We start from the raw sequence: 55,229 nt of genomic DNA, 5'->3' as shown, positions 1-55,229 counted from the left end.
GCCGTCCGCAGCGGTGAGATCTCCGAGCAGCGCATCGACCAGAGCGTGCTGCGCATCCTCAAGATGAAGCTCCTGCGCGGCGTCATGCTCAACGCCGAGACCGACGTGAACAAGGTCGACCAGATCGTCGGCTCCAACACGCAGGCCGCCCAGCGCATCGCCGACCGCACGATCACGGCCGTCCGCAACGACGCGCAGGCGATCCCGCTGAACGCCACCGCTCCCCTGGTCGTCGGCACCAGCGACGCCCCGGTCACCGCCCTCGCGACCAGGCTCAAGGGCACGAAGGTCGTCACGGCGACGAGCCCCACTCCGCCACAGATCCAGCAGGCACTCGCCGCGGCGGCCAACGCGGACAAGATCGTCGTGCTGACCAACGGACTGAGCACCAAGCCCGCCCAGCTCGACCTGCTCAACCAGCTGGTCGCCACCGGCAAGCCGGTCATCGCCGCCGCCACGGGCAACCCGTACGACGTCGCGTACAGCAACGCCAAGACGTGGCTCGCCACCTACTCGACCACGACCGTCTCCATGGAGGCACTGGCCAAGATCCTGCTCGGCGAGACCAAGCCGCAGGGCAAGCTCCCCGTCGACGTGCCAGGCCCGACGCCCTACCCGTTCGGACACGGGGTGACCTGGTGAGGAGGCGGCAGTTCCTCACTGCAAGCGCGCTGTCAGTCCCGCTCGTCACCACCACCGGCACCGCCACCGCAGCCCCGAAGCTCACCACCGGAGCGGAGCAGCTGGCCCAGGACGGCTGGCGCAAGCTCAAGGGCCGCAAGGTCGGTGTGCTCACGAACCCGACCGGCGTGCTCAAGGACCAGACCCACGTCGTCGACTCGATGGTCGCCCACAACGCCAAGCCGACGGCGGTGTTCGGTCCAGAACACGGCTTCCGCGGCACGGCACAAGCCGGCGGTTCCGAGGGCGACTACGCAGACCCACGCACCGGTATCCCCGTGTACGACGCGTACGGCGCCAACGCCACAAAGCTCCAAGCGATGTTCACCAAGGCGGGCATCGACACTGTCGTCTTCGACATCGCGGACGTGGGCGCGCGCTTCTACACCTACATCTGGTCGATGTACACGGCGATGCAGGCCGCGCCGAACCTGGACTTCATCGTCCTCGACCGCCCGAACCCCATCGGTGGCACACCCAACGGCCCGCAACTGGATCCGGCGTACGCCACCGGCGTGGGCCTGAAGCCGATCGTCCAGCAACACGGCATGACCGTCGGCGAACTGGCCCGGTTCTTCAAAGGCGAGTTCGACCTGACCACGAAGCTCGAGGTGGTCAACGTCAGAGGCTGGCGCCGCAACCAGCTCGACACCGGTCTGCCATGGGTGCCACCGAGCCCGAACATGCCCACCCAGGACACCGCGCTGGTCTACCCCGGCACGTGCCTGTTCGAGGGCACGGTGCTGTCGGAGGGCCGCGGCACCACCCGTCCGTTCGAAACCGTCGGCGCACCCGGCATCGACTGGCGCTGGGCCGAATCCCTGAACGCGCTCAGCCTCGAGGGCGTGCGGTTTCGCGAGACCTACTTCGCGCCGACGTTCAACAAGTTCCAGGGCAAGACCTGCGGCGGTGTCACCCTGCACGTCACCGACCCGCACTCCTTCGACGCGATCAAGGCGGCAGTCGCCATGATCACCACCGCGAAGTCCTTGTACCCCGGCGTTTTCGCGTGGCGACCCGACAACTGGATCGACAAACTCAGCGGCTCCGACCGGCTCCGCAAGATGATCGACGCTCAGGCACCGCTCAACGAGATCGTCGGTGCGTGGCACCAGGAGCTGCAGCAGTTCCGCCGCACCCGCCTGCCCTACCTGCGCTACCGGTGAGGACGCCATGCTCATCCCTGCACTGGCCGTCGCACTCGTGACGGCTGCGATCCCCGGCCACTTCGACCAGCCCCAGGACGGGTTCGCGCACCCGCGAACGACGTTGCGCGAGTCCAACCCGTACTGGGCCAACCTGGATCCGGAACCGATCAACGCGGCACTGCGCCAGGTCCGCGACTTCACCAAACCCCAGGCCAACGGCAAACCGCTCTTCGCCGGCGCCGTCACGATGTACGTGCACGACGGCAAGATCGTCACGCACGACCGCACGGGCTACGCAGTTCTCTACAAGGATCAGCAAACCCAGCTGCCAGAAGAAGAACGCGTCCCCATGCGGAAGGACACGATCTTCGACTTCGCCTCGATCTCCAAGCTCTTCACGTCGATCGCGGTGATCCAGCAGGTCGAGCAGGGCCGGGTGAACATCGACGAGAAGGTCGCCCACTACCTGCCCGAGTTCGGCGTGAACGGCAAGGAGAACATCACCGTCAAGCAGCTCCTCACACACACGAGCGGCCTCGAACCGTTCATCGCGTTGTGGAAGCTGTACGCGGACGTCCCGTCACGCATCAAAGCCGTGATGGACGTGAAGCCGAAGTCCACGCCTGGCACCGCGTACGTCTACTCCGACCTGAACCTGATCACGCTCGGAGAGCTCGTTCACAAGGTCAGCGGCAAGAAGCTCGACCAAGCCGTACGAGATGGCATCACCAGGCCGCTCAACATGAAGGACACCGGCTACAACCCGAAGGCCAAGAACCGCACTGCCGCAACGGAGTTCCAGTCCGCACCACCACGCGGCATGGTCCGCGGTGAGGTGCACGACGAGAACGCGTGGTCCCTCGGAGGAGTCGCCGGCCACGCGGGTGTCTTCGGCACGGCCAAAGACTTGGCGATCCTCGGGCAGACGATCCTCAACGGCGGCACCTACCAGGGCCGCCGGATCCTGACCGAGCACTCCGTCGAGCTGATGCTCACGAACTTCAACCAGCAGTTCCCCGACAACGCCCACGGGCTCGGCTTCGAGCTCGACCAGCGGTGGTACATGGGCGGGCTGAGCGGGATGGGAACGGCGGGCCACACCGGCTACACCGGCACGTCGTTCGTGATCGACAAGGCCTCCCGGTCGATCGCGATCCTGCTCAGCAACCGCGTGCACCCGAGCCGCGACTGGGGCAGCGTGAACCCCGCCCGCCGGGTCGTCGCCGACGGCCTTGCCAACGCGCTCGCCGTCAAGTCGCACGGAAAGCAGTGGCGTGCAACGACTTCCGGCGGCACCCTCACCGCAGAACGCCCGGTCGAGGTCTTCGTCGACGTCGACAAGGGCGACAAGCTGACGATCCAGCACTGGAACGGCACCGGGTGGCAGGACGTCCGCACGATCACGACGACGAATCGCCGTTGGGTACCAACGGAAGCCGTCAAGACCAGGTTCGTCTACACGAAGGCGGGCCAGTACAACGGCCGTGGCGTCTACGTCCACGCCCGCGGCGATGTCGTGGCCGACGGCTGGTCAGCAGCACGCCGCTAGCACCTCGGTAAACGACGCGAGCGCCCGTGGAAACGCGGGCGCTCCGAAGCTCACCACGATTCCGGTGCGGTCGTCGTCGCTCAGCTCGTGGCGGAACGACGAGAGAGAACTGACCTCGATCCCACGTTCACGCGCGGTCTGAACGATCGCGGTTTCGTGTGGCGTATCAAGCACAGCATGCATCCCGGCGGCGATACCGGACACCGATGCGTACGGCGAAACCGCCTCCACGAGCCGATCACGACGCCGCTGGTACTTGAGCCGCATCCGCCGGACGTGGCTGTCGTACGCCCCAGACTCCAGGAAATCGGCCAACGTCAGCTGATCGAGCATGCTGATGTACTGCTCGCGATCGGTTTTCAGGGCCAGCACGGGATCGACGAACCGGTCCGGCAGCACCGTCCACGCGATCCGCAGCGCCGGCGACAACGCCTTGCTGGACGTGCCCAGGTAGACGACGTGTTCGGGATCAAGGCCCTGCACCGCACCGACAGGCTGCCGGTCGTAGCGGAACTCGCCGTCGTAGTCGTCCTCCAGCACAAGTCCGTCCACCCGCCGCGCCCACTCCACCGCCGACGCACGACGCCGTGGATGCAGAGGCCCGCCCAACGGGAACTGGTGCGCCGGTGTCATCACCACGGCCCGTCGGTCATCCGGCAACTGTTCGGTGTTCGCACCGTGGTCGTCCACCGGCAGTGGCACCGTCGAGGTCCACAACGAGCGATGAAACTCCAGGCCGTACTCCTCGACGACCACGGGCGGCTTCAGCAGCCGGTTGAACATGCGGACGGCGTCCGCGAACCCCGAGCACACCACGATCCGTTCGGGATCAGCCCGCACACCACGTGCCCGTGCCAGATACTCGGCCAGCGCCGTCCGCAGCTCGATCCGCCCCTGCGGATCACCCGGCCCGAACGCCTCCGACGGCGCCGCCATCAACGCCCGCCGCGTCGACCTGACCCACTCCGCGCGCGGGAACTCGGTGATGTCCGGTGTGCTGACAGTGAGGTCGAACCGCACGTCCGGAACCGCCCTGCGCTTGACCGGCGGAGGCGGCTCGACCCGTTGCGCGACAACGGTCCCGGAACCTTGACGCGCGGTCAGCCACCCCTCCGCCACGAGCTCCGCGTACGCCTCAGCGACGGTGTTCCTCGCGATCCCGAGATCGGCCGCGAGCGAGCGTGACGCAGGCAGCCGCGTCCCTGGCGGCAGCCGTGCCGAACGGACCGCTTCCCGCAGCGACGCCGTCAACCGGTGCCGCAGGCCACCCGGACCGGACAGGTCCAGGTGGAAGTCAAGATTGGCCCACGATTCCACGACCGAATTGCACCACGCCCAGAGCCAATCAGCGGCCTAACTTCATACACATGACGAACCGAATCGACCTCGCCAAGAAGGCTCCGAAGGTCTACCGCGCCATGATCGCCCTCGACGCCGCCTCCCGCGAAGGGCTCGACGAGCAGCTCGCCGAGCTCGTCCGCATCCGCGCCTCCCAGCTGAACCACTGCGCCTACTGCCTCAACATGCACACGGTCGACGCCCGAAAGGGTGGTGAGACCGAGGCTCGCATCTACCTGCTCAACGCGTGGGAGGAAGCAGGCGACGTCTACACCGAGAAGGAGCAGGCCGCGCTGCGCCTCACCGAGGCCATCACCGTCCTGAGCAGCCACGAGTACGTCAGCGACGAGGTCTACGAGCTGGCCGCGAAGCACTTCGACGAGGAAGAGCTCGCCCAGCTCATCGCGCTGATCTTCACCATCAACTCGTGGAACCGGATCGCCGTGTCCACCAGGAAGGTGCCCGACGTTCGGTGACATGCCGCCCGAGATTCGCCCCGACAGGGTGACTTTCGGACACAGTTGGGGTGAGTTGCACCCACACTCCGTTGACCCTCGGAGTTGCGGTTAGTAAGTTTCCCACGTGTCCACTGAAAGCAGTGCCGAGTCCAGCCCACTGGTGAAGATCCGGTCGTTGCTGCCGGGTCTCGCGCGCGCCGAGCAGCGCGTCGCGAAGGTGGTGCTGGAAAACCCGGGAACGGTCGCGCACCGCAGCATCACCGAGGTCGCCGAGCAGGCGGGCACGAGTGAGACGACGGTGACGCGGTTCTGCAAGGCCATCGGCGTCGGCGGGTACCCGGAGCTGCGCATCGCGCTCGCCGCCGACACCGCTCGCAGCCAGGCCAGGGCCAACCACGACATGGGTGGCGACATCGGCCCTGGAGACGACCTGAAGCAGGTCGTCGGCAAGGTCGCGTTCGCCGACGCCCGCGCCGTCGAGGAGACCGCCGAGCAGCTCGACATCGAGTCGCTCGACAAGGTGGTCCAGGCGGTCGCGGGCGCCCGCCGCGTCGACGTCTACGGCTTCGGTGCGAGCGCTTTCGTGGCGTTCGACCTGCAGCAGAAGCTGCACCGCATCGGCCTCACCTGTTTCGCGTGGAACGACACGCACATCGCGCTGACCTCGGCCGCCGTGCTGACCAGCGCGGACGTCGCCGTCGGCATCTCGCACACCGGCTCGACCGCGGAGACCGTCGAGGCCCTCCGCGTCGCCCGCGAGACCGGAGCCACCACCGTCGCGCTGACGAACTTCCCGCGCTCCCCGATCACCGAGGTCGCCGACCACGTGCTGACCACGGCCGCGCGCGAGACCACGTTCCGCTCCGGCGCCATGGCGAGCCGCATCGCGCAGCTCACGGTGATCGACTGCCTGTTCATCGGCGTCGCCCAGCACCACGTGGACACGGCGAAGACAGCGCTGGAGGCGACCTACGAAGCGGTGTCCGGCCACCGGCTGGGTGCGAGACCAGACGGCCGCCGGCGCCGCGGGAGACGACTAAATGATCTCCCCCCGGAACGGTGTGGTGGTGCGCGTGGAATCTCCGACCGAGCAACGGAACCCCCGCACGACGGACATCGACCGGGTACCCACGATCGACGTGCTGCGCATGATCAACGACGAGGACCGCACGGTCCCGTCGGCCGTCGCCGCGGCGCTGCCGGAGCTGGCCCTGGCGGTCGACCTCGGCGTCACCGCGATCATGTCCGGCGGCCGCGTCCACTACGTCGGAGCCGGCACGTCCGGCCGGCTCGCGACACTGGACGCCGCCGAGCTGGTGCCCACGTTCAACGCACCGGCCGACTGGTTCGTCGCCCACCACGCGGGCGGCTCCGAGGCCCTCGTCCGCGCGGTCGAGGAGGTCGAGGACCACTCCGGCGCGACTCAGATCCGCCGGCACGCCACCGCGAAAGACCTGGTGGTGGGCGTGACGGCGTCTGGGCGCACGCCGTTCGTGATCGGCGCGCTGGAAGAGGCGCAAGCGCTTGGCGCCCGCACGGTGCTGGTGTCGAACAACGAGTCGGTGCCGTTCTCGCCGGACGTCCTGGTCACGTTGAACACCGGCCCGGAGGCCATCGCCGGCTCCACGCGGATGAAGGCGGGGTCGGCCCAGAAGCTGGTGCTGACGTCGTTCTCGACCGCGGTCATGGTGAAGCTCGGCCGCACCTACTCGAACCTGATGGTCAGCATGCGGGCGACGAACGCGAAGCTGCGCGGGCGGATGATCCGGATCCTGCACGAGGCCACCGGCCTGCCGATCCACGACTGCGAGCGGGCGCTGGCCGAGTCGTCCGGCGACCTGAAGGTGGCGTTGGTGCACCTGTTGTCGGGCGAACCGACCGAACGTGCGGCCGCGGTTCTGCAGGACACGAAGGGCCACGTCCGCAACGCTCTGGGCCGGCTAGCCGGGTAGGACCGGACGCCACGGGATCGGCGTCGACAGCACCATCGCGCTCGACGTCTCCCCGTGCGCGGCCAGGCGGACCAACAGCCGTTCCAGCTCGACGATCGACGTCGTGACGACCTTCACCACCGAGCAGATGTCGCCGGTCAGCCGCACCACCTCCACCACCTCGGGGAGGTCGTCGAGCAGCTCGGGATGGACCGTGATGCACCGCGGGCCGTAGCACTTCATGCGCACCAACGCGACGACAGGACGCCCGACGACGGTCGGGTCGACCACGGCGCGATAGCCGGTGATCGCGCCCATGTTCTCCAGCCGTCGGACCCGTTGCGCGACCGTCGGCGGTGAGACGTGGACCCGGCGTGCGAGCTCGTTGTACGACAGGCGCGCATCCTCTTGGAGTGCCTCCAACAGGGCCTTGTCGACCTCGTCCAACATGAACACAAAGCTACTCGCCGATCGGTTTTGCGTTTGAAAGAAGTTCGGGGCGAACGCCTTTCGTCGTCCATTCAGGTGAAGCCCGCCAGGAAGGAGGATTGAGGGCATGAGCTGCCCCGTGTCCCCCAAGCTGGATTTCGGCGGCACCACGCCGTACGAGGACTACGTGCACGCGTCGGTGCTGCACACCCTTCAACAGCAGTGGTCCAAAGATCCGCGCGAGATGTCGTTCCTGGTCATCACGCAGGTGATGGAGCTGTACTTCGGCCTGCTCTGCTTCGAGTGGAGGCAGGCCCAGACCGAGCTCAGGCAGAACGACCTCCGCGGTGCCGTCCGCACGCTCCGCCGGTCCGACCTGCACCTGCAGGCGTTGTCCGCGGCCTGGCGGCCGATCGCGCGCATGACGCCGACCGAGTTCAACTCGTTCCGCGACGCGCTCGGCGAGGGCTCTGGCTTCCAGTCGGGCATGTACCGCGAGATGGAGTTCCTGCTCGGCGAGAAGTCCGCGTCGATGCTCGTGCCGCACCGGGCGGTGCCGGCGATGCACGCGCAGCTGGAGAAGTCGCTGGGCTTGCCGTCCCTGTACGACGACGTGCTGGCCGCGTTGAAGCGCCGCGGTTTCGACGTTCCGGACGCGGTGCTGGAGCGCGACCTGACGAAGGCGTACGAGGCGTCGCCCGAGGTCGAGCAGGTGTGGGCGGAGATCTACCGCGGCGACGACCGCGACCTGCTGGAACTCGGTGAGGCGCTGACGGACATCGCCGAGGAGTTCGCACGCTGGCGCTACGACCACCTGCTCGCGACCCGCCGCTCGATGGGCGCGAAGGTCGGCACCGGCGGCTCCGCTGGTGTTGCATGGCTGGAGAAGCGCACCCAACGATCGGTGTTCCCGGAGCTGTGGACCGCGAGGAGCTACGTGTGAAGCGGGAGCTGTTCGACATTCCAGAAGGTGTCATCTACCTGGACGGCAACTCCCTCGGCGCACCACCGAGGCACGTCGCCGAGCGGATGCAGGAAGTCGTGAAGCACCAGTGGGGTGAGCGGCTGATCAGGTCGTGGACCGAGGGCTGGTGGGAGGCGCCGCAACGGATCGGCGACCGGATCGGCCGGCTGATCGGGTCCGCACCCGGCCAGGTCGTGGTCGGTGACTCGACGTCGGTCAACGTCTTCAAGGCGTTGATGGGAGCGGTGAAGGGCACCAGCCGCACCGAGATCGTGTGCGACGAGTCGACGTTCCCGACCGACGGGTACATCGCGCAGTCCGTGGCCTCGCTGGCAGGGCTGAAGATCCGTGCAGCGCGCCCGTCCTCTTTGGACCTGACGGAAGACACCGCCGTGGTGCTGCTCAACCACGTCGACTACCGGACCGGCGAGCTGCACGACATGAAGGCGCTCACCGAGCAGGCGCACGGCGTTGGCGCGCAGGTGGTCTGGGACCTCTGCCACAGCGCGGGCGTGCTGCCCATCGAGCTGGACGCACTCGGCGTGGACTTCGCGATCGGCTGCACCTACAAGTTCCTCAACGGCGGACCGGGCTCACCCGCGTTCATCTACGTGCCGCAGCACAAGCAGGGCACCTTCGAGAACCCGTTGTCCGGCTGGAACGGCCACCGCGAGCCGTTCGCGATGGAGCCGGCCTACGAACCGGATCCCGGCATCGTCCGCGCGCGGGTGGGCACGCCGGACATCCTGTCGATGCTGGCGCTCGACGCGGCACTGGACGTGTGGGACGACGTGGACCTCGCCGAACTGAGGCAGCGCGGCCTGGCGCTGACCGCGTTGTTCCGCAAGCACGTCGAGAAGCTGACCGGCCTCGAGGTGATCACGCCCGAGGTCCGCGGCAACCAGATCTCGGTGCGCTGCCCGGACGCCGGAACGGTCATGCGGGAACTGATCGCGCGTGGCGTCATCGGCGACCACCGGCCGCCGGACGTCCTGCGGTTCGGGTTCGCCCCGCTCTACGTGACCGACGAGGACGCGATCAAGGCCGCGGAGATCCTCGCGGACGTCACCCGGTGAGTGCGGCGTCCGCGATGCTCTTCGCCTCGCGGGCGCCCGCCTCCAGGGCGGAGCACACGAACAGGATCCACTGAGTCAGGCCGTCAAGCGTTCCCGACGCGAACGCCACGGACGCAGCCTCGTACTCGGCGGATCGGCGCAGGCACGCCACCTCCGGCACGCCGAGGCCCTTGGGGTCGAGGCCGGTGGAGATCGAGGTCAGCCTGGCAGCGGCACGGGCCACCACGCCGTTGGCGACCTCGAACGGCGCGAGCCCGAGCAGCTCGCCGTGCACCACCGCGACCAGAACCGGCGCCGGCACGGACGTTCCACCGGTGACCAACGACCCGATCAGGTCGAGCCGTGACGACACGTCCTCGGACACGCGCGGCCTGCCGACCTCGGACGTCAGGTCCGCGGCGGCGAGAACGTGCAGCCTGGCCAGTGCCTGCAACGGCGCGCGTTGCCACGTGCCGACGAGTCCGCCCAGCGCCTCGGCGATCCGCAAAGACCCTGCCAGCACGGGGTCCGAGACCTCGCCGGACTCCGGAATCTCGGTCGACCCGCCCTCCAGCGCGGCCGACGCACGGGCCGCGCGGACCGACGCTTCCGCCGCGGTCGTGGCCCAACCACGCAGGTTCACCCGATGGCGGTGCACCTGGAAGACGGCGTCCTTGGCGGCGTTCGCGGCGTCTGCCACGCCGGGCAAGGAAAGCAGCGGAGCGAGGGGATCGGTCACGGTCGCGCAGAGTACCTGACCAGGTGAAACGCGTGATCCAGCTCACTGATCAGACCGTTGAGCGCGCAACTTCGTCCGTTCAACGCGTCACACGTGCTTCAACCAGACAAAACCGGTTACACAATGACAGCCGTGTTTCCATCCACCCCAGATTGGTCTGAACCTTTCGGGGGAAGAGCCTGTTGGAAGTGAACTGGCTCGCACTACGGTCAGTACCCGCACCCCAACCGGTCTGGATTTTCCAGGAGGTCTCGCACCATGACCCAGTCGCCAGGCCAGGGCCAAGCCCTGGACAACCTGCTCACGGAGAGCAGGACGTTCCCGCCTTCCGATGAGTTCGCGGCGCAGGCGAACGCGCAGCCCGCCCTCTACGAGGAGGCCAAGGCAGACCGCGAGGCGTTCTGGGCCAAGCAGGCGGAACGACTGCACTGGGACACCAAGTGGACGCAGGTGCTCGACTGGTCGGACGCGCCCTTTGCCAAGTGGTTCGTGGGCGGAAAGCTCAACGTCGCCTACAACTGCGTCGACCGCCACGTCGAGTCCGGCCACGGTGACCAGGTCGCCATCCACTGGGAGGGCGAGCCCGGCGACTCCCGAGCCATCACCTACGGCGAGCTGCAGCGCGAGGTCTCCAAGGCCGCGAACGCGTTGACCTCGCTCGGCATCGGCGCCGAGGACCGCGTCGCGATCTACATGCCGATGATCCCCGAGGCGATCTTCGCGATGCTCGCGTGCGCCCGCGTGGGCGCGATGCACAGCGTCGTGTTCGGCGGCTTCTCCGCCGAGGCGCTGCGCACCCGCATCGAGGACTCCGCCTGCCGTCTCGTGATCACCACCGACGGCCAGTACCGCCGTGGCACCCCGGCGCCGCTCAAGCCCGCCGTGGACGAGGCCGTCGCCGGCGCGCCGTCCGTGGAGAAGGTCATCGTCGTCAAGCGCACCGACACCGAGGTCGCGTGGATGGACAAGGACGTCTGGTGGCACGAGCTGGTGGACTCGCAGTCCGACCAGCACACCCCGGAGGCGTTCGACGCGGAGCACCCGCTCTTCATCCTCTACACCTCGGGCACCACGGGTAAGCCGAAGGGCATCCTGCACACGTCCGGCGGCTACCTCACGCAGGCGTCGTACACGCAGCACCACGTGTTCGACCTCAAGCCGGACACCGACGTCTACTGGTGCACCGCGGACATCGGCTGGGTCACCGGCCACAGCTACATCGTCTACGGCCCGCTGTCGAACCGCGTGACGCAGGTCGTCTACGAAGGCACGCCGAACACCCCGCACGAGGGCCGCCACTGGGAGATCGTGCAGAAGTACGGCGTCTCCATCTACTACACCGCGCCGACGCTGATCCGCACCTTCATGAAGTGGGGCGCGGAGATCCCGGCGAAGTTCGACCTGTCGTCGCTGCGCGTGCTGGGTTCGGTCGGCGAGCCGATCAACCCCGAGGCGTGGATCTGGTACCGCGAGAACGTGGGCGGCGGCAAGGCGCCCATCGTCGACACGTGGTGGCAGACCGAGACCGGCGCGATCATGATCTCGCCGCTGCCCGGTGTCGTCTCGACCAAGCCCGGTTCGGCTCAGCGCCCGCTGCCCGGCATCGGCGCGAAGGTCGTCAACGACGAGGGCGTCGAGGTTCCGCACGGTGGCGGTGGCTACCTCGTGCTGGACGAGCCGTGGCCGTCGATGCTGCGCGGCATCTGGGGCGACGAGGAGCGCTACCGCGAGACGTACTGGTCGCGGTTCGCCGAGCAGGGCTTCTACTTCGCCGGTGACGGCGCGAAGTACGACGACGACGGCGACATCTGGCTGCTCGGCCGCGTCGACGACGTGATGAACGTGTCCGGCCACCGCATCTCGACCACCGAGGTCGAGTCCGCGCTGGTCTCGCACCCGACCGTGGCCGAGGCGGCCGTCGTCGGCGCGTCCGACGCGACCACCGGCCAGGGCATCGTTGCGTTCGTGATCCTGCGCGGTGGCGCGGGCTCCGACGCCGGTGGCGCCGACGCGATCAAGCGGCTGCGCGACCACGTGGCCAAGGAGATCGGCCCGATCGCGAAGCCGCGCCAGATCATGGTCGTGCCGGAGCTGCCGAAGACGCGGTCCGGCAAGATCATGCGCCGCCTGCTGCGCGACGTCGCGGAGAACCGCGCCGTCGGTGACGTGACCACGCTGGCCGACTCGTCGGTGATGGACCTGATCTCGGCGGGCCTGCAGTCTGGCAAGTCCGAAGACTGATACTGATCTGCGCAAACGTGACGGGCGTCCTCCACGGAGGGCGCCCGTTGCCGTTAAGATCGCATCCAGGTGAGCCGGGAAGTCTGGTCGGCACGAGGATTTCGTGTACCTGTCGACCGCCCTGGGAGCCATGTGTCGCGCAAGAAGGCCGTAGTCGCCGAGTTCGCCCGCTACCTGCGCACGGAGACCGTGGGTGGCACCGTGCTGCTCGGAGCGACAGCCATAGCGCTGATCTGGGCCAATTCGCCGTTGTCCCCCTCCTACTTCACGCTGGGGAAACTGCACGTTGGACCGCTGTCCGTCAGTGAGTGGGCGACGGACGGACTGCTCGCCATCTTCTTCTTCGTCGCCGGGCTTGAGCTGAAGCGCGAGCTCGTCGTCGGGGAGCTGTCGGAGTTCAAGGCCGCGATCCTGCCGGTGGTCGCGGCGGTCGGCGGGATGATCGTGCCCGGGCTCATCGCGTTGTCGATCGGCTGGGGGCAGCCGGGGATCGAGAAGGCGTGGGCGATTCCGGTCGCGACGGACATCGCGTTCGCGTTGGGAGTGCTGGCGCTGACGGCCTCCGGGTTGCCGTCGAGTCTGCGGGTCTTCCTGCTGTCGCTGGCCGTCGTCGACGACCTGGGCGCGATCGTCGTGATCGCGATCCTGTTCACGGCGAAGTTCAACCTGCTCGCGGCCGGGGCCGTGGTGCTGCTGCTGGCGCTGTACTGGTTCCTGCAGCACAAGAGGATCACCACGCCGTTCCTCTACGTGCCGATCGCGCTCGCCACCTGGTGGTTCATGCACGAGTCGGGCATCCACGCCACGATCGCGGGCGTCGCGCTGGCGTTGCTCACGCGGGTGAAGCGCGATCCGTACGAGCAGGAGTCGCCGGCGGTCCGGCTCGAACACAGGCTGCAGCCGTTCTCCGCCGGTGTGGCGGTGCCGGTGTTCGCACTGTTCGCGGCGGGCGTGCCGGTGGGCGCCGAGGCGTTGGGGAAGCTCTTCTCGGACAAGATCGCCATCGGCGTGATCGTCGGGCTGGTCGTCGGCAAGGTCATCGGAATCGTCGGTGCGTCGGCGCTCGCGGTGTGGTTCAAGGCGGCGGTGTGGCCATCCGGTGCGGGGCCGCGGGACATCATCGCGGTGGCCGTGCTGGGCGGGGTCGGGTTCACGGTGAGCCTGCTGATCGCGGAGCTGTCGCTGGCCGAGCCGGAGACGGCGAAAGCCGCTGTGCTGATCGCCTCGATGATCTCGTCGCTGCTCGCCGCGGTGTTGCTCATTCGTCGCAGCCGAGCACATGGCACGATGTCCGGGTGACCACCAGGGAGCACATTGCGTCGATTCCGCTGACCGCTGACGACCCGACCGCCGAGGCCTCGATCGGTGGCCTCGTCCGCGACGCGACCGCGCACGTGTCGACCCTCGTCAGAGCAGAGGTCGAGCTCGCCAAGGGCGAGATCGCGGCGGAGATCAAGAAGGGCGTCAAGGGCAGCGTCTTCTTCATCGTCGCGCTGACGGTGCTGTGCTTCAGCCTGTTCTTCCTGTTCATGGCGCTCGGGTTCGGGTTCGCCGAGTGGTTCGGCTGGGGCTACTGGGCCGGTTTCTCGATCGTCTTCGGCGTGATGCTGCTGACCGCCGCTCTCTTCGCCTTCCTGGGCTACCGCAAGGTGCGCAAGATCAGGGCGCCGGAGAAGTCGATCGCGGCCGCGAAGGACACCGTCGCGGCCCTCACGCACCGTGAGTCCAAGAGCAGGGGCGACGACAACTGAGCCGCAAACCCGACCCGTCGGTGGTGCGGATCGCGGGTCCGTGGACGCACCGCGACGTTTCGGCCAACGGCATCCGCCTGCACGTCGCCGAACTCGGCGAGGGACCGCTCGTGCTGCTCCTGCACGGGTTCCCCGAGTTCTGGTGGTCGTGGCGGCACCAGCTGACCGCACTGGCGGAGGCCGGGTACCGCGCGGTGGCGGTCGACCTTCGCGGGTACGGCGACTCGGACAAACCACCGCGCGGCTACGACGGATTCACGCTCGCGGGTGACGTCGCGGGCCTGATCAAGGCGCTCGGCGCCCAACGCGCACACCTGGTGGGTCACGCGTGGGGCGGCGCCACGGCGTGGACCGTCGGCGCGATGCATCCGCGCGTGGTCTCGTCGATCTCGGTGCTGTCCGCACCGCACCCGCTGGTGACGCGCCGGGCGTTCCGCAGGCATCCTCGCGTGAACTCCCACGTGCTGCGCTTCCAGCTGCCGATCTACCCGGAACGCTGGCTGACCAGCGAGAACGCCCTGCAGGTCGCACGACTGCTGTCGGCCTGGTCCGGTCCGAAGTGGCGGTCGGCGCCCGAGTTCGACGAGGTCATCCGCCGCTGCCGGCAGGCGATGACGGTGCCGGGCGTCGCCCACAGCGCGATGGAGTACTACCGCTGGGCGGTGCGCTCACAGCTGCGCAGCGACGGACGGCGGTTCGCCGAGGCCGTCGACAGGCCGATGCAGGTGCCGGTGCTGCAGATCCATGGCGCGCTGGACCCGATCACGCTCGAGTCCTCCGCTCGGGACTCGCGGCCGTGGCTGGGCGCGGGATCGGAGTTCCGATGCCTGCCCGAGGTGGGGCACTTCCCGAACCAGGAGGCGTCCCACACCACGAGCAGGCTGATCACCGAGTTCCTGCAGAAGACTTCCTGAACGCGGCTTCGAGCGTTCCTGCCGGATCGTTCGGCAGGTCGATCGAGCGCCAGGCGATGTAGCCGTCCGGGCGGACGAGCGAAGCGCCCTTTTCGGACAGTCCGAACACGTCCAGCTGCTCGACGCGTTCGTACCAGATACCGGTTTCTCCCACGGCTTCCTCCCACTGCGGATGATCGGCGACGAGCACCCAGCCGCGTTGGAACAGGTCCAATGTGGACTTGCCGGGCTCGATCCACACGTGCGGGGCTCGCGTGCCGGGCTGGCCGTTCCACTGCTCGGGGAGTTGTGCGGGCGGCAGTTCCGAGCCCGCGCCGAGCACCGCGTCCGAGCGGTAGAGGACGCCGTAGTGCATCGCGTTGTTGTCGATCAGCGGTGCGTCTTCCGGCTCGCCGTCCCGGTTGTGGCCGTCGTTGCGCGCGAAGATCTGCTGGTGGCACAGCAACGCGACCGGACGCCGTTCCGCGTCGTAGGTGTCCAACAGGGACGGACGTGACTCGCCGTTCAGCACGGCAGCGAGCTTCCACGCGAGGTTGTGCGAGTCCTCGATGCCGACGTTCGCCCCGAACCCGCCTCGGCTCGGCGGCAACGTGTGCGCGGCGTCGCCGGCCAGGAAGATCCGCCCCGCCGAGAACTGATCCGCTACCGCCGCCGAGATCGTCCAGCGGCCGGTGGTGATGATCTCGACGTCGAGGTCGTCGCGGCCGATGGCCTGGACGATCTTCTGCCGCAGCTCGGGCTCGTCGTACTCGCGGTCTTCGAGCATCAGCACCCATCGGCCGTCGCCGTAGGTGGTCAGGAAGCCGACGCCGTCGACGATGAACTGGCCGATCCCGTTCTTCAGGTACTCCTCCAGTGGCGCGCGGAACAGCACGCTGCGGGAGGTGTGCATGTAGCCGCGTCCGCTGCGGGTGATGCCGAGCGCCTCCCGGACCGGACTGCGATGGCCGTCCGCCGCGATCAGGTAGTCGGCGCGGATCTCGTACGGCTCGCCGTCACCCTGCACGATCGCCGTGACGCCGTCGTCGTCCTGCGAGAACTCCAGCATCCGGGTGCTCATGCGGATGTCCGCGCCGAGCTCACGGGCCTTGTCCCGCAGGATCGGCTCCATCCTGTCCTGGGCCACCCCCACGCCCGTGGAGGGCGAGTACTCAATTTCGGACGGCTCGGCCGGCGGCGACCAGAAGGTCTCCTCGAACCACTCCCCGACCAGGCTCTCGACCCGGACCCGCCGGACGCCGAAGCCCTTCGCCATCCGGCTCGGCGGCAACCCCTCCTCCATCCCGACCGCGCGCAGCAACTCGCCGATGCGCGCCGTGAAGCCGACCGCCCGCGGGTGCGGTGAGCTGCCCGGATGCTTCTCCACCAACGTCACGGGCACCCCGCGCCACGCCAGGAACAGCGCGGCCGACGTCCCCGCCAGCCCTCCCCCGACCACCAACACCGAAGTCTTCATCGTTTCCCCTCAATACGCCGTATCGCTCAATACACTGTATCGGAACGAGACGGTGTATTGTCCAGCTCGATGTCGAACGAAGTCGTGTGGGACCGCCCAGAGCCGCCCATCAAGCCGTCGCCGACCCCGTTGAGCAGGGATCTGATCGTGAACGCCGCGATCAGGCTCGCCGATGAGGGCGGGCTCGACGAGGTGTCGCTGCGCAAGGTCGCGGCCGCGCTGAACGCCGGCCCGATGCGCCTGTACGGCTACATCGAGACCAAGGACGAGCTGCTCGACCTCATGGTCGACGAGGTCTACGGCGAGATCACGCCGCCGCCACCGTCAGCGGACTGGCGGGCAGGGCTCCAGCACGTCGCGCACGGCATCCGTGACGCGGCGAAGCGGCACGAGTGGTTCATCGACCTGCTCAGCCCCCGCCCGCACCAGGGCCCGAACTCGCTCGCACACATCGAGAGCACGCTCGCCACGGTCCGGTTCGAGGACATCGACCAGGTGCTCAGCGCGGTTGGCGCCGTGATGGCGTACGTCTACGGCGCCGTCCGCAGCGAGATCACCGAACTCCGCGCGGAACGGTCCACCGGCATGACCGAGGAGCAGTGGCAGCGCGCGTCCGGCCCGTACATGGAGCGGATGCTCGCCACTGGCAAGTTCCCGATGCTGGGCAGGGTCATGCACGAGTCGAGCGACCGCGATCCCGCGCAGGTGTTCGACGAGGGCCTCGACTACGTGCTGGACGGCATCGCCGCCCGCCACGGCATCTAGGAAGCGCAACCCTGGGTCGAAGCCCGGCGCGTCAGCGTCGGCGCCTTCTGCACCATCTGCTGCACCTGCTGGGCGGTGAGCACGAAGCCGGTCTCCGGGTCGTCGACGGCCGCACCGAACACCACGCCCATCACTCGGCCGTTCGGATCGACCAGCGGGCCACCGGAGTTGCCGGACCGGACCTCGGCGCGAACGGTGTAGACGTCACGCGTGACCGTCTGCGCGTCGTAGATGTCCGGGCCGCGCAGCAGCGGGATCCGCTCGCGCACGCGCGCCGGTGAAGCCTTGTACGGGCCGTCCAGCGGGTAGCCGAGCACGATGCCGTCCTCGCCGGGCTGGACCTCGTCCGAACGGAACTGCAGCGGCGTGGCCTCCAGGTCCGGCACCGCGAGCACGGCGATGTCCGTGCGCGGGTCGTAGGCCACGACGGTCGCGTCGAACTGGCCACGGCCGACCTCGACCGTCACCTCGTTGGTGCCGGCGACGACGTGCGCGTTGGTCATGACGCGTTCCGGCGCGATCACGAAGCCGGTGCCCTCCAGTGCGCGCGAGCACGACGGCGCGCGGCCCCGGACCTTGAGCACGGAGGACTTCAGCTTGTTGGCGATGGGCAAGTTCGCGAGCTGGCCGTCCGGCGGCTCGACGTCCTTGAGCGGCGTGCGGTTGAACGGGTCCATCGCCTGCGGGAAGCCCGAGACGTCGAAGAGCTTCTGCAGATCGCCGGACAGCACACGGGCGGCCTGCGGCATGGTCTTGTCGACCTTGCCGAGGATCACCGACTGCTTGAGCGACGAGGTCAGGTCCGGCAGACCGACGACCGAGGTCAGCGGGAGCGCGATCATCCACGCCACGATGAAGACGACCAGGCCCTGCACGATCGCACCCAGCGCGTTGTCCGCGCCGCGCAACGGTGACGCGTTGACCCGCGCCTTGATCGTCCTGCCGATGTAGACGCCGATCGTCTCGCCCAGCGCCACCAGCAGCACGACGACCCCGACGGCGAACACGACCTTGGTGACGACGTTCTCGAACTGGGACACCAGCAGCGGTGCGATCTGCGTGCCGAGGATCAGGCCGACGAGCACACCGACGAACGCGGGGAGCGCGACGACCATGCCCTGCCTGGCCCCTGACACCGCGGCTATCGCGGCAAGGCCAAGCACGAGCAGATCAACCCAGTTCAACCGAAAACCTCCGCCTCACTGTGTAGCGCGCAACGCTAGTTCAAGGTCACGCACATCGGTCGCATCCCACGGCTGTTCCCAGCCGCCGAGTGCGATCAGGCCGTTGATCAACCCCGCGGTGAAGCCCCACACCAACATGCCCGGCGCGGAAAAGGCCGCTCCGACGTAGCCCGCAGGGTGACGCACCCGGAACCTGTTCGCAGGATCGGCGAGGTGCGCGACGGGCACCCGTGCGACGGCGGCGGTCTCCGCCGGGTCGACCGGTGCAACGGGGCTCGGCTGTTCCCAGTAGGCGAGCACGGGCGTTACCACGAACCCGGACACCGGCACGTACAGCTCCGGCAACAGGGCGAGCGGTCTCACTCCTGACGCAAGTACACCGGTCTCCTCGTAAGCCTCGCGTAATGCGGTGGCGACGGGCCCGTCGTCGGTGTCGTCGGACGCCCCGCCGGGAAACGCGACCTGGCCCGGATGCGAGCCCAGTGTGTCCGCACGGCGCAGCAGCAACACGTCAGGGCCGTGGTTCCCGTCCTCGCCGAACAACATCAGCACGGCCGCCTTGCGCACACCCTCGGACGGCGCGCGCGGGACCCGCATGAACGCCCGTGCGTCGATCTGCTCGGTGGCCTTGGCCAGGCGCTGCATCCAGTCGGGTGGCTCTGTTGCCTCCGTCATCGAACCGCCTTCTCCACCTGCTCGGGCGCCGTGAAGTACGGCGGATCCGTGACCTGGCGGACCGAGCCGTCCGCACCGACGAAATACGTCGCCGGCAACGACATCGGCGCCTTGACGCGCTTGCGCAGCTCGTCAGGCCCGTCGTAGACCGAGGGCAGCCGCACGCCGAGCCGCGCGAGCAGCTCGAGACCGTCGGCTTCCCTGCTGTCCACAAGAACTGGGACGACCGGGACGGCACCTGGTTGCTTCGCGTAGGAATCGAGCACGGGCAGCTCCTGCTGACACGGCTGGCACCAGGTCGCCCAGAAGTTGATCAGGAGCGGTCCCTTCAGCGCGAGGGCCGTCCGGGTGCCGTCACCGAGACACGTCACGTCGACACCACCTTCGCCGCCGGGCACACACGGCCGTAGCTGGGCCTGCGCGCGCAACGCGGCCACGTCCTGCGACGGTCGGGTCGACGTGGGCGTCGGCTCCGGTGACTTGTCACGGGGCCACAACGCCACGACGCCCGCCACGCCGAGGACGAGCACGAGGACCAGCCAGCGGGTGCGGTTGTTCACCCGACCAGCTTCTCACCGGCCCGGACCCGGTCGGCGAGCTCGAGCAGGTGCGGCTTCTCGTCGCCCTTCACGAGCTTGGCCGCCTTGACCGGATCTTCGGGGCCGAGGCCGTACGACGGGCAGTCCTTCATCAGCAGGCATGCCCCGCAGGCAGGCGTTTTGGCGTGGCAGACGCGGCGGCCGTGGAAGATGATCCAGTGCGAGGCCATCGTCCAGTCGCGCTTCTCGATGATCGCGCCGATGGCGTGCTCGACCTTGACGGCGTCCTCTTCCGCGGTCCAGCCCCAGCGGCGCACGAGACGGCCGAAGTGGGTGTCGACTGTGATGCCGGGCACATCGAACGCGTTGCCGAGAACCACGTTGGCCGTCTTGCGTCCTACACCAGGGAGCTTGACCAGCTCCTCCAGCGTGCCTGGAACCTCACCGTCGTACTGCTCCACAAGAGCAGCACCGAGACCCATCAGAGACGTGGCCTTGTTCCGGTAGAAACCGGTCGGGCGGATCATCTCTTCGAGTTCGACCCGGTTGGCGCCGGCGTAGTCGGCGGCCGTCGGGTACTTCGCGAAGAGCGCGGGAGTGACCTCGTTGACCTTCTTGTCGGTGCACTGCGCGGACAGCACGACCGCCACGATCAGCTCGAGCGGCGTCGTGAAGTCCAGCTCGCAGTGCGCGTCGGGGTATCCCTCGGCAAGCACGCGCACCATCCGGCGGGCCCTGCGGGTCAGGCCGAGCTTGGTTTCCGGTTTCTTGGTTGCGGGCACAGATTCAGCGTAGTCAACACGCCGGACCCACCCCCTAGACGCGTACTCGAATCCCACATGCGCCACACTGCGGAGCATCATGACTGCCTGGCTTGTGATCGTCGTCCCGATCGTGATCATGTTCTTCGCGCTCTTCATGGAGCGCGTCGAAGCGAAGCTCCGGCACGTTGCCGTGCAGGAGAACGAGGTCGAGGAGTTCCTCGAGTCCGCCCGCCCCGATGAGGTGAAGGCGCTCTACGGACACGGCATCGGTCGCGCACTCGAGCTGTTCCGTCTGCGTCGTCGCGGCCGCGGTGGTGCGCGCAAGCGCGTCCGCTGAATGGCGTAGGCTGGCTCGTTGGGCTTCTGGATCGAGCCAGTCGGGTTGTTCCTACTAAGACGGCGAGCCGGGCGGCGATCCACAACACAGCCCTTAGACTGCAACGCAGTGATCGGCGGCACGGCGCTGACTCCACCAAAGATGGTGGTAGGCGTGCCGTCGCGTCGATTAGGAGGGATGAGGTGGACGAGACCCTGGCGCGAGCGGGCATCTTCCAAGGGGTTGACCCAGCTGCCGCGGAGGCACTGGCGCAGACCCTGGAGACGGTGGAGTTCCCGCGTGGCCACGTGATCTTCGCGGAGGGTGAGCCGGGCGATCGCCTGTACATCATCCAGTCCGGCAAGGTGAAGATCGGCCGCAAGTCGCCGGACGGCCGCGAGAACCTGTTGGGGATCTTCGGACCCTCCGACATGTTCGGCGAACTGTCCATTTTCGATCCCGGCCCCCGCACGTCGACTGCGACGACGGTGACCGAGGTGCGCGCGGTGTCCATGGACCGCCCCGCGCTCCGTCAGTGGATCACCAACCGGCCGGAGATCGCCGAGCAGCTGCTTCGGGCGCTTGCCCGCAGGCTGCGCCGGACGAACTCGATGCTGGCCGACCTGATCTTCACGGACGTGCCCGGCCGCGTCGCCAAGGCGTTGCTGCAGCTCGCACAGCGCTTCGGCTCGCAGGAGGCTGGCCTGCTCCGCGTCACGCACGACCTGACGCAGGAGGAGATCGCCCAGTTCGTCGGTGCGTCCCGCGAGACCGTGAACAAGGCGCTCGCCGACTTCGCGCACCGCGGCTGGCTGCGGCTCGAGGGCAAGAGCGTGCTGATCCTGGACCCCGAGCGGCTCGCTCGCCGGGCCCGCTGAGGCACTTCGAACACACGGGTTCGCGAAGCAGCGACCAAACACAAAGGACCGGGCGCCACCCCCGACGTGGCGCACCGGTCCTTTGCGTTGCACGGCCCATCCCCCGACGAACCGTGCCTTCCATCCCTCTGGCGCGCAGGCCCCGACCCTCAGGCCAGAGGTTGGTCTCGGTGGATGAGTCAACTTTCGCACGCATCCACCCCGACCGCTCAAGTCCTTTCACCCTCAAGGACCTCGTGAGTGCCCGTTTCGTTGCATGTTTCACCCGGTCATCCCATTCCCGTGACCCAATCGCAACCATCGTGACCCTGCGCACCCGATCTGGTACATCCGTACCAGGTTTGGCATACTGGTACACATGTCCCACTCTGCCCGTCTCTCCGACTACCGTGCTGCCCTGACCACCCCCGGCATGCGCGGCCCCGTGGTCGCGTCTCTGCTCGCCCGCCTGCCCATCGCGATGGTCGGGCTCTCGCTGCTGCTCTACGTCGAGCGCGCGACGGGTTCGTTCGCGGTCGCCGGCCTGGTGTCGGCGGCGGCGCTGGTGGGCGTGGCGATGGGCTCGGTCGTCCAGGGCAGGCTGATGGACGGCTTCGGCCCCACCCGGCCCGTTGATGGCCGTGACCGCGCTGTTCTCGCTCTTCGTCACCGCCTCTGTGATCGCCGTCGAGGCGGGTGCGCCGGTGTTCTCGCTGGTCGCCCTGGCTCTCGGCGTCGGCGCGACCGAGCCGATGGTGGGCTCGGCGTCGCGTGCGCTGTGGGAGCGGATGGTCCCGAGCGGCCCGACGCGGATGGCGGCCTACGCCTACGAGTCGATCAGCATGGAGGTCTTCTTCATCCTCGGACCGGGTCTCGCCGGTCTGCTGCTGGCGGCGCCGTGGGCGGGCACCGGTGTCCTGGTCGGGTCCGTGCTGATGGTCGTGGGTGCGCTGTGGTTCGCCTTCAACCCGGTCGTGCGCGCCTGGGGCCCGGTCGAGCAGGCTCCACGCCCGTTGCTCGGCGCGTTCGCCTACCCCGGCATGCGCACGGTGGCACTGGCCGCGCTGGGCTTCGGTGTGACGATCGGTTTCGTCGAGGTGGCAGTGCCCGCGTTCGCGAAGGCCGCGGGCCAGGCCTCGATGGGTGGCCTGATGCTCTCGTTGTGGTCGATCAGCTCTGTGGTCTTCGGCGTGCTCTACGGCATGCGCCCGTGGCCGCGCCCGATGCACCTGCGCCTGCCGGTGCTGCTGGGCGGCTTCGCCCTGCTCGCGCTGCTGCTGGCGATCCCGGCGTCGCTGATCGGTCTCGGCCTGGCGCTGTTCGTGGTCGGCACGCTGATCACGCCGCAGTCGACCGCGCACTCCGCGGCGATCGAGCACGTCACGCCGAACGGCATGGCCGCGGAGGCGTTCGGCTGGGTGATCACCTCGGTGACCGTCGGCCTCGCCATCGGCCAGGGCCTGTCCGGCCAGCTGATCGAGCACTTCGGCACGCGGCCCGCGTTCATCGCGTCGAGTGTGGCCGGTCTGCTGATCGCTCTGGCCGTGTGGCTGCTGCGCGACACCGTCCGCCGTGGCGTGCCGCGCGAGGTGCCGCTGCGTTCCGAGATGGAGCTGGCCGCCCGTTAGGCGACCGACCTCATCGGCACCACCAGGTAGGTCAGCTCGACGCCGTCTTCGCCCGGTGTCGAGGTGAGCACCGTCGACCGCAGGCCGTCCTGGATCCTCAACTCGATCCGGCGGCCTGCGAACGCCTTCAGCGCGTCGGCCAGGTAGCGCGCCTGGAACGTCTTGGTCACGCGGTCACCGTCCACTGTGGCCTTGACGAACTCCTCGGACTCGCCGTGCTGCGGGTCGTTGCCCTTGACCCGCAGCTCCGAGTCCTCCACCTGGATGGTCACGGCCTGGTGCGGGCCGCCGTAGGGCGTGGCTCTGCGGACGGCGCGGGCCAGCGCGTCCGCGTCCACGAGCACCGTGCTGTCGATGACTGCCTCCAGGAGTCGGCGCGCCCGGTCGTCCGGAAACGGAGCGGCCAGGAGTGCGGTGGAGATCGAGTTGTTGTTCCAGGCGAGGCCGATGCGGTCCTCGTTCGCGTGCAGGGCGACCTCGCCGTGGGCCTGCCTGGCCGCTTCCGCGATGGGCTTCGCCGGAACCAGCAGGTCGATCTGGCCCTGTGGCTCCCACGGCAGCGTCGCGTAGGCCATCCGGTAGCGGTCGGTCGCGATCACGTGCAGCTTCTGCTCGTCCGACTGGATCCGGATGCCGGTGAAGATCGGCAACGCGTCGTCCTTCGAGGCCGCGCCCGCCACCGCCGCGATCGTCCTGAGCTTGTCGGCGTCGACGTGGCCCTGCAGCCGCGGCAGCTCCGGGATGCCGGGGTGGTTGTTCAGATCCAGGAGCGGGATCGCGAACCGTGAGCTCGGTGTGCGGATGGCCAGCCGCTGGCCTTCGACCTTGAGCCTCACCTGCGGGTCGTCGAGGGCTTGGAGCGTCGCGGCCAGCGGTTTCGCGGGCACGAGCACCTCACCTTCGGTGTGGACGGTGGCGTGCACGGTCAGGCGCACGCCGTGTTCCTGGTCGCTGCCCGCGATCTCCACGTCCGTGCCGGCTTTCAGCCGAAGCCCGGCCAGGACCGGGTCGAGCACGCGGGTCGGCAGCAGCCGCGCCACCTCGGCGGCGGCACCGGCGAGCTCGGCTGTCGTGGCGGTGAGGTCCATGCTTCTGGACGTTAGCGACGACCCCTGACAATTTCGGATGGCGCAACGGAGCGCAAGCACGCCGTCTCAGTGGGTGACGGCGCACGTCCGGCGAACCTCAGGCCCCGGCCTTGCTCCGGGCCAGATCGATGATCCGCTGCAGGTGCAGCCCGCGCCGCACGTCGCACTCGTGGGTCGTGGTGCCGCTGTGCACCATGGCCACGAAGTCGTCGAGCAGGTTGGTGAAGCACTCGAGCGCGGGCGTGTCCCGGTTGCTCAGGGTGCGGTGGCCGTTCACCCCGAACACCGTGATGTCCGCGAACGGCGGCTGCATCGGCAACGACAGGCACAGCGAGACCGTGCTCGTGGCGCCGCCCGCGTGCTGGAGGATCAGCTGCCACAGCCCGGTCGAGGACACGTTCGCCGCGATCACGTCGGTGATCTCGCCCAGCGCCGCGTCCAGCAGATCGAACGCGTGCGGGCCGACGTCGTCGAGCGCGCCCTTCTCGTGCCGCCACGGGGAGTTCGAGAACGGGCCGTCGAGCAGCGCGCCGGCGATCCAGCGGCTGTCGGCTCCTGTCCAGCCGCCCGTGCGGTGCAGCTGGGCCAGCATCTCCTTGGTCTCCGGGGCGTACCGGCGAGTGAGCACCACCAGCGAGGCGACGCCGGCGTCCGAGACCGCCGCGACGAGGCGCTCCGCCACCTCGACGGTCTCCGCGATCGGCTTCTCCAGGACCAGGTGCTTGCCCGCGTTGGCCGCTTCGATCGCCATCGGGCCCTGCACGCCCGGCGGCACGCAGAACGCCACGGCGTCCACAGTGGACAGCATCTCGGCGTAGTCGGCGAACGGCTCCGCGCCGTGGGCGTGCGCCAGCTCGGTCGCGGCTTCCGGTCGTCGTGCCCACACACCGGTCAGCACGGTTCCGGGGTGGTTCGCGATGCCGGGGGCGTGGATCATGTTCGCCCACGGGCCAGCGCCGACAAGTCCTACGCGCAGCTGTTCGTCCACTCGCCCATCCTGCCTCAGGAGTAACTGGCCTTGGGTACGAAGATCTCGCCCCCGTTGTCGAACTTCAGGCGCATGCCGCCGTCACTCGTCTCCCGTTGCGGGTCGTGCTCCCACCCGGAGGGCACGGTGACCACGTGGCCGCGGTCCGGCGACGGCCCGAGCCAGATCTCGTAGTAGGTACCGCCGACGAGCCGTTCGACCTTCTTCACGTACACGCCAGGGGCGGTGGACGTCGGATCAACGCTGATCACGGTCGTGCGGTCGGGAATGAACAGCAGCACGCCCGCCACCGCGGTGAGGCCAGTGCCCATCACGACGCCGAGCAGGAACAGCAGCACCTTCACCAGGCAGCCGGAGACGTTCGTCGCCATCACACCATCCTCAGGTAAGCGCGGTCGTACGCTCGGAGAATGCCCGACGACATGACCTTGCCGGGAAACCTGGTACCCACCTCGCCGGCCGCTCAACCCGCGCAGGCCCGCGACGCCGTCACCGTGGTCCTGCTCAGGGACGGTTCCGACGGTCTGGAGGCCTTCCTGCTGCGCCGCGTGAAGGGCATGGCGTTCGCGGGCGGCATGACCGTCTTTCCCGGCGGTGGCGTCGACCAGCGCGACGCCGACACGTCCGTCGCCTGGGCAGGACCGTCGCCGGAGTGGTGGGGCTCGGTGTTCGGCGTTGATCCGGCGACCGCTCGTGCCTTCGTGTGCGCGGCCGTCCGCGAGACCTTCGAAGAGTCCGGCGTCCTGCTCGCGGGACCCGACGCCACCTCGGTCGTCGCCGACACCTCCGCTTTCTCGGCCGCTCGCCGGCAACTGGTCGACCGCGAGATCTCGCTGGCCCAGTTCCTCGCGGCCAACGACCTCGTTCTGCGAGCAGACCTCCTGAGGCCGTGGGCGAACTGGGTCACGCCGTACGAGGAACCCCGCCGCTACGACACCCGCTTCTTCGTCGCCGCCCTGCCCACCGGGCAACGCGCCGACGGTGAGACCACCGAGGCATCCGACGCGTCCTGGCAGACCCCTGGCGAGGCCATCCAGGACGCTCAGGAGGGCCGCCGCATGCTCATGCCACCCACCTGGCGCACTCTCGACGAGGTGGGCGCTCTCGGCAGCCTCGAAAAGGTGATGGCCGAGGAACGCAGCGTCGAGAAGATCATCCCCAAGCTCATCCGCGACGGCGACGTCATCCGGGTGGTGTTCCAGTGAGCGGTTCTCCACTGATCGGCGCCCGCGCCGCACACCCGCTGTACGGCGAACTCCGCCAGGTCACCCCGCACGCCGCCGTCCTGCTGGCCGACAATCCGTCCCCGATGACGCTCGACGGCACGAACACGTGGCTCCTCAAAGCCCCGGACGCCTCGTCGTACGTCGTCATCGACCCAGGCCCTCTCGACGAGGCCCACCTGAAGCGCATCGCGTCGTTCGGCCCGATCGCCGAGATCCTGCTGACCCACGGCCACCCCGACCACTCCGAGGGAGCACGCGAGTTCGCCGAGCTCGTCAACGCCCCGATGCGCGCGCTCGACCCGACGTTCACCTACGGCTCAGAAGGCCTCGTGGACGGCGACGTGATCACCAGCGCCGGTCTGGAGCTCCGCGTCCTGGGCACGCCCGGCCACACCAGCGACTCGCTGTGCTTCGTGATCGACGGCGAGGCCGTCCTGACCGGCGACACGGTTCTGGGCCGCGGCACGACGATCGTGGCTCATCCGGACGGCAAGCTCGGCGACTACTTCGAGTCGCTCAAGCTGCTGGCCGAACTGCCGGAGAACACCGCGGTGCTGCCCGGCCACGGCCCGGAACTGGCGGACGCGGGCGAGGCCGCGCGGATGTACCTCGCGCACCGGACCCAGCGCCTGGAGCAGGTCCGTCGCGCCGTGGAGTCGCTGGGCGGCTCGCCGACCCCGCGACAGGTCGTCGAGGTCGTCTACGCGGACGTGGACCGGGTGCTGTGGCCGGCGGCGGAATGGTCAGTGCGTGCTCAGCTGGAGTACCTGCGCACGGGTCACTGAGGCTGGTGGCCGTTGTTCGTGACCCCGTACGCCGACTGACGCGACGAGGACCTGTCGATCTGCCAGCGGCCGGTGTCGGTCGCCTTCGCACCGGTCTGCTCCCGCTGCGCCAGCTCCTCGTGCAGCTGCTGCAGCAGAGCACGCTCGCGCTCGCTGAGGTTCGCGTCCACCGAGGACGGCTCGGCGGGCGACTCGGCCAGCGCGGCCTGCAGTGCCTCCAGCTCGTCCGGCTTCAGCTCGGTGGTCACCTCGGCCCTGTTGATCGGCACGGGCTCGGGGAGCGCCTCGATCGCGGGCTCGGCGGGCACCATCGGGATGCGCTTCACGGGCTTGGGCGGGAAGGGCTGCGAACCCTCCAGCGTCGACGACGAGCGTGCGCGACGTGAGCCGGTCTCTTCCAGTGGCTCCGGCGCCGGTGTCGGCTCGGCCACCGGCGCCGGAGCGGGAAGTTCTTCAGACTGGTCGAACCAGGCGGCTGTCGGTTCGTGGGCCATGGCCGGTTGAGCCGACTGGGACGGCTGGACCGGCTGGACCGCCATCGGGGCGCCGGAGATCGGCACCGGGCTCGACGACGTCACGGCGGAGGCGTGGTAGTCGCTGAGCTGCGTGCCGGTGGTCAGCACCTCGACCGAGGCGCGGACGCCTGCCTTGCGCAGCACCGCGTCAACCCGGTAGGCGGTCGCGGGCGCGAAGCCCTGCGGGCCGATGTCGATCAAGACCACGCGTTGCGGCAGCGGGCCCGGTGTCGAGCCGGCGGGGGAGGAACGCCAGACGCAGCGCACCGAGCGCACGTCCGGGAGCACCGACACCGCACGGGTCAGCTGGCCCGCGACGTCCGAGACCGGGTCGGTCTCGGAGGTGAAGCGGTGGCGGATGAACGGCAGCATCTCGACGACCGGCACGCGGTCCATCAGGGAGGCGTCCGAGCGGACCTCGTGGAGGATCCACGTGATGGCCGCTCTCTCGTCCGGCAGCACCGGGATGCTGCCCGCGAGGAGCGCGCCGACGAGCATCTCGACCGAGCGGTCCAGTTCTCCGACCGCGAGGAACTCGCGGGCCTGCGACAGGGCGTCGTCGTCGACGCGCCCGGCCATCTGCAGCAGGAGATCGTGGAGACGGACCGGCAGGCCGACACCGTCGTTCGTCACGTCAACTCTCCTTAGCTGAGCACCAGGTGCTCCTCGGACTCGGCGCCGGCGCACACCAGCTCCGATGCCGCCAACGCCGCCCGGTGGTAGGGCGGAAGGTCCAGACCGGACGGCACGACCTCGACGCACGGGTCGTGTTCGCCCAACGCCCGCAGAACGCGCTGCAACTCGCCGGTCAGCCGCGCGTGGCCGGTGGTGGCCGCCACCAGCAGGACGCGATTGACCCCGGAGGGACCGATGCGCCAGCAGGAGCGAACCTCACCGACCCCGTGCCGGCCTCGCAGCGTGGCACCGAGCACGACGGTCGCGGAATCCCCCATCGGCACCCGATCGGGTGATTCCGGGGAAAAGGTGTAGTCGGTGGGTGGCAGTTCGTCCAGCCCTTTGACCGAACTGACAGCTCCGGGTTCGGCCCCATAGGGCACCAGTGCGCCCTGCAAAAGGCGCATCTCGTGATCGGTCAGAGGGATGCGTCCGTGCAGCAGGGTGCGCGGCAACGACCGCGCTAGCACCGCATACGCATCCGAGGCCGCCCAGTCCCGGTACCGCCACAGCAGCTCGTCCGGGAGGCGTCCGGCGAGCCGCAGCAGCAGTTCGTGGCACGTGTCCGACATGTCACACCCTTCCCCAGAACCGGAACTCAGACCTCGACGATCAGTTCGATCTCCACCGGAGCGCCGATCGGCAGCTCGGCCACCCCCACGGCGGACCTGGCGTGCTTGCCCGCGTCGCCGAAGATCTCACCGAGCAGCTCCGAGGCACCGTTCACGACACCCGGCTGCCCCGTGAACCCCTCGGCGGAGGCCACGAAACCGACAACCTTCACGACTCGCTTGATCGAGTCAATCCCCACGAGCGCGTGCACGGCGGCCAGCGCGTTGAGGATGCAGGTCGCGGCGTACTGCTTGGCCTCCTCGGGGGAGACCTCGGCGCCGACCTTGCCGGTGGCGGGCAGCTGGCCCTCGACGAACGGCAGCTGGCCGGACGTGTAGACGTGCGAGCCCGTCTGGATCGCGGGCACGTAGGCGGCGAGCGGGGCGGCGACGCCGGGCAGCTCGATGCCGAGCTCCTTCAGGCGAGTGCTCCAGGTGCTCACGCCTTCACCCGCTTCAAGTACGCGACGTGCTGCTCACCGGTCGGGTTCGTCAGCACGGTGACCAGCTCCCAGCCGTCCTCGCCCCACTGGTCGAGGATCTGCTTCGTGGCGTGGATCAACAACGGCACGGTCGCGTACTCCCACTTCGTCATGCGCCGAGCCTAACGCGCCACCCGATCGACGCCTGCGCGGTTCTCGCACTTCGAGCTACCTTGATCACATGGAGACCTGGCGGATCGTCGCCACCAGCCTGTTCGGGGTCGGCGGGCTGGTGATGGTGCTAGTCGCCATGGCGCAGGTGCGTGATCGCAAACACAGCCAGCGCGTAGAGGTCGTGCGCGCGGGGCTGATCGGACTCGTCATCGTTCTCGTCGTCACGGCCAGCATCGCGCTGTGGCTGCCTTCTGTCGTTGCCTGGGCGTTGGTCGCCGCAACCGCCATGGCCGTTCTCTTCCTCACCATGGCTGATTGACCGACAGGTCCACACCTGACCGAATTCACACATAGTCTGGACGAGTGACGTCGTGGACCGAGGAGCTGACCCGAGCCCGTCTGCACGTGGTCTCCGGCAAGGGCGGCACCGGCAAGACCACGATCGCGGCCGCGCTGGCGCTCGCGCTGGCCACCGGCGGCCGCCGGGTGCTGCTGATCGAGGTCGAGGGACGGCAGGGCATCGCCCAGCTCTTCGACCGCGCCCCGCTGCCCTACGCGGAGGAACGGATCGCGGCCGCGCCGGGCGGCGGTGAGGTGCACGCGCTCGCGATCGACGCGGAAGCCGCGCTCCTCGAGTACCTGGCGATGTTCTACAACCTCGGTTTCGCGGGCAGGACGCTGCGCAAGATGGGCGCCATCGAGTTCGCCACCACGCTCGCACCGGGACTGCGGGACGTGCTGCTGACCGGCAAGGTCAAGGAGTGCGTGAACCGCACCGGCTCCGACGGCCGCCACCTCTACGACGCGGTCGTGCTGGACGCGCCGCCGACCGGGCGTGTGGTCAAGTTCCTGGACGTCACCAAGGCCATGGCCGACCTCGCCAAGGTCGGGCCGATCAAGGGACAGAGCGACGGCGTGGTGCGGCTGCTGCACTCCGGCGACACCGCGGTGCACCTGGTGGCGTTGCTGGAGGAGATGCCGGTGCGCGAGACCCTGGACGCGGTCGCCGAGCTGGACGGCGCGGACCTGCGACCTGGCGCGGTGCTGGTCAACCGGGTGCATCCGGCACGGCTGCCCGCCCATTCGGTTCCAGTCGCCGCCGAAGGCCGGGTCGAAGAGTCACGCGTGCGCGCCGGGCTCACCGCGGCCGGGCTGGATCTCGACGAGTTCACGCTCGAAGGTTTGGTCGACGAGACGGTGGAGCACGCCATCCGGGTGCAGTCACAACAGGAAGCGATGGAGCTGCTCAGCCACTCGGACCTGCCGACGGTCGAGGTGCCTGAGCTGACGGACGGGGTGGACGTGGCCGCGCTGTACGAGCTGGCCGAGGTGCTGGTCGCGGCGGGTGTGCGGTGACCAAGCTCGATTTCGACCCCCTGCTGGACGACCTGGAGACGCGTGTTCTCGTCTGCTGCGGCTCCGGCGGCGTCGGCAAGACGACGACCGCCGCGGCGCTGGCGTTGCGGGCGGCGGAACGTGGCCGGCGCGTTGTCGTGCTGACGATCGACCCGGCACGAAGGCTGGCACAGTCGCTGGGCCTGCGGGAGCTGGACAACCACCCGCGCGAGGTCGTCGTCGAGGGCTTCGAGCCCAAGGGCGAGCTGTTCGCGATGATGCTCGACATGCGTCGCACGTTCGACGACATGGTGCTGACCCACGCGGGCCGCGACCGGGCGGACCAGATCCTGTCGAACCCCTTCTACCAGACCATTTCCTCGTCGTTCTCCGGCACGCAGGAGTACATGGCGATGGAGAAGCTGGGCCAGCTGGTGGCGCAGGACGAGTGGGACCTGATCATCGTCGACACCCCGCCGAGCCGGTCGGCGCTGGACTTCCTGGACGCGCCGCAACGGCTGTCGACCGTGCTCGACGGCAGGTTCATCCGGATGCTCTCGGCGCCGGCACGCGCGAGCGGCCGAGGTCTGCTCAAGATCGTCGGTACCGGTTTCAGCCTTTTCACACGTGCTGTGTCGACGATCGTCGGCGGCCAGCTGCTGCAGGACGCGTCGACGTTCGTGCAGGCGTTCGACAGCATGTTCGGCGGATTCCGCGAACGTGCCCAGCGTACGTACGAGCTGCTCCGCTCACCGGGCACCGGATTCGTCGTGGTGGCGGCGGCGGAACCGGACGCATTGCGCGAGGCCAGCTATTTCGTGGAACGGCTCAGCGACGAAGGCATGCCGTTGTGCGGGCTCGTCGCGAACAGGACTCACCCCGTACTTGCGGGGGACCTGCCCGCGGCGAAGGCGCTCGCCGCAGCGGACGATCTGGACCGCTCCGGTGAGGCGCCGCTCGCCGCGGCAGTGCTCCGGCTGCACGCGGACCGGGTAGCAGTCGCCGATCGTGAGAAGCGACTGCTGGCCCGGTTCACCCGTGCTCATCCCGGCGTTTCACTGGTCGGCGTGCCCGCGTTGCCCGCTGACGTGCACGACCTCGACGGCCTTCGGGAGATAGGTCGCCGGCTCGCCGGAGAATGAGCGCTAGCCGACCCTCGTGTCTTCGTGGTGCTCTTGACGTGCGTTGTCGAGCAGCTCGAACCACGACTCGACGTCCGGACGCCGGCGCAGCAGAGCGCGACGCTCGCGCTCGGTCATGCCTCCCCAGACCCCGAACTCGATCCTGTTGTCCAGCGCTTCGGCCAGGCATTCCATGCGCACTGGACATCCCAGGCACACGAGCTTCGCCTTGCGCTGCTCCGCACCTCGGACGAAGAGCTGATCTGGCTCCTCATCGCGGCACGAAGCGTTGATACGCCAATCCCCCTGGTTCATATCCCCCACTCCTCAGTGCTGTCCAAATGTGGAAATCCGCCACACCCCTGCCACGGATGCCGTAGCGTTCGAGCCACGGCTGCATTCCTTGGACGTTGACGGACTGTAGTGCCGTTCGGTTCCACGTCCAAGCCTGGGTCACCCGACTGTTACCTGTCTTGCGTATCTCTACTCATGCTGAGTAACGGCCCTTACTGATCACCTTCACCCGTTCGTGTACGGCGTACGCTGACCCGCGTGCGAGTCAGGAATGGCGTGCTCAAGATGCTCGGCCTGTGCCTGCTGGCTGGGGTTCTCCTCGCCGGCATGCTGTTCCCAGTCGTGGGCGCGACGGGCCTCGTGTCCAACCGCGCCAGCGACACCGTGGACAGCATCTCCGCCGACCTCGTGACCACAGATCCCCCGTTGATCACCACGGTCACCGACAAGGACGGGCTGCCGATCGCCTACCTGTTCGACCAGTACAGAGTCCTGACACCGCCCGAGAAGATCTCGCCGACCATGAAGGCGGCGCTGATCTCGGTCGAGGACCGCCGGTTCTACGAGCACCAGGGCGTGGACTGGAAGGGCACCATCCGCGCGGGTCTGACCAACCAGGTCAGCGGCTCCGTCTCGCAAGGTGCTTCCACACTGACCCAGCAGTACGTGAAGAACTATCTGGTCCACGTCGTGGCGCGGAACAACAAGCTGGAGCAGGCCAAGGCGCAGGAGCAGACCATCGCGCGCAAGATGCGCGAGGCCCGGATCTCCCTGCAGCTGGAGCGAAAGCTCGGCAAGGAAGAGATCCTCGCCAGGTACCTGAACGTCGTTCCTTTCGGTTCGACCATTTACGGCATCGCGGCGGCGGCGCAGGCTTACTTCAACACCACGCCGGACAAGTTGACGGTTCCTCAGGCCGCGATGCTCGCCGGAATGGTGAACAGTCCGTCAGCGCTCGACCCCGAAGCGTATCCGGACAAAGCGCTGGAGCGGCGCAACAAAGTGATCGACAGGATGGTCGAGAACGACAAGCTGTCGCTCGACGCGGGTGAAGCCGCGAAGAAGGAAGGACTCGGACTCGCGAACCCCGTTCGCACGCCACCGAACGGTTGTGTGGGTGCCGGTCCGGAAAACGGTTTCTTCTGCTCGTACGTGGTGAACTACTTGCAACGCGCGGGTTTCAGCGAAGAGCAGCTGCGCACCGGCGGCTACACCATTCAGACCACTTTGGACAGAGCGGCCACCTCGCAGGCGAAGGCGGCTGCGGAAGCGGGCGTTCCCAAGGGCACCGACGGCATCGCGAACACGATGGCCATCGTGAAGCCGGGCAAGGAACGCCACGACGTGCTCGCGTTGGTCGCGAACCGCGACTACGGCCTGAAGGCCGACCAGCGCCAGACGACGTACGACCTGCCGAGCGGCGTGGAGAACAAGTTCGGCGCGGGCTCCATCTACAAGGTCTTCACGGCCGCGGCGGCGCTGGAAAAGGGTCTCGGCATCGAGAACGTCATCCAGACGCCGACCTCGTACACCTCGCGCGTCTTCAAGGGTGGCGCCCAGCGCTGCCCGAGCACCGGCGAGCCCGGCACCCGCTGGTACTGCCTGAGCAACTTCGACGGCAGCTACCCGTCGTCGATGACGCTGCAGCAGGCACTGCAGACGTCGCCGAACACCGGCTTCGTGATCCTCGAAGAGCAGACGGGCATGGACGCCGTCGTCGACATGGCCTCACGCCTCGGCATGCGCGAGACGATGGCGACGAACCTCCAGGGCACCCGGCCCGACCCGAAGGCCAAGGACAAGCAGAACCGCATCTCGCAGACCGAGTTCTACAAGCAGGGCGGCGGCAACGCGTCGTTCACGCTGTCGCCGGCGCCGGTGTCCACTCTGGAGCTCGCGAACGTCGTCGCGACCATCGTGAGCGGTGGCAAGTGGTGCCCGCCGACCCCGATCGCGAAGGTGCTGGACCGCAACGGCAAGGCCGTCCCGCTCAACGAGGCGCCGTGCGAGCAGGTCGTGGCAGAAGGCCTCGCGAACGGTCTCGCCGCCGGCATGAGCAAGGACGACCAGGGCAACGGCACCGCCGCCACGGCCGCCCGCGCCGCCAAGTGGAACCGGCCGATGATCGGCAAGACGGGTACCACCGAGGAGTACAAGTCGGCCGCGTTCATCGGCGCGACCCCTGACTTCGCCGGCGCCGTGCAGACGTTCAACGACGGCACCTCGCCGCGCCCGATCTGCGTGGGAGGCGCGCCCCGGTTGTGCGGCAACGGCAACATCTTCGGCGGCACGATCCCCGCCAGGACGTGGTTCGACACGATGACGAAGATGCACGCGTCGTTGCCCGTGAAGCAGCTCGCACCGGTGGAGCCGCGATACCTCAAGGGCGGCAAGGAGATCCAGATTCCCGACGTCGTGGGCCGCCAGGTCAACGACGCCGTGCGGATCCTGGAGCAGGCCGGTTACAAGGTGAGCCAGCAGACGGTCAACTCCGACAAGCCGAAGGGGACGGTCGTGAGCCAGACGCCACGCGGCAACGCGTTGCGCGGCACGATCATCTCGCTCTCGGTGAGCTCGGGGTACGTGCCGCCGCCGGTGCCCACGGAGCCGTCGAACCAGCCGCCGGGCACGCCCGGCAACCCCGGCAACCCTGGCAACCCCGACCCCGGCAACCCGAACGAGCCACCGCCGATCACGCTGCCGACAGAACCAGGTGAGCCCAGATAGGCCTCACCGTTCGGCGAGCATCTCCTTGAGTCGCTGGACGCTCACGTCGACGTGGGCGCGGATCTCGGCGATCGCCTTGTCGCGGTCGCCGGCGCGGATGGCGCTGAGGATGGCCTCGTGGTCTGCCACGACCTGCTCCGGCGTCTCGGACTTCGAGAGCACCGTGAGGTAGAAGCGCAGCTCCTTGGTCATCGCGGCGTAGAACTCGTCGAGCCTGGAGCTGTCGAGCAGCGCGACGATCGTCTGGTGGAACGCGAGGTCGCGGTCGACGATCGCGCGGAGGTCCCCTGTCTGCGCGGCTTCGACGAGCTCGTCGACGCCGTGGTGATCGCTTCCAGCTGTCCCGGGCGCGGGGTTCGGGCGGCTGCGGCCGTTTCCAGGCGTTCGCGGGCGGTGTAGAGCGCCTCGACGTTCTCCGGGGTGGGCGCGATGACGACCGCGCCGCGGTTGACCTCGTAACGGACCAGGCCGGTCAGCTCCAAGATGCGCACGGCCTCGCGGATCGTGTTGCGCGCGACGCCCAGCTCGGCCGCGATCGCGCTCTCCCTCAGACGGTCACCAGGGCCGAAGGCGCCGGCCATGATCCGTTCGGACAGGCCGTCAGCGAGCTGCTGAGCCGTGGTGGTGCGGCGCACTTCGAGACCGTCGAGGGCGGACATGGGCCTCAGCTTAATCCGATTGCCCTGCAGTTGAACTGTACTACAGTTTGGCTCATGGACCTGACCAAGTTCCAGGCACTCAGCTTCGACTGCTACGGCACGCTCATCGACTGGGAGACCGGTATCGCCGCGGTGCTCTCACCGTGGGCGCGCGAACAGGGACTCGATCTCACCGACGAGGAGCTGCTGCTCGCCTACGCCGACCAGGAGGCGGCCGTTGAGGCATCAACGCCGTCTGCGCTGTATCCGGACGTGCTGGCCGCCGCGTTCCGCCGTACCGGCGCTGACCTGGGGCGCGAAGTGAGCGAGGAGTGGGCTCAGCGGCTGGGCTCATCGGTTCCGGACTGGCCCGCGTTCCCCGACTCCGCTGACGCGTTGGCACGTTTGGCCGCCCGCTATCAGCTGATCATTCTGTCCAATGTGCACCGCGCCGGATTCGCGGGCAGCAACAGGCAGTTGCGCGGGGACTTCGCGGCGATCATCACCGCCGAGGACGTCGGTGCGTACAAGCCGGCGGAGAACCACTTCCGGGCTCTGGACAAGAAGCTCGGAGAGCTGGGAGTGGAGCGTTCAGGGCTGCTGCACGTGGCGCAGAGCCTGTTCCACGACCACGTTCCGGCCAAGCGCGAGGGCCTGCCGTCGGTGTGGATCAACCGTCGGCGCGACAAGCCGGGCTGGGGCGCGACGCCCCGGCCGTCCGGTGAGTTCAGCTACGACCTGGAGTTCGGGTCGATGGGCGAGTTCGCGGACGCGGTCGACAAGGCGTTCTGATTTGTGGACCCGCGACCTCTTCTGCGAGGTCGCGGGCTTCTTGCGTCAGCTCGTGAGCTTGGACTTCACCGCGGCGGCCACCCGGCCACCCTCGGCGCGTCCGGCGACCTCGGCGTTGACGACCTTCATGACCTGGCCCATCTGCTTCGGCCCCGGCGCCTCACCGAGCTGCGCGGCAACGGCCTCCACAGCCTTGTCCACAATGGACGCGAGTTCCGCGTCGTCGAGCTGGGCGGGAAGGTAGGCCTCCAGCACGGCGAGCTCCTGACGCTCCAGCTCGGCCTTCTCGGCCCGGCCGGCACCGTCGAACGCCTCGGCGGCCTCCTTGCGCTTCTTCGCCTCACGCGCGAGGACCTTCACGACCTCGTCGTCGGAGAGCTCGCGAGCCTGCTTGCCGGAGACCTCCTCGTTCGTCACCGCAGTGAGCGCCATGCGCAACGCACCGGCCGTGACCGTCTCCCGGGCCTTCATCGCCACAGTCAGATCGTTCTGCAGCCGCGTCTTCAACTCCGCCATGGCGCAGAACGGTACCGCCCGCCGGATGCCGCGCCGATCGAGTTAACCGTCTTCCGTACCCTTGACACGTGAACAAGCTCGGCCGCGCACTCCTCGCCACGACCGCACTCGGCACCGCGACCATCGCGTACGCGGCCGGAATCGAGAGAAGGCACTGGACGCTGCGCACGGCCACAGTGCCGGTGCTGTCCCCCGGCGCCAAGCCGATCCGCGTGCTGCACATCTCGGACCTGCACATGACGCCGAACCAGGTGTCGAAGCAGCGCTGGGTCGCCGCGCTGGCCGACCTGAACCCCGACCTGGTCGTGAACACGGGCGACAACCTCGCGCACAAGGACGCCGTCCCCGCCGTGCTGCGCGCGCTCGGCCCGTTGCTCGACCGTCCGGGCGTGTTCGTGTTCGGCAGCAACGACTACTACGCGCCGCGGCTCAAGAACCCGGTGCGCTACCTGCTGCCGTCGTCCAAGACCAAGCGCATCCACGGCGTGACGCTGCCGTGGCGCGACCTCCGCGCCGGAATGGTCGAGCGCGGCTGGGAGGACCTGACCCACGTGCGCAGGACGATCGAGGTGGGCGGCCAGACGATCTTCGCCGCCGGCCTGGACGACCCTCACCTGAAGCGCGACCGGTACGCCGACATCGCGGGCGCCCCGGACCCCAATGCCGTGCTGCGCCTGGGAGTCACTCACTCACCCGAACCGCGCGTGCTGGATCCCTTCGCGGCCGACGGCTACGACTTCGTGATGGCCGGGCACACCCACGGCGGCCAGTTGCGCGTGCCGTTTTACGGCGCATTGGTGACGAACTGCGAACTGGACCGCACGCGGGCTCGCGGTGTGTCGCGGTGGGGTTCGCACATGTGGATGAACGTGTCCGCGGGTATGGGCACTTCGCCGTACGCGCCGGTGCGGTTCTGCTGCCCTCCGGAGGCTTCACTGCTGACCCTGGTTCCTCGGCCCGTTACGCCTGGTCAGGACCGGAATGAGGGGGTCCGATTCGGAGCTGGGGCTGACATGATGTAGAGTTCTACTCGTTCCCAGCCGGGGTGTGGCGCAGCTTGGTAGCGCGCTTCGTTCGGGACGAAGAGGTCGCAGGTTCAAATCCTGTCACCCCGACAAAAAATCGGGCCGATTCCATTTTACGATGGAATCGGCCCGATTTTTGTTTGTCCGACCAGCACGCATTAGCAAGCTTCCCGATAAGCCACTCAATGGTGTGGCGCGACTCGACATGAGCGACCACAGGCGTCACCGTGTCCTCATGACGCAGGGCCACCGTTCCGCACCAAACTATACGGAACGAGCACGTTGCGATAACCCGTACGAGTGACGGTTGATGCTTCAACTCACGGTGCGTAACGGCTTTCGTGATCGAGACGACGAAGGCAGTGGTTCGGCGATCATTGAAAAAGTCGGGAGATGCACTGATGAACTCCGCCTCCGCCGTCAATCCTGCCCATAGGTCGCGGATCGTCATCGCGGCCAAGTCCATTGTGGTGTTGCAGTCGCTGGCGATCGTTTACCTGCTCACGTCGGCCTGGATGACGGTCGCGGCCGCGGCCGGATTTGTGGTTGTCTTCGTCGCGGTGAAGGCCTTGTCGCGGGCGTCGGGACAGGTTGACCGGATCTTCGACGAAGAGCTGAGCCGGCAATAAGATCGGCGCCATGCTGACGCGTGTGTCCGAGGCGCTCGTGAAGCCGGGACGGGAGCAGGAGTTCGTCGAACGGGTGCGGGACCTCGTCAAGGCGTTCCCCGCTACCTATGACGGTCTCGAAGGACACGAGGTGCTCGTCGATGTGGACGACCCTCAGAAGGTCCAGTACGTCAGCCGGTGGCGGGACGAGCAGGCGCTCGAGAACTACGCGGGGCCCAACTGGCGCACCGACCCGGTGACCTTCCCGGACGAGGACGAGTACCTGCAGCGGCCGTTGACCCTGCGGCACTTCCAGAACGTCAGTTGAGGAAGCCTCGCGGGGGCAGTCCTTCCGGGAAGCGTTCCAACGCGTCGCCGGCGGCGCGGGCCAGCGACTCCAGCGCATCGATCTCCGCAGGGGTCGCGGTGTGCGGGACGGCCCAGTAGCAGCCGATGGCGCCGATCGGTTCGGGGCGCAGGATCGGGGCCATGAGCAGGCTTCGCACGAATGTCGGCCGATACGCTTCCTGAGGAATCCTCGAATCGAAGCGGATGTCCCTGATCGCCACGGTTTGGTGATTGATCATCGCCCAGCCACTGATGCAGTTCGCGACGGGGAAGCGCTGGCCCTTCCACAGCGGGCTCATCGAGTCCTCGTCCGCGTAATAGCAGAGATCACCGTCCAGCAGCACCAACGTCGCGCCGTGGGCAGCCAGCGCGGAACGGGCCGTGGTGCGGACGATCTGTTGGACTTCCTCCAACGTGGCAGCCTCGGCGAGGCGATCCATCGTTTCGGACATGCATCAACATTAACTCTCACCCATCCGGATATTCGAGTGGCGGGTGAAACCTGGCGCGATCAATTGATCGCCGATACCGTGCGAATCACGCCGCAGACATCCGATCTATGCCTTCGCCGCGGGCGTTGCACAGAAGGAGATCTGATGCGCGCACATTGGGCGCTCACAGCCGTCGTCACAGCCGCGTTGATCACGCCGGCCCCGGCCCAAGCGCTTCCGGACGTGCTGTGGGAGGCGGATCCGGCCAAGGGACCGGCGGCGGTGTTCGACGGGCTGGAGCGCGATCCCGGCAGCATCACCGTCGCCAGTGATCCCCGGTACGGGCCGTCGATCAAGTACGAGACCTGGGACTGGTCGAACGGCAAGGAGCGCTGCGAGAGCCGGGGCATGCGCAAGAACGGCTCGCCCTACCGGATCGGGTCGGCCGACGTGGGCAAGACGTTCTACTTCGGCTGGCGGGCGAAGTGGGACGTCAACCCCAACGGCGGACATTGGATCGCGGTCTACCAGCTGCACATCTCGGGGGCGAGCGGGTCGCAGCCCAAGTCGGGGCCGTTCGTCCTGCGCACGCTCGGCGACGGCAAGCTGCACTTCCAGCTCACGGCGCCGAGCGGCGGCACCAAGCACATCTGGACGGTGCCGTTCCCGACCGGGCAGTGGAACGACTGGGTGATCGGCTTCAGGCTCAGCCGCGGCAACGACGGCTGGGTCGAGCTGTACCGCAACGGCGTGCAGCAGACGTTCGGCAACGGGCAGAAGCGCTACGCCGGCGCCACGCTGTGGGGCACGCACGTCAACACCAAGTGGGGTGTCTACCGGTCGGGCCCCAACAGCGGGCGCGCCACGGCCTGGCTGAACAACGCCAAGCTCGGCACCAGCTACGCGGACGTCGCGCCGTAGGTCTGCTTCAGCGTGAACACGTGGGACGAAGGGCCGTGGGAACGCAGGTGCACCAGGCGTTCCTCGGCTCCGCAACGGACGGCCGGTGACCTTCGGGCACCCACCACAGCGCGGTCATCGCCTCGACCGGGTGGTGGAACCACTGGCGCCGGCCGCGCAGCACAGCCCGGTGGGCGTCGCCGTAGACGTAGGCCAGCAACGCCTCCGGCGACTCCCACACGGACATGTTCACGATCAGCCAGTCGTCGTCGAAGACGCGGATCGCGGTCGCGTCACCCGCCTCGCCCTGCAACCGCCAGCGGAAGCCGGGTGCGGCGTCCGCGACCGCGTTCACCAGGTCGAGCGCGTCGACGAACTCCTTGAGCTGCGGACTGTCCAGCGGCGCCAGCAGTCGTGAGATGTTGACCTGGGCCAGTTCGAAGGTCATCGGCGGTTCCTCTGGACGTGCCCCTGCGACAACGACAGCTGGTGCTTCGCCACGATCCACCGCTTCACGGCCGGTCGCGTCGCCAGGACGAGGCTGAAGATGCACACCGCCAGCAGTACGGCCGATGCCATCGACGGAACGAGCTCGGCGACGCCGCGGCTGACCGAGCGGAACAGCGCCACCGCCAGCACCAGCCCGGTGAAGATGCCCGCCACCTGCGAGGCGGTCGTGTTCGGGAAGTGCGGGTGGTTGACCGACAACGCGCCCAGGGCGTTCAGCACCCCGAACCCTGCGACGACGGCCGCGAGCAGGATGCCGACGATCAGCGTGGCGCCGGACATCAGGAAGCTCATGAGCACGAACGCGGCGATGACCAGCAGGCCGATGGCCAGGATCCAGTTGAGGATCGCCAGGATCGTGAGGTGCGGCGGCTTCGGCGGCAGCCAGCCTGGCCAGGGCTGCTGCTGATACGTCGGAGGTGCTTGCTGCGGATACCCCTGCGGTGGATGCGGCGGCCGCGCAGGTGGCCGCCCTCCCCACTGTGGCGGTTGTGTCATCTCAGATCCCCCTAGAACCACCGGTGACTCTAGTGTTGAAGGGTGACCATGCACCCTTCTCCGAACGTTCCGGACCGGCTTTTCGAAGATCCGGCCGCCGAGACCCGGTGGCGCGAGCGGTTCACCGCTCCCAGGATGAGCCTGCCCGGCTGGGCCGACGACGCACCGGACCGCACGCTGTACGTCTCCAACGCGAGCGGCGTGTGGGAGATCTACGCCTGGGACCGCGCGAAGGACGAGCACCGCAAGGTCACCGACCGCCCGAACGGCACGTCTCACGCCACGTTGAACCCGGACGGCACCGAGATCTGGTGGTTCGACGACCACGACGGCGACGAGTTCGGCGTCTGGGTGCGCGAGCCGTTCAATGCTGACGGCAGCAAGGCCGAGCCCGCTGTCCCTGACGTGACGCCTGGGTACCCGGCAGGTCTGGAGATCGGCAGGAACGTGACGGCGGTGGCCGCGTCGACCGATGACGGCACCACGGTCTGGTTGTCGCGCAACGGGAAGTCCGAGGTGCTCTACCAGCACGTGAACGACGCCGGCGTGTCCGCGCTGTCCAAGGACGAGTCGCTGGTCGTGATCGCGCACTCCGAGCACGGCGACAACCGGCACATGGCCCTGCGCGCGCTCAACGCGGAGAACGGCGAGACGGTCGCCGAGAAGTGGGACGGCAAGGGCAAGGGTCTGGACGCCGTCTCGTTCAGCCCGGTGCGCGGCGACCAGCGGCTGTTGGTGGTGCACGAGCGCCGCGGCCGTGAGGAGTTGCTGATCTGGGACGTCGCCGCCGACACCGAGCGGGAGATCGTCCTCGACCTGCCGGGTGAGGTCGCCGCCGACTGGTACCCGGACGCGTCCGGGTTGCTGATCGTGCACACCCACCACGCCCGCAACACGGTGCACCGTTACGACCTCGCGACCGGCGTGCTGTCCGCTCTGGACACCGCGCCCGGCGTGATCGGCTCCGCGGGCGTGCGCCCGGACGGCACCGTCGAGTACTCGTGGTCGTCCGCCGAGAAGTCCACGGTGATCCGCGCGCTGGCCACCGACGGCACCGAGCGCGTCCTGGTCGAGCCGCAGGGCGCCAAACCCGCGACCTCGGAGAAGCTCGAAGACGTCTTCGTCGGCGACGTCCACGCGCTGATCTCCAAGCCTTCCGGGGAAGGTCCGTTCCCGACGGTCTTCCTGATCCACGGCGGCCCGCACTCCTCCGACGAGGACCGCTTCTCCGCGTACCGCGCGGTGTGGCTGGACGCCGGGTTCGCCACCGTGCACGTGAACTACCGCGGCTCCAGCGGCTACGGCTCGAAGTGGCGTGACGCCATCGAGGGCAGGCCGGGTCTCACCGAGCTCGAGGACATCGCCGCCGTGCACGACTGGGCGGTCCAGTCCGGGCTCACGGACCCGTCGAAGTCGGTCCTCAGCGGCGCCTCGTGGGGCGGCTACCTGACCCTGCTCGGCATCGGCGTCCAGCCGGAACGCTGGACCGTCGGCATCGCGGGCGTCCCCGTCGCCGACTACTTCGCCGCGTACGAGGACGAGATGGAACCGCTGCGCGCGTTCGACAGGGCGCTGTTCGGCGGGTCGCCGGAGGATCTGCCTGACCTGTACAAGGAGTGCTCGCCGCTCACGTACGTCGATCAGGTCACCGCGCCGGTGCTGATCCTCGCGGGCGAGAACGACCCGCGCTGCCCGATCCGGCAGATCGACAACTACCTCGACGCGCTCGCGGGCCGCGGCCACGCCTACGAGATGTATCGCTACGACGCGGGCCACGGCTCGTTGGTGGTCGCCGAGACCATGCGACAGACGGCGGCCGAGGTCGACTTCGCGAGGCGGCACCTCGCCAAGTAGGTCCGGCCTTGATCGCGAGTTGTCCACAGGCTGCCGGTTCGCTGACCTGGGGTTATCCGGATTCGGGTAGCCTGTGGACAACTCGGGAACCGAAACGAAGGTTCGCGCGTTGCGCCAGGAGGAAGCGCGCGGGGGGCGGTGGGCACGGTCAGATCGGTGACCGTGACATGCCGGGGACGGTGACCCGTCAACGGTGCCCGGGGGACGATGTCGACCCGCCACATGCCGAGAACGATGTCGGAAACGCCGGGCAAGATGCCCGCGATAGGCACGCCATGACCGAGCAGGAGAAAGGCCGGCCGGACGGGCGGAAGCAGGACTCGCGGTCGGCGCAGATGCACGACTCGGGGCTGCTTCGAGAAGTCCTGGGTGGCAAGTGGTCGGAGGCGATGCTGGCGGGGCTCGCCGGCGGCATCGGGTTCATGTACTTCGTCTTCGAGTACAAGGGCCACACGCCCACGATGACGATCGTCGCGCGGCACCACCCGGCACCGTTCATCCCGACCGCGCTCATGCACGCGAACATCGCCCACGATGTCACGTCCACGACGTCCGCGCGCAAGGCGGAACAGCAGTTGCGCTCAGCCGACGGGCCGGTGATCTGCTTGCTCGGCAAGGAGAAGCACCCGGTCGGTGTGCTCGGCGTGGACGACGACACGGTCACCGTGCACAACCACGGCACGCACACCCAGCCGCTCGCCGAGTTCATGACCAGCTGGGGCCGGGGCAAGCACGAGATGATCAGCATCGGCGAACGCACCGGCGAGCCGGACGTGGCGGCCGCGGTGCGGATGACGTGCGAGCACCTCACCGGGCCGGTGCTGGGCAACAACTTCGACGTGAACTTCGGCTTCTCCGGCATGCGCAAGCTCGCGAAGGAGTTGCGCGACAAGGGGAAGAAGGGCTGGAGCCAGCGCTGGGCAGACGACCCTGGGTTCGTGAGGCAGCGGCTGCACGACTGCCTGGAGGTCGAGTACACGGGACCGGGCGCAACCCGGCCGTTGTACGCGGAGTTTCTCAACGAGGTCGGACTGCCGGGCGCGGACGACTTAATGAAGTCCGGCGCGCTCTGGTCGAAGATCGCCCAAGGCGGCGACTACGACGAACTGGCTGATCTTGTGGACGAGGCCCGCTCCATCGAGGAGCGGGCCGTCCGTCAACTCATGAACTAGGCGGCCTGGGCCTGCCACATCCAGTGCGCCTGCTCCAGTTCCTGCGTGATGCCGATCAGCAGGTCCTGGGTGACGAGGTCCGGCTTGTCGGTCTCGTCGATGCGGGTGCGCATGCGGGTGATGAGCTTGCCCAGCGAGGACGTGATCGCGGTGACGACCTGCTCCTCCTTCAGCCAGCCGGTCTCGATCTCGGGCACGCCGGACGACGCGGCGATGGTCTTCGCCGTGCCGTTCGGCGTGACGCCGAGAGCGGCCGCCCGTTCGGCGACCTGGTCGGCGGCGTTGCGCGCCGTGGTGACCAGTTCGTCGAGCTGGAGGTGGACGCTGCGGAAGTTCTTGCCGATCACGTTCCAGTGCGCCTGCTTCCCGATCAGGGACAGGTCGACGAGGTCGACGAGTGTCGCCTGCAGCACTGCTCCGACCGCGTCGCGGTCGCCGTCAGCGAGTGGGCTGGTGATCGGGTTCTTGGCCATGGTCGAACGCGCCTCCTCAGACGGTGACGGTGATCGCCACCTCGATGTTGCCGCGCGTCGCGTTGGAGTACGGGCAAACCTGGTGGGCCTGCTCGACGAGCTTCTCCGCGACCGCCTTGTCAAAGCCGGGGATGTTCACGGCGAGCTCGACGGTCAGCTGGAAGCCGCCGGCGCCGTTCGAGCCGATCCCCACCTTGGCGGTTACCTCAGAAGAAGCGAGCTGAATCTTGCCCGCGCGCGCGACGGCGGCGAGGGCGGAGTTGAAGCAGGCCGCGTAACCGGCCGCGAACAGCTGCTCCGGGTTGGTCGCGTCGCCGCCGGGGCCGCCCATCTCCTTCGGGACCGACAGCACCTCGTCGATCACACCGTCGGAGGAACGAACCTCGCCGTTGCGGCCTTCGCCGTAAGCAGTCGCCTCGGCCGTGTACAGCGCTTCCATTCCGCTCTCCCTTGAGTCAGTGGTTGTTACTCACTGGTTAGAACGGATCGCACACGACTTATCTGCCCGATCGTGAGTCAGTTCACGTCGAGATGAGACGCCTGCCGCCGCGCGAACTCGACGACCTGGCGGCCGATCATCCTGAGGTTGCGGTCGACGTCGTCGTCCGAGCAGGCGCCGTCGCCGTCGAACTTGACCTGCGCGGAGTTGATCGCGGCACCGAGCGGCGTCGGCCAGCCGCGCAGCGCGTGCACGATCGAGCGGACCGCCGCGAGCGTGTTCACCGCGGCCTGCCAGCCGTACGCGGCGGTGATGGTGCCCACCGCGCGGCCGTCGAGGTACGGGCGGTCGTCGTCACGCAGGTCCTCGATGTAGTCGAGGGCGTTCTTGACCAGGCCGGACACGGTGCCGTGGTAGCCGGGCGACACGAGGATCACGCCGTCGGCCTTGCGCAGGTCCTCGACCATCCTCTTGGCGACGTCCGTGCGTTCTGGAACAGACGGGTCGTAGAACGGGAGTACCAGCTCGGGGCCGCTGTATTGGATCGTGCTCGCACCGAGCTCGCGGGCACCCTCCAGGGCCACCCGCAGCGCCCGTTCGGACTGCGAGTCGGACCTGATCGAGCCGCCGATGCCCACCACCGTCACCGTCATGACAACGATCCTTCCACCTCCAGATACCTGGAGATCCAGCACTACTCGCTAGTAACCTGCAACACATGTCGAACATCCAGGCCGGCGTACTGGCCGGTGCACTGCGCTTCGCGTTCGGTCTTCCGGGCCCGTTGCGCCGCCTCATCGCCGGTACGCCGATCCGTCTGGACGGCCAGGACCTGCACCCCGAAGCGCAGTTGTTGCTGAAGCTGGCTCACGTGTCCGGAACGGACTGGCGCACGAAGACAGCTTCCGAGAGCCGACTGGACCTGGAGTTGAGTTCGAAGCTCGTGGGCGGCCCGAAGATCACCGGGATCGGCGCGCGGGACCTCACGATCGGCGAGTTCGCCGGCCGCCTCTACACGCCGGACGGCCTCGCGCCCGGCTCGGCGTTGCTGATCTTCTACCACGGTGGCGGCTGGGTCACCGGAGGTCTGGAGACCCACGACAACCTGTGCCGGTTCCTCGCGAAAGAAGCAGGGGTGCGGGTGCTGGCCGCCGACTACAGGCTCGCGCCCGAGTACCCGTTCCCCGCGGCGGTCGACGACGCCGCCGAGGTGCTGCGCTACGCCGTCGCCAAGGCGGAAGACCTGGGCATCGACGCGAAACGGATCGCGCTGGGCGGTGACAGCGCCGGTGGCAACCTGGCCGCGGTCACCGCGCACAACGCCGAGATCGACATCGCGTTCCTGCTGCTCTTCTACCCCGGTGTGGACGCGTCGGTGCGCCGCCGGTCGCGCGAGATCTTCGGCAACGGGTTCTTCCTGACCGACGAGAAGATGGACTGGTTCCTCGACCAGTACAGCGCCGGCGGCCGCGACCGCCATGACCCGCGCCTGTCGATCATGCTCGCCGATGACCTCTCGAACCTGCCTCCCACCTACATCGCGACCGCGGGCTACGACCCGTTGCGCGACGAGGGCGAGGCGTTCGCGGAACGCCTGGCCGCCGAGGGTGTGCCGGTCGTGCTGCGGCGCCACGAAGGCCTGTTCCACGGCTTCGCGAACGTGCTCGGCGTCGGCGGGATCTTCCGCGAGGCCGTGTCCGAGGCGGTTGGCGCACTGCGGACCGGCCTCGCGCTGGCGAACTCCGCTCAGGACGTGGCCGAGACCGCCTGACGCTGCCGGCCGAGCACCCAGCCGATCCCCGCGATCACCAGTCCCGCCACGCCAGCGACGACGAAGCCGAGCGGGGGTCCGCTGTGGTCCACGGCGATCCCCGCGAGCGGCTGACCGGCCGCGACGCCGAACGTGAACGCGGAACCCTGCAGTCCCAGCGCCAGCCCGCGCGCCGAGGCGGGCGCCAGCTTGCTGATCTGCTCGGTCGACGCGGCGATGGTCGGCGCGCACGCGAAGTTCATCGGGATGAGCGCGAGCGCCAGCAGCCAGACGTTGCCGTCACCGATGCCGACCGGGATCTCGAGCAGCGCCATGCACGCCAACAGCACCACGCCGCTCGGCACCCGTCTGAGGCTGCCGTAGACGAGCCCGCCGAGGGCCGAAGCCGCGCACATCACGACGAAGATCAGCCCCAGCCAGCCCTGCTTCCCCGCGTGCTCGAGCGAGGCGATCGAGGCGATCTCCATGCCGGACAACGCCATCGTGGCGCCGAACGGGATGATCAGCGCCGCGATCATCGGCCCGCGCAACCACTCCTTCACCCTCGGTTGCGGACCGTCGACGACCTCGTCCTCGTGCACCAGCACCGGGTTCACGACGAACAGCAACGCGCAGGCGGCCATGATCGCCACGCCGATCGCGATGAGCGCCGTGCCGCTCGAGAACTTCGTCGCGATCAGCACACCCGCCGCGGGCCCGACCATGAACGACAGCTCGACCGAGATCGAGTCCAGCGAGAACGCGGGCCTGCGCTGGGGTTCCGGCACGAGCGCGGTGAGGGCCTGCCGTCCGATCGACATCATCGGCACCGCCACCAGCCCGTTGGCGAACGCGAGCACGAGCAGCACGTAGTAGTCCATCAACGGCGCCGTCACCCAGAAGACGCCTTCGAGCAGGCTGAGGGTCAGCGTGATCCGCAGGCCCTTGCTGTCGATCAGCCTGCCCATCAACGGCGACCCGAGGCCGATGCCGACCATGGTCGCGAAGCCGACCGTGCCTGCCGCCGCGTAGCCCTTGTCGAGCGTCGTGACGACGTGGAGGGTCACCGTGACGCCCGCCGCCGTCGGGGGAATCCTGGCGAAGAGCATCAGCAGCATCAGGGGACGTACCCCCGGCAGCACCAGGACGTGTCTGAACGGGGCGAGGTTCACGATGCCATCGTCGTCTGGGTGGCAACGGGTTTACGTTGCCGCGCGAGCAGCCATGCGACGCCCGCCACCAGCAGCCCGATCACGCCGACGATCGCGAACCCTGCCGGTGCGCCACCGTGGTCGATCGCGACACCGGCGATCGGCGCGCCGATCGCGTTGCCGACGGTGAACGCCGATCCCTGCAGGCCGATCGCCAGGCCACGGGCGGTGGGCGGCGCGAGCCTGCTGATGTGTTCGCCCGAGGCCGCGATCAACGGCGCGCAGGTGATGTTCATGGGGATGATGAGCAGGCACAGCCAGAGCACGCTGCCGTCACCCAGCCCGACCGGAATCTCGAACGCCGCCATCACCACCAGCAGCACCAGCACGCTGGGCGCCTTCTTCACGCCGCCGTAGACCAGGCCGCCCGCGATCGACGCCGCGCACATCGCGAAGAACACCACGCCCAGCCAGCTCTGCTTGCCGATGTGCTCCAGGCTCGCGATCGCCGAGACCTCCATGCCTGCGAGGCACACGGTCGCTCCCACGCACACGACCAGCACGCCGACGATCCGGCCGCGCATCCACTCGATGATCTTCGGCCGCGGTCCGTCGACGACCTCGTCCTCGTGGATCATCGGCGGGTTCGCCCAGTACAGCAGCAAGCCCGCGACCAGGGTCGAGACGCCGATGAACAGCAACGCGGCGCTCGTGGAGAACTTCGTCGCCACGAACACGCCGAGCGCGGGCCCGCCCATGAACGACAGCTCGACCGAGATCGAGTCGACCGACAGCGCGACCCGGCGCCGGCTCTCCGGCACGAGCGCGGTGATGACCTGCCTGCCGATCGACATCATCGGCACGCCGAGCAGGCCGACCAGGAACGAGCACACCAGCAGCACCCAGTAGCCCATCAGCGGTGCGCTGAGCCAGAACGTCGCGGAGGCCGTGACGCTGACGGCGAGCATCGCGCGCAGGCCGCGTTCGTCGATCAGCTTGCCCATCAGCGGAGCGCCCAGCCCCATGCCGATCGTCCCCGCCGCCCCGACCAGTCCCGCCGCGCCGTACCCCTTGTCGAGCGTGACCGCGACGTGCAGCGTCAAGATCACGCCGGTCGCCGCAGGGGGCATCCTCGCGAAGAACATCAGCAGGGCGAGTGGGCGGACCCTGGGCAGCAGGAGAACGTGTTTGAAGGGGGCGAGGTCCACACCGCCATCCTCACGTGGATGGCAAAAGGTTTTCTTTGCTAACGATGTGACCGTCGCCACCCGAGGTCAGTCGCTGTACAGCTCCTCCAGCGCCCGGTACGCCTTCGCCACGAACGGCCGCGCTTTCGCATACCTCTCGATGGCGCCCTCGTCGGGCGTGATCGTCCGAGTCGGCTGCACGAGATCGACGGTCAGCGACTCGATCTCGTCCAGCGCCCGCCACGCCAGCAGTGCCGCGCCCACCGCTGAACCGCCGCTCTCCTCGGTGAGGTGCAACGGCATGCCGAGGGTGTTGGCCAGGGTCTGGGCCCAGACCGGGGCGCGGAAGGCGCCGCCGGTGATCCGCAACGACTCCACGTGCGGAACCGCGTCCAGCACCAGCGCCAGCTGCTGGCAGACGCCTTCGACCAGTGCTTTGGTGATCTGCTGAGGAGTGTGTTCGCGGCGCAGGCCCAGCAACGCGGCGTGGGCGGTCGGATCCCACCACGGCGCCCGCTCGCCGAGCAGATAAGGCAGCGCGACGAGTCCGTCCGAGTCGACCGGCGCTGCCTGGGCGAGCAGGTCGCCGACCGGGATGCCGAAGGTTTCCGAAGCCCACTGGGCCACCACGCCGCCGTTGCTGATCGCGCCGCCGCGGACCCACAGGCCCTCGGCGATGGCGTAGCTGAAGGTGCGCCCCTCGGCGTCGACGCCAGGGCCCCGCTGGGCCACGCGGAGTGCGCCGGAGGTCCCGAGCGAGACCGCGCCGGACCCCGGCGTGGCCGCGCCGACGCCCAGGTTGCCGAGCGGGCCGTCGCCACCGCCGACGATGACCGGTGTGCCGGGACGCAGACCGGGGATCTCGGCTTTCAACGGCGTGGAGTGCGTCGGTTCGACCAGCGGCGGGAGCTGGTCCGCGATGACGCCCGCGAACTCCAGGGACGGCTCGTGCCACTGGAGGGTGTGGATGTTCATCAGGCCCGTGCCGGAGCCCGACGAGTGCTCGTTGATCAGCTCACCGGTGAGGTGGAGGTGCACGTAGTCCTTGATCTCGCACCACTTCGCGGCACGGACACCGTTCTCGTGGAACCAGGCGAGCTTCATCAGCGGCGTGAACGAGTGGATCGGGGCACCGGTCGCCTGGTGCAGGTCGCGGCCTTCCTGAGTACCCCGCAGCCGTTCGGTCTGCTCGACCGCGCGGTTGTCGGCCCAGCTCAGCGACTCCGTGACAGGCTTCAGCGAGGCGTCCAGGCCCATGATCGAGTGCATGGCGCCGGTCAGCGCGATGGCTTTCACGTCTTCTGACGCCAGCTCGCGGATCGCGTCGAACGCGGCGTCGAGCACCTGCTGAGGGTCGTGCGTGGCTTCGAGACCGCTGGTGCGCATCGGATAAGCGCGCTCGGTCGAGGCGACGACGTTCGCCTGAGCGTCCACCGCGACGACCTTGGTGGCCGTGGTGCCGAGGTCCACCGCGAGGACGATCATGAATCGGCCCGCACGGCGGTGAAAACGGCGAAGCTCGGGGACCTCCGCAACGGGCCCCAGAACTCCTCGCCGCGCTCGTCGTCCGGCGTGACGGCCGGCTGGCGCGTCACGTCGGCCAGACCGGCACGGGTCAGCGCCGCGTCGAACACGCCGCGCTCCCAGTAGAAGGAGTCGAAGTCGAACGACGGATCGCCCAGCACGTGCACCTCGACCGGCTGCTTCAGGTTCATCGGGCCGGTGCGGGTGATCTCGTAGCCGTAGCGGCCGTACTCGGCGAGCAGGTCCCAGTCGGCGTCCGGGTTCGGCACCAGCACGACGAGCCGTCCGCCGGGTGCGAGGTTCGCGGCGAGGTTGCCGATCATGGCGTCGAGCGCGGGCTCGTCGTCCGCGTAGCCGAGCAGCCACACGGCCGTGACGACGTCGAACTGACCGAGCACGGGCAGGGTGGTCGCGTCGTGCTGCTCGTAGGTGACCCCGCGCGGCTCGCGTTCCTCGACGTGACGCGCGTAGCCGATCATCTCCCCGGCGGAGTCGACGCCCACCACCCTCGTCGCTCCGAGGTCGTGGAAGAGCCGCGTGTAGAAGCCGGTGCCGCAGGCCACGTCCAGCACCGACTTGCCGCGCAGGTCACCGACCGCCGAGAGCAACGTGGCGCGCTCGGCCAGTCCGGTCGGGATGTGCTTGGCACGCTCGTAGATCGCACCCAGCGCGTCGTACTGTTCGTCGCTCTCCGCCATGCGCTTCAGCCTAGGAGGGTGGGTAGCGGGTGAACCACTCTTGTGCCATCGGCGGCTTCGGACCGGCCTCGGTCTCCCAGTCCGCCAACGCCTTCGCGGGATCTTCGGCCGAACACGCGGCCAACTGGTCGATCAGTCCTGTTCGGACACCCGCGCCCCGTGCAGACCCGCAGCCAGGTACTGCTGAAAGACCCCTGCCGCACTCGGCAGGGGCCTTTTGACCAACTTCGGTCAGAGTCGCTTGGCGAGCTCTTCCGCGACCTCGTAGGTGTTCAGCGCGGCACCCTTGCGGAGGTTGTCACCGCACACGAAGAAGTCCAGCGTGTTCGGGAAGTCCAGCGCCTGGCGCACGCGGCCCACGTACGTCGGGTCCTCGCCCACCACGTCGGCGGGCGTCGGGAAGCGCTTCGCGGCCGGGTCGTCGATCAGCACGATCGTCGGCTGCGCCTCGAAGATCTTGTGCGCGGCCTCGACCGTGACCTCGCGGGCGAACGTCGCGTGGACGGACAGCGAGTGCGTGGTGACGACCGGGACGCGGACGCACGTCGCGGAGACCTTCAGGTCGGGGATGCCGAGGATCTTGCGAGCCTCGTTGCGGACCTTCAGCTCCTCCGACGACCAGCCGTCGTCCTTGAGCGAACCGGCCCACGGCACCACGTTCAGCACCAGCGGGGCCGGGAACGGCGAGTCGGCAGCGGAGAGACCGGCCGCGGACAGCGCCTCGGCGACGTCGCCGGCCTGCACACCCGCTTCCTTGCCCGCCAGCGCACTGATCTCGGCGTAGAGGCGGTCGATTCCGGACTGCCCGGCACCGGACGCGGCCTGGTAGGAGGCGACGACCAGTTCCTTCAGCTCGAACTCGCGGTGCAGGGCACCGAGCGACGCCATCATCGACAGCGTCGTGCAGTTCGGGTTCGAGATGATGCCGCGCGGGCGGTTGTTGATCTGGTCGGAGTTCACCTCCGGCACGACCAGCGGCACGTCCGCGTCCATCCGGAACGCGCCGGAGTTGTCGATCGCGACCGCGCCGCGCTCGGCGGCGATCGGGGCCCACTCGGCGGAGACCTCGTCCGGCACGTCGAACATCGCGATGTCCACGCCGTCGAACGCCTCTGGCGAGAGCGCGATGACCGTGACGTCCTGGCCGCGCACGTTGATCTTCTTGCCCGCCGAGCGCGGGGACGCGATCAGCCGGATCTCGCCCCACGGCACGGAGGAACGGGTGTTGATGATGTCGATCATCACGGTGCCCACGGCACCGGTCGCGCCGACCAGCGCGAGAACGGGGGCGGTCATCGTCCAGTCCCTGCGTAAACGACGGCCTCTTCCTCGCCACCGAGCTCGAACGCGTCGTGCAGGGCACGGACGGCGTCGTCGAGCTGGGTGTCGCGGCAGATGACCGAGATGCGGATCTCCGAGGTGGAGATGATGTCGATGTTGACGCCGGCCGTGGCCAGCGCCTCGCAGAACGTCGCCGTGACGCCGGGGTGCGAGCGCATGCCCGCGCCGATCAGCGACACCTTGCCGACGTGCTCGTCGTAGAGGACCTGGTCGAAGCCGATCTCGCCGCGGGCCTTCTCCAGCGCCGCCACCGCGCGCGGGCCGTCGACCTTGGCCAGCGTGAACGTGATGTCGGTGCGTCCGGACGCCGCCTGCGAGATGTTCTGCACGACCATGTCGATGTCGAGCTCCGCCTGCGCCACGACCCGGAAGATCTTGGCCGCGATGCCGGGGTGGTCGGGAACGGACGTCACGGTGACTTTGGCCTCGGACCGGTCGTGCGCGACGCCGGTGATCATCGCCTGTTCCACGGGAAGGTCCTCCACTGAACCGGACACGATGGTTCCGGTCTTGTTGCTGAACGAAGAGCGGACGTGCACGGGGACGTTGTAGCGGCGGGCGTACTCCACGCAGCGGAGCATCAGCACCTTGGCGCCACAGGCGGCCATCTCGAGCATTTCCTCGTACGAGATCGTGTCGAGCTTCTTCGCGTTCGGCACGATGCGCGGGTCGGCGGTGTAGACGCCGTCCACGTCGGTGTAGATCTCGCACACGTCGGCCTTGGTCGCCGCCGCGAGCGCCACCGCGGTGGTGTCGCTGCCGCCACGGCCGAGCGTGGTGATCTCCTTCGAGTCCTGCGAGACACCCTGGAAGCCCGCGACGATCGCGATGGCCCCCTCGGACGTCGCGTCCTGGATCCGGCTCGGAGTCACGTCGATGATGCGGGCTTTGCCGTGCACCGAGGTCGTGATCACGCCTGCCTGCGAGCCCGTGTACGAGCGCGCCTCTGCACCCAGGGAGTGGATCGCCATCGCGAGCAGCGACATCGAGATCCGCTCACCCGAGGTGAGGAGCATGTCGAGTTCACGTGCTGGCGGCACCGGGGAGACCTGGCGGGCGAGGTCGAGCAGTTCGTCGGTCGTGTCACCCATGGCGGACACGACGACCACGACGTCGTTGCCCGCTTTCTTGGTCGCGACGATGCGCTCGGCCACGCGTTTGATCCGCTCGGCACTCTCAACCGATGAACCGCCGTACTTCTGGACGACGAGCGCCACCGACCTGACCTCCTTCGCGCGACTAAAACCCCACGTCGTAGGCAGCCTACCCGGACCACCTGGTGAGACTCTGGAGCCGTGACGCGCGTGACTACTCTGTCCGGGTGTCGTCGAGCGTCGATGTCGTGGAGGCCCCAGCAGCCGTGCATGAGAGCAGTGCGCGCTCACGGATGGCCGAAGCGCTCAGACACCCCGCCGTGCGCTGGACGGCTCCAGCGCTGATCTACCTGTTCGTGCGCCAGGTGGGTCTGTTCGTGCTGCAGCTCGTGGTCGAGTACCAGAACAAGACCACCGGCAAGACCGACACCGCCGCCGACAACCTGAAGTCGTGGGACGGCGAGTGGTTCATCGGGATCGCCGAGGGCGGCTACAACGACGTGCCGCTGCGTCTGACCGACGCGGCCGGCAGGCGTTCCGCCGAGACTCCACTGGCGTTCTTCCCCGGCTACCCCGCCCTGGTCAGGTGGGTGGACGGCCTGCCGGGCGTGGACGTGGTGGGTGCCGCGTTCGCGGTCAGCCTGATCAGCGGCCTGTTCTGCGTGTACGGCCTGTTCGTGCTGGGCCGCGCGGTGCGCGACGGCTCGACGCGGGCCGGCCTGATCCTGGTGACGCTGTTCGCCGCGTCCCCCATGGCCGTCGTGCTGTCGATGACGTACTCGGAGGCCACGTTCTGCGCGTTCGCCGTGTGGGCGCTGGTCGGCGTGGTGAAGAAACGCTGGATCCTCGCCGGCGTGTGCTGCGCGGCGGCCGGTCTGGTGCGCCCGACAGCGGCCGCGCTGATCGCGGCGGTCGGCCTGGCGGCACTGGTCGCGGTGAT

Annotated in this window: 59 protein-coding genes, 1 tRNA gene and 3 pseudogenes (1 of these 63 running past the window's edge); 32 read left to right on the top strand and 31 right to left on the bottom strand. The window is 68.4% G+C overall.

Translation table 11 applies throughout. The features are described 5' to 3' along the window. The 3 genes in view from FXN61_RS12000 to FXN61_RS11990 are tightly spaced (at most 7 nt apart) and all read left to right on the top strand, a layout consistent with a single transcriptional unit that may run on beyond the window. Positions 1-642: the 3' end of a glycoside hydrolase family 3 protein gene (locus FXN61_RS12000; RefSeq protein WP_167973255.1), read on the top strand. It extends 1,014 nt beyond the left edge of the window; 642 of the gene's 1,656 nt are visible here — the last part of the coding sequence; its start codon lies off the left edge, out of view; the stop codon is at positions 640-642. Beyond that, a complete protein-coding gene (locus FXN61_RS11995; RefSeq protein ID WP_167973240.1) occupies positions 639-1,847 on the top strand; it encodes an exo-beta-N-acetylmuramidase NamZ family protein in 1,209 nt (402 codons plus the stop codon). Before FXN61_RS12000 ends, FXN61_RS11995 begins: the two co-directional genes overlap by 4 nt. Before the next feature lie 7 nt (positions 1,848-1,854). After that, entirely contained in the window at positions 1,855-3,378 is a 1,524-nt protein-coding gene (locus tag FXN61_RS11990; protein ID WP_167973238.1) for a serine hydrolase domain-containing protein, read from the top strand. Here FXN61_RS11990 and pdxR read toward each other — a convergent pair. Then, positions 3,361-4,695, bottom strand: a complete 1,335-nt coding sequence (pdxR, locus tag FXN61_RS11985) for a MocR-like pyridoxine biosynthesis transcription factor PdxR (RefSeq protein ID WP_167973236.1) — start codon at positions 4,693-4,695, stop codon at positions 3,361-3,363. The two genes, FXN61_RS11990 and pdxR, sit on opposite strands and share 18 nt — an antisense overlap. Positions 4,696-4,745: 50 nt before the next feature. On the opposite strand from pdxR, the gene FXN61_RS11980 reads away from it, so the two are divergent. The 3 genes and pseudogenes from FXN61_RS11980 (at position 4,746) to FXN61_RS11970 (ending at position 7,126) form a co-directional block, all read left to right on the top strand. Further along, complete coding sequence (locus FXN61_RS11980) at positions 4,746-5,192, top strand: carboxymuconolactone decarboxylase family protein (RefSeq protein WP_167973234.1); 447 nt, start codon at positions 4,746-4,748, stop codon at positions 5,190-5,192. Positions 5,193-5,298: 106 nt separating this feature from the next. Continuing rightward, positions 5,299-6,033, top strand: a pseudogene (locus FXN61_RS11975) (MurR/RpiR family transcriptional regulator); the annotation flags it as partial. 181 nt (positions 6,034-6,214) lie between these two features. Beyond that, positions 6,215-7,126, top strand: a complete 912-nt coding sequence (locus FXN61_RS11970) for an N-acetylmuramic acid 6-phosphate etherase (RefSeq protein WP_167973232.1) — start codon at positions 6,215-6,217, stop codon at positions 7,124-7,126. On the opposite strand, the gene FXN61_RS11965 is transcribed toward FXN61_RS11970, so the two are convergent. Further along, a complete protein-coding gene (locus FXN61_RS11965; RefSeq protein WP_211257779.1) occupies positions 7,115-7,555 on the bottom strand; it encodes an Lrp/AsnC family transcriptional regulator in 441 nt (146 codons plus the stop codon). The genes FXN61_RS11970 and FXN61_RS11965 overlap by 12 nt on opposite strands. Positions 7,556-7,661: 106 nt before the next feature. Between FXN61_RS11965 and FXN61_RS11960 the strand changes: the two genes are divergently transcribed. Next, complete coding sequence (locus FXN61_RS11960; RefSeq protein ID WP_167973230.1) at positions 7,662-8,477, top strand: tryptophan 2,3-dioxygenase; 816 nt, start codon at positions 7,662-7,664, stop codon at positions 8,475-8,477. Further along, positions 8,474-9,574: a kynureninase gene (gene kynU / locus FXN61_RS11955; RefSeq protein ID WP_312877675.1), complete on the top strand. Its 1,101-nt coding sequence runs from the start codon at positions 8,474-8,476 to the stop codon at positions 9,572-9,574. The genes FXN61_RS11960 and kynU overlap by 4 nt, the downstream gene beginning before the upstream one ends. On the opposite strand, the gene FXN61_RS11950 is transcribed toward kynU, so the two are convergent. After that, positions 9,564-10,292: a Fic family protein gene (locus FXN61_RS11950; RefSeq protein WP_167973226.1), complete on the bottom strand. Its 729-nt coding sequence runs from the start codon at positions 10,290-10,292 to the stop codon at positions 9,564-9,566. The two genes, kynU and FXN61_RS11950, sit on opposite strands and share 11 nt — an antisense overlap. 258 nt (positions 10,293-10,550) lie before the next feature. On the opposite strand from FXN61_RS11950, the gene acs reads away from it, so the two are divergent. The 4 genes from acs (at position 10,551) to FXN61_RS11930 (ending at position 15,198) form a co-directional block, all read left to right on the top strand. Further along, a complete protein-coding gene (gene acs / locus FXN61_RS11945) occupies positions 10,551-12,533 on the top strand; it encodes an acetate--CoA ligase (RefSeq protein WP_167973224.1) in 1,983 nt (660 codons plus the stop codon). 132 nt (positions 12,534-12,665) lie between these two features. Next, positions 12,666-13,832: a Na+/H+ antiporter NhaA gene (gene nhaA / locus FXN61_RS11940; RefSeq protein ID WP_167973222.1), complete on the top strand. Its 1,167-nt coding sequence runs from the start codon at positions 12,666-12,668 to the stop codon at positions 13,830-13,832. Continuing rightward, positions 13,829-14,284 carry a phage holin family protein gene (locus FXN61_RS11935; protein WP_312877674.1) on the top strand — a complete coding sequence of 152 codons (456 nt, stop codon included), beginning with the start codon at positions 13,829-13,831 and terminating at the stop codon, positions 14,282-14,284. Before nhaA ends, FXN61_RS11935 begins: the two co-directional genes overlap by 4 nt. Then, on the top strand, positions 14,281-15,198 hold the full coding sequence (locus FXN61_RS11930) for an alpha/beta fold hydrolase (protein WP_167973252.1): 918 nt from the start codon (positions 14,281-14,283) through the stop codon (positions 15,196-15,198). The genes FXN61_RS11935 and FXN61_RS11930 overlap by 4 nt, the downstream gene beginning before the upstream one ends. On the opposite strand, the gene FXN61_RS11925 is transcribed toward FXN61_RS11930, so the two are convergent. Beyond that, entirely contained in the window at positions 15,170-16,654 is a 1,485-nt protein-coding gene (locus FXN61_RS11925) for an FAD-dependent oxidoreductase (RefSeq protein ID WP_167973220.1), read from the bottom strand. The two genes, FXN61_RS11930 and FXN61_RS11925, sit on opposite strands and share 29 nt — an antisense overlap. 69 nt (positions 16,655-16,723) lie before the next feature. Between FXN61_RS11925 and FXN61_RS11920 the strand changes: the two genes are divergently transcribed. Next, entirely contained in the window at positions 16,724-17,419 is a 696-nt protein-coding gene (locus tag FXN61_RS11920; protein ID WP_167973218.1) for a TetR/AcrR family transcriptional regulator, read from the top strand. On the opposite strand, the gene FXN61_RS11915 is transcribed toward FXN61_RS11920, so the two are convergent. Genes FXN61_RS11915 through nth form a run of 4 tightly spaced genes read right to left on the bottom strand, consistent with a single transcriptional unit; the run spans position 17,416 to position 20,542 of the window. Then, a complete protein-coding gene (locus FXN61_RS11915) occupies positions 17,416-18,603 on the bottom strand; it encodes a MarP family serine protease (protein WP_167973216.1) in 1,188 nt (395 codons plus the stop codon). The two genes, FXN61_RS11920 and FXN61_RS11915, sit on opposite strands and share 4 nt — an antisense overlap. A gap of 15 nt (positions 18,604-18,618) precedes the next feature. Next, positions 18,619-19,278, bottom strand: coding sequence for an NUDIX hydrolase (locus tag FXN61_RS11910; RefSeq protein WP_167973214.1), 660 nt, complete (start codon positions 19,276-19,278; stop codon positions 18,619-18,621). After that, positions 19,275-19,838, bottom strand: coding sequence for a TlpA family protein disulfide reductase (locus FXN61_RS11905; RefSeq protein WP_167973212.1), 564 nt, complete (start codon positions 19,836-19,838; stop codon positions 19,275-19,277). The genes FXN61_RS11910 and FXN61_RS11905 overlap by 4 nt, the downstream gene beginning before the upstream one ends. Then, positions 19,835-20,542 carry an endonuclease III gene (nth, locus tag FXN61_RS11900; protein WP_246291326.1) on the bottom strand — a complete coding sequence of 236 codons (708 nt, stop codon included), beginning with the start codon at positions 20,540-20,542 and terminating at the stop codon, positions 19,835-19,837. The genes FXN61_RS11905 and nth overlap by 4 nt, the downstream gene beginning before the upstream one ends. A 136-nt stretch (positions 20,543-20,678) precedes the next feature. Between nth and FXN61_RS11895 the strand changes: the two genes are divergently transcribed. The 3 genes and pseudogenes from FXN61_RS11895 to FXN61_RS11885 all read left to right on the top strand — a co-directional run bounded on the left by FXN61_RS11895 (position 20,679) and on the right by FXN61_RS11885 (position 23,382). After that, on the top strand, positions 20,679-20,918 hold the full coding sequence (locus FXN61_RS11895; RefSeq protein WP_030469452.1) for a hypothetical protein: 240 nt from the start codon (positions 20,679-20,681) through the stop codon (positions 20,916-20,918). 182 nt (positions 20,919-21,100) lie between these two features. Continuing rightward, positions 21,101-21,775: a Crp/Fnr family transcriptional regulator gene (locus FXN61_RS11890; RefSeq protein WP_030469453.1), complete on the top strand. Its 675-nt coding sequence runs from the start codon at positions 21,101-21,103 to the stop codon at positions 21,773-21,775. A 358-nt stretch (positions 21,776-22,133) separates the two neighbouring features. Beyond that, positions 22,134-23,382: pseudogene (locus tag FXN61_RS11885) on the top strand (MFS transporter). Here the strand turns inward: FXN61_RS11885 and dnaN are convergent. The 3 genes from dnaN to FXN61_RS11870 form a co-directional block, all read right to left on the bottom strand. Next, the gene (gene dnaN / locus FXN61_RS11880; protein WP_167973210.1) at positions 23,379-24,470 is read right to left on the bottom strand and encodes a DNA polymerase III subunit beta; all 1,092 of its coding nucleotides are present in this window, start codon (positions 24,468-24,470) and stop codon (positions 23,379-23,381) included. The pseudogene FXN61_RS11885 and the gene dnaN overlap by 4 nt on opposite strands. 97 nt (positions 24,471-24,567) lie before the next feature. Then, the gene (locus FXN61_RS11875) at positions 24,568-25,458 is read right to left on the bottom strand and encodes a Gfo/Idh/MocA family protein (RefSeq protein WP_167973208.1); all 891 of its coding nucleotides are present in this window, start codon (positions 25,456-25,458) and stop codon (positions 24,568-24,570) included. 14 nt (positions 25,459-25,472) lie between these two features. Beyond that, a complete protein-coding gene (locus FXN61_RS11870; RefSeq protein WP_167973207.1) occupies positions 25,473-25,829 on the bottom strand; it encodes a hypothetical protein in 357 nt (118 codons plus the stop codon). Between the two features lie 39 nt (positions 25,830-25,868). Between FXN61_RS11870 and FXN61_RS11865 the strand changes: the two genes are divergently transcribed. Together FXN61_RS11865 and FXN61_RS11860 are read left to right on the top strand one after the other, a co-directional pair. Further along, positions 25,869-26,663, top strand: a complete 795-nt coding sequence (locus tag FXN61_RS11865; RefSeq protein ID WP_167973205.1) for an NUDIX hydrolase — start codon at positions 25,869-25,871, stop codon at positions 26,661-26,663. Continuing rightward, positions 26,660-27,469, top strand: a complete 810-nt coding sequence (locus FXN61_RS11860) for an MBL fold metallo-hydrolase (protein WP_312877671.1) — start codon at positions 26,660-26,662, stop codon at positions 27,467-27,469. Before FXN61_RS11865 ends, FXN61_RS11860 begins: the two co-directional genes overlap by 4 nt. On the opposite strand, the gene FXN61_RS11855 is transcribed toward FXN61_RS11860, so the two are convergent. The 4 genes from FXN61_RS11855 to sp36 are packed head-to-tail and all read right to left on the bottom strand — an operon-like array spanning position 27,463 to position 29,865. Then, a complete protein-coding gene (locus FXN61_RS11855; protein ID WP_167973203.1) occupies positions 27,463-28,617 on the bottom strand; it encodes a hypothetical protein in 1,155 nt (384 codons plus the stop codon). The two genes, FXN61_RS11860 and FXN61_RS11855, sit on opposite strands and share 7 nt — an antisense overlap. A gap of 11 nt (positions 28,618-28,628) precedes the next feature. Continuing rightward, positions 28,629-29,231, bottom strand: coding sequence for a hypothetical protein (locus FXN61_RS11850; RefSeq protein ID WP_167973201.1), 603 nt, complete (start codon positions 29,229-29,231; stop codon positions 28,629-28,631). 26 nt (positions 29,232-29,257) lie between these two features. After that, a complete protein-coding gene (locus FXN61_RS11845; RefSeq protein ID WP_167973199.1) occupies positions 29,258-29,713 on the bottom strand; it encodes a RidA family protein in 456 nt (151 codons plus the stop codon). Next, complete coding sequence (sp36, locus tag FXN61_RS11840) at positions 29,710-29,865, bottom strand: Sp36 family protein (RefSeq protein ID WP_086668176.1); 156 nt, start codon at positions 29,863-29,865, stop codon at positions 29,710-29,712. The genes FXN61_RS11845 and sp36 overlap by 4 nt, the downstream gene beginning before the upstream one ends. Positions 29,866-29,933: 68 nt before the next feature. On the opposite strand from sp36, the gene FXN61_RS11835 reads away from it, so the two are divergent. The 3 genes from FXN61_RS11835 to bagB are packed head-to-tail and all read left to right on the top strand — an operon-like array spanning position 29,934 to position 32,343. After that, entirely contained in the window at positions 29,934-30,185 is a 252-nt protein-coding gene (locus tag FXN61_RS11835) for a hypothetical protein (protein ID WP_167973197.1), read from the top strand. A gap of 44 nt (positions 30,186-30,229) precedes the next feature. Further along, positions 30,230-31,222, top strand: a complete 993-nt coding sequence (bagA, locus tag FXN61_RS11830) for an ATPase BagA (protein WP_167973195.1) — start codon at positions 30,230-30,232, stop codon at positions 31,220-31,222. Then, positions 31,219-32,343, top strand: a complete 1,125-nt coding sequence (bagB, locus tag FXN61_RS11825; RefSeq protein ID WP_167973193.1) for an ATPase BagB — start codon at positions 31,219-31,221, stop codon at positions 32,341-32,343. Before bagA ends, bagB begins: the two co-directional genes overlap by 4 nt. 3 nt (positions 32,344-32,346) lie before the next feature. On the opposite strand, the gene FXN61_RS11820 is transcribed toward bagB, so the two are convergent. Next, positions 32,347-32,637 (bottom strand): WhiB family transcriptional regulator, encoded by a 291-nt coding sequence (locus FXN61_RS11820; protein WP_167973191.1) that lies wholly within the window; start codon positions 32,635-32,637, stop codon positions 32,347-32,349. A gap of 237 nt (positions 32,638-32,874) precedes the next feature. Here FXN61_RS11820 and FXN61_RS11815 point away from each other — a divergent pair, with 237 nt between their 5' ends. After that, a complete protein-coding gene (locus tag FXN61_RS11815) occupies positions 32,875-35,343 on the top strand; it encodes a transglycosylase domain-containing protein (RefSeq protein ID WP_167973189.1) in 2,469 nt (822 codons plus the stop codon). Between the two features lie 3 nt (positions 35,344-35,346). Here FXN61_RS11815 and FXN61_RS11810 read toward each other — a convergent pair whose 3' ends face one another. Then, the gene (locus FXN61_RS11810) at positions 35,347-35,616 is read right to left on the bottom strand and encodes an FCD domain-containing protein (RefSeq protein ID WP_167973246.1); all 270 of its coding nucleotides are present in this window, start codon (positions 35,614-35,616) and stop codon (positions 35,347-35,349) included. Then, on the bottom strand, positions 35,532-36,002 hold the full coding sequence (locus FXN61_RS11805) for a GntR family transcriptional regulator (protein ID WP_167973187.1): 471 nt from the start codon (positions 36,000-36,002) through the stop codon (positions 35,532-35,534). The genes FXN61_RS11810 and FXN61_RS11805 overlap by 85 nt, the downstream gene beginning before the upstream one ends. A 54-nt stretch (positions 36,003-36,056) precedes the next feature. Between FXN61_RS11805 and FXN61_RS11800 the strand changes: the two genes are divergently transcribed. Beyond that, positions 36,057-36,773, top strand: coding sequence for an HAD-IA family hydrolase (locus FXN61_RS11800; protein WP_167973185.1), 717 nt, complete (start codon positions 36,057-36,059; stop codon positions 36,771-36,773). A gap of 45 nt (positions 36,774-36,818) precedes the next feature. Here the strand turns inward: FXN61_RS11800 and FXN61_RS11795 are convergent, their stop codons facing one another. Further along, on the bottom strand, positions 36,819-37,289 hold the full coding sequence (locus FXN61_RS11795; RefSeq protein WP_167973183.1) for a GatB/YqeY domain-containing protein: 471 nt from the start codon (positions 37,287-37,289) through the stop codon (positions 36,819-36,821). Positions 37,290-37,357: 68 nt separating this feature from the next. Between FXN61_RS11795 and FXN61_RS11790 the strand changes: the two genes are divergently transcribed. The 4 genes from FXN61_RS11790 (at position 37,358) to FXN61_RS11775 (ending at position 39,250) form a co-directional block, all read left to right on the top strand. Continuing rightward, on the top strand, positions 37,358-38,311 hold the full coding sequence (locus FXN61_RS11790) for a metallophosphoesterase (RefSeq protein WP_167973181.1): 954 nt from the start codon (positions 37,358-37,360) through the stop codon (positions 38,309-38,311). A 19-nt stretch (positions 38,312-38,330) separates the two neighbouring features. Beyond that, positions 38,331-38,404 (top strand) — tRNA-Pro (locus FXN61_RS11785). A 251-nt stretch (positions 38,405-38,655) separates the two neighbouring features. Next, the gene (locus tag FXN61_RS11780; protein WP_167973180.1) at positions 38,656-38,943 is read left to right on the top strand and encodes a hypothetical protein; all 288 of its coding nucleotides are present in this window, start codon (positions 38,656-38,658) and stop codon (positions 38,941-38,943) included. 10 nt (positions 38,944-38,953) lie between these two features. Continuing rightward, complete coding sequence (locus FXN61_RS11775; protein WP_167973178.1) at positions 38,954-39,250, top strand: antibiotic biosynthesis monooxygenase family protein; 297 nt, start codon at positions 38,954-38,956, stop codon at positions 39,248-39,250. Here FXN61_RS11775 and FXN61_RS11770 read toward each other — a convergent pair. Further along, positions 39,243-39,722 carry a GAF domain-containing protein gene (locus tag FXN61_RS11770; protein ID WP_167973176.1) on the bottom strand — a complete coding sequence of 160 codons (480 nt, stop codon included), beginning with the start codon at positions 39,720-39,722 and terminating at the stop codon, positions 39,243-39,245. The two genes, FXN61_RS11775 and FXN61_RS11770, sit on opposite strands and share 8 nt — an antisense overlap. A 144-nt stretch (positions 39,723-39,866) precedes the next feature. Here FXN61_RS11770 and FXN61_RS11765 point away from each other — a divergent pair, with 144 nt between their 5' ends. Continuing rightward, positions 39,867-40,622 (top strand): heparin lyase I family protein, encoded by a 756-nt coding sequence (locus FXN61_RS11765; RefSeq protein WP_167973174.1) that lies wholly within the window; start codon positions 39,867-39,869, stop codon positions 40,620-40,622. A 7-nt stretch (positions 40,623-40,629) separates the two neighbouring features. Here FXN61_RS11765 and FXN61_RS11760 read toward each other — a convergent pair whose 3' ends face one another. Together FXN61_RS11760 and FXN61_RS11755 are read right to left on the bottom strand one after the other, a co-directional pair. Continuing rightward, positions 40,630-41,049: a DUF3291 domain-containing protein gene (locus FXN61_RS11760; protein WP_312877670.1), complete on the bottom strand. Its 420-nt coding sequence runs from the start codon at positions 41,047-41,049 to the stop codon at positions 40,630-40,632. Next, entirely contained in the window at positions 41,046-41,606 is a 561-nt protein-coding gene (locus tag FXN61_RS11755; RefSeq protein ID WP_167973172.1) for a hypothetical protein, read from the bottom strand. Before FXN61_RS11755 ends, FXN61_RS11760 begins: the two co-directional genes overlap by 4 nt. A 48-nt stretch (positions 41,607-41,654) precedes the next feature. Between FXN61_RS11755 and FXN61_RS11750 the strand changes: the two genes are divergently transcribed. Together FXN61_RS11750 and FXN61_RS11745 are read left to right on the top strand one after the other, a co-directional pair. Further along, positions 41,655-43,460, top strand: a complete 1,806-nt coding sequence (locus FXN61_RS11750; protein ID WP_167973244.1) for a S9 family peptidase — start codon at positions 41,655-41,657, stop codon at positions 43,458-43,460. Between the two features lie 275 nt (positions 43,461-43,735). Then, complete coding sequence (locus tag FXN61_RS11745; protein WP_167973170.1) at positions 43,736-44,632, top strand: DUF4872 domain-containing protein; 897 nt, start codon at positions 43,736-43,738, stop codon at positions 44,630-44,632. Here FXN61_RS11745 and FXN61_RS11740 read toward each other — a convergent pair. From FXN61_RS11740 to FXN61_RS11730, 3 genes are all read right to left on the bottom strand, one after another. After that, positions 44,629-45,105 carry a Dps family protein gene (locus tag FXN61_RS11740; protein WP_167973168.1) on the bottom strand — a complete coding sequence of 159 codons (477 nt, stop codon included), beginning with the start codon at positions 45,103-45,105 and terminating at the stop codon, positions 44,629-44,631. The two genes, FXN61_RS11745 and FXN61_RS11740, sit on opposite strands and share 4 nt — an antisense overlap. A 16-nt stretch (positions 45,106-45,121) precedes the next feature. Beyond that, positions 45,122-45,544, bottom strand: a complete 423-nt coding sequence (locus tag FXN61_RS11735) for an organic hydroperoxide resistance protein (RefSeq protein WP_167973166.1) — start codon at positions 45,542-45,544, stop codon at positions 45,122-45,124. Between the two features lie 77 nt (positions 45,545-45,621). Further along, positions 45,622-46,197: an NADPH-dependent FMN reductase gene (locus FXN61_RS11730; protein ID WP_167973164.1), complete on the bottom strand. Its 576-nt coding sequence runs from the start codon at positions 46,195-46,197 to the stop codon at positions 45,622-45,624. Between the two features lie 65 nt (positions 46,198-46,262). Between FXN61_RS11730 and FXN61_RS11725 the strand changes: the two genes are divergently transcribed. After that, positions 46,263-47,315: an alpha/beta hydrolase gene (locus FXN61_RS11725; protein ID WP_167973162.1), complete on the top strand. Its 1,053-nt coding sequence runs from the start codon at positions 46,263-46,265 to the stop codon at positions 47,313-47,315. Here FXN61_RS11725 and FXN61_RS11720 read toward each other — a convergent pair. The 6 genes from FXN61_RS11720 to FXN61_RS11695 form a co-directional block, all read right to left on the bottom strand. Next, positions 47,291-48,466, bottom strand: a complete 1,176-nt coding sequence (locus tag FXN61_RS11720) for an MFS transporter (protein ID WP_167973160.1) — start codon at positions 48,464-48,466, stop codon at positions 47,291-47,293. The genes FXN61_RS11725 and FXN61_RS11720 overlap by 25 nt on opposite strands. Continuing rightward, positions 48,463-49,653 carry an MFS transporter gene (locus tag FXN61_RS11715; RefSeq protein ID WP_167973158.1) on the bottom strand — a complete coding sequence of 397 codons (1,191 nt, stop codon included), beginning with the start codon at positions 49,651-49,653 and terminating at the stop codon, positions 48,463-48,465. The genes FXN61_RS11720 and FXN61_RS11715 overlap by 4 nt, the downstream gene beginning before the upstream one ends. 66 nt (positions 49,654-49,719) lie before the next feature. Next, complete coding sequence (locus FXN61_RS11710) at positions 49,720-51,117, bottom strand: gluconokinase (protein WP_167973156.1); 1,398 nt, start codon at positions 51,115-51,117, stop codon at positions 49,720-49,722. Next, positions 51,114-51,854 (bottom strand): class I SAM-dependent methyltransferase, encoded by a 741-nt coding sequence (locus FXN61_RS11705; protein WP_167973154.1) that lies wholly within the window; start codon positions 51,852-51,854, stop codon positions 51,114-51,116. The genes FXN61_RS11710 and FXN61_RS11705 overlap by 4 nt, the downstream gene beginning before the upstream one ends. 231 nt (positions 51,855-52,085) lie before the next feature. Beyond that, complete coding sequence (locus FXN61_RS11700) at positions 52,086-53,150, bottom strand: aspartate-semialdehyde dehydrogenase (protein WP_167973152.1); 1,065 nt, start codon at positions 53,148-53,150, stop codon at positions 52,086-52,088. Then, entirely contained in the window at positions 53,147-54,412 is a 1,266-nt protein-coding gene (locus FXN61_RS11695) for an aspartate kinase (protein WP_167973142.1), read from the bottom strand. Before FXN61_RS11695 ends, FXN61_RS11700 begins: the two co-directional genes overlap by 4 nt. A gap of 125 nt (positions 54,413-54,537) precedes the next feature. Between FXN61_RS11695 and FXN61_RS11690 the strand changes: the two are divergent. Continuing rightward, a pseudogene (locus FXN61_RS11690) lies at positions 54,538-55,229 on the top strand (hypothetical protein); the annotation flags it as partial.

The sequence above is a fragment of the Lentzea indica genome (assembly GCF_012184385.1).
Lineage (GTDB): Bacteria > Actinomycetota > Actinomycetes > Mycobacteriales > Pseudonocardiaceae > Lentzea > Lentzea indica.
The sequence above is the reverse complement of the archived record's forward strand: the minus strand, read 5'-3'. Positions and strand labels throughout refer to the sequence as shown.

Excerpts from the sequence above, each read along its gene's own strand:
- FXN61_RS11775 (WP_167973178.1), top strand. The coding sequence starts at position 38,954 with ATGCTGACGCGTGTGTCCGAGGCGCTCGTGAAGCCGGGACGGGAGCAG.
- FXN61_RS11760 (WP_312877670.1), bottom strand. The coding sequence starts at position 41,049 with ATGACCTTCGAACTGGCCCAGGTCAACATCTCACGACTGCTGGCGCCG.
- FXN61_RS11990 (WP_167973238.1), top strand. The coding sequence starts at position 1,855 with ATGCTCATCCCTGCACTGGCCGTCGCACTCGTGACGGCTGCGATCCCC.
- FXN61_RS11805 (WP_167973187.1), bottom strand. The coding sequence starts at position 36,002 with ATGTCCGCCCTCGACGGTCTCGAAGTGCGCCGCACCACCACGGCTCAG.
- FXN61_RS11970 (WP_167973232.1), top strand. The coding sequence starts at position 6,215 with ATGATCTCCCCCCGGAACGGTGTGGTGGTGCGCGTGGAATCTCCGACC.
- FXN61_RS11965 (WP_211257779.1), bottom strand. The coding sequence starts at position 7,555 with ATGTTGGACGAGGTCGACAAGGCCCTGTTGGAGGCACTCCAAGAGGAT.
- FXN61_RS11750 (WP_167973244.1), top strand. The coding sequence starts at position 41,655 with ATGCACCCTTCTCCGAACGTTCCGGACCGGCTTTTCGAAGATCCGGCC.
- FXN61_RS11755 (WP_167973172.1), bottom strand. The coding sequence starts at position 41,606 with ATGACACAACCGCCACAGTGGGGAGGGCGGCCACCTGCGCGGCCGCCG.
- FXN61_RS11710 (WP_167973156.1), bottom strand. The coding sequence starts at position 51,117 with ATGATCGTCCTCGCGGTGGACCTCGGCACCACGGCCACCAAGGTCGTC.
- FXN61_RS11850 (WP_167973201.1), bottom strand. The coding sequence starts at position 29,231 with ATGTCGGACACGTGCCACGAACTGCTGCTGCGGCTCGCCGGACGCCTC.
- FXN61_RS11925 (WP_167973220.1), bottom strand. The coding sequence starts at position 16,654 with ATGAAGACTTCGGTGTTGGTGGTCGGGGGAGGGCTGGCGGGGACGTCG.
- FXN61_RS11870 (WP_167973207.1), bottom strand. The coding sequence starts at position 25,829 with ATGGCGACGAACGTCTCCGGCTGCCTGGTGAAGGTGCTGCTGTTCCTG.
- FXN61_RS11835 (WP_167973197.1), top strand. The coding sequence starts at position 29,934 with ATGGAGACCTGGCGGATCGTCGCCACCAGCCTGTTCGGGGTCGGCGGG.
- FXN61_RS11735 (WP_167973166.1), bottom strand. The coding sequence starts at position 45,544 with ATGGAAGCGCTGTACACGGCCGAGGCGACTGCTTACGGCGAAGGCCGC.
- FXN61_RS11980 (WP_167973234.1), top strand. The coding sequence starts at position 4,746 with ATGACGAACCGAATCGACCTCGCCAAGAAGGCTCCGAAGGTCTACCGC.
- FXN61_RS11910 (WP_167973214.1), bottom strand. The coding sequence starts at position 19,278 with ATGACGGAGGCAACAGAGCCACCCGACTGGATGCAGCGCCTGGCCAAG.
- dnaN (WP_167973210.1), bottom strand. The coding sequence starts at position 24,470 with ATGGACCTCACCGCCACGACAGCCGAGCTCGCCGGTGCCGCCGCCGAG.
- FXN61_RS11700 (WP_167973152.1), bottom strand. The coding sequence starts at position 53,150 with ATGACCGCCCCCGTTCTCGCGCTGGTCGGCGCGACCGGTGCCGTGGGC.
- FXN61_RS11725 (WP_167973162.1), top strand. The coding sequence starts at position 46,263 with ATGTCGAACATCCAGGCCGGCGTACTGGCCGGTGCACTGCGCTTCGCG.
- FXN61_RS11800 (WP_167973185.1), top strand. The coding sequence starts at position 36,057 with ATGGACCTGACCAAGTTCCAGGCACTCAGCTTCGACTGCTACGGCACG.
- nth (WP_246291326.1), bottom strand. The coding sequence starts at position 20,542 with ATGGTGCGCGTGCTTGCCGAGGGATACCCCGACGCGCACTGCGAGCTG.
- FXN61_RS11795 (WP_167973183.1), bottom strand. The coding sequence starts at position 37,289 with ATGGCGGAGTTGAAGACGCGGCTGCAGAACGATCTGACTGTGGCGATG.
- FXN61_RS11920 (WP_167973218.1), top strand. The coding sequence starts at position 16,724 with ATGTCGAACGAAGTCGTGTGGGACCGCCCAGAGCCGCCCATCAAGCCG.
- FXN61_RS11865 (WP_167973205.1), top strand. The coding sequence starts at position 25,869 with ATGCCCGACGACATGACCTTGCCGGGAAACCTGGTACCCACCTCGCCG.
- FXN61_RS11960 (WP_167973230.1), top strand. The coding sequence starts at position 7,662 with ATGAGCTGCCCCGTGTCCCCCAAGCTGGATTTCGGCGGCACCACGCCG.
- FXN61_RS11705 (WP_167973154.1), bottom strand. The coding sequence starts at position 51,854 with ATGGCGGAGAGCGACGAACAGTACGACGCGCTGGGTGCGATCTACGAG.
- sp36 (WP_086668176.1), bottom strand. The coding sequence starts at position 29,865 with ATGACGAAGTGGGAGTACGCGACCGTGCCGTTGTTGATCCACGCCACG.
- FXN61_RS11745 (WP_167973170.1), top strand. The coding sequence starts at position 43,736 with ATGACCGAGCAGGAGAAAGGCCGGCCGGACGGGCGGAAGCAGGACTCG.
- acs (WP_167973224.1), top strand. The coding sequence starts at position 10,551 with ATGACCCAGTCGCCAGGCCAGGGCCAAGCCCTGGACAACCTGCTCACG.
- FXN61_RS11820 (WP_167973191.1), bottom strand. The coding sequence starts at position 32,637 with ATGAACCAGGGGGATTGGCGTATCAACGCTTCGTGCCGCGATGAGGAG.
- FXN61_RS11895 (WP_030469452.1), top strand. The coding sequence starts at position 20,679 with ATGACTGCCTGGCTTGTGATCGTCGTCCCGATCGTGATCATGTTCTTC.
- FXN61_RS11770 (WP_167973176.1), bottom strand. The coding sequence starts at position 39,722 with ATGTCCGAAACGATGGATCGCCTCGCCGAGGCTGCCACGTTGGAGGAA.
- FXN61_RS11730 (WP_167973164.1), bottom strand. The coding sequence starts at position 46,197 with ATGACGGTGACGGTGGTGGGCATCGGCGGCTCGATCAGGTCCGACTCG.
- FXN61_RS11765 (WP_167973174.1), top strand. The coding sequence starts at position 39,867 with ATGCGCGCACATTGGGCGCTCACAGCCGTCGTCACAGCCGCGTTGATC.
- FXN61_RS11740 (WP_167973168.1), bottom strand. The coding sequence starts at position 45,105 with ATGGCCAAGAACCCGATCACCAGCCCACTCGCTGACGGCGACCGCGAC.